Source organism: Micromonospora zhanjiangensis, from assembly GCF_042650605.1.
GTDB lineage: Bacteria > Actinomycetota > Actinomycetes > Mycobacteriales > Micromonosporaceae > Micromonospora_J > Micromonospora_J zhanjiangensis.
Genome location: NZ_JBHSBN010000039.1, coordinates 1 through 40,573 on the forward strand (window position 1 = coordinate 1; position 40,573 = coordinate 40,573).

The following is a 40,573-nucleotide window of genomic DNA, read 5'->3' on the forward strand; positions in this document are numbered from 1 at the left end:
CTTCTGTTGTGATCAACCTTGCTTCGACAACAAGATGATCAACCAGGAGCCACGGGCACCCTCACGCCGGGGTCCACCCTGGACAGACTGACGGCCTCAGCCGACCCCCATCAACTTCGGTGAGCCGGCATGCATCGACCTTGCAAGGAGGATTCGACAACATGGTGGATGCGGCGGTATCTATACCGCCGCAACCACTGAACGCTTAAAGGTACCTTGCTGCCGTCTGCTCCACCTCTGCGATGAAACCCTCAAGCTGTTGCTCGGTCAGGTTCTCGTCCTGCAGCAAAGCACCGAGAAGGAAGGTCTGTGCGCCGAGCGCAAGATCCGCACTGATGTTGTCCACCAATTCGGGTTCGCCGAGCACCGCGCGAATCAACCCCTCCATCTCCAACGCTGGCAACTCGTCGCCGTTGGGCACCTGGGACCGGACCTCGGCCACGAACCGTGCGACGTCCGCCGCGCTCGCCTCGGAGCCGAACCGTCGGTGGACCGCGATGGCGAAGGCCGCTCCGATCGTCTGTAGGCCGCCGGCCCAGCCTTGGCGACCCAACTCGGCGGTGAGACGGTCGGCCGTGCCCCAGTCCCGACGAGCCAACGCCCGGATCAGGTCACTCAGGTCTGTCTTGATGCTCACGCTTCTTCAACCTCGCTAACCACGTGTCGACTACCTCAGTTGTCTTGAGGATGACTATCCCAGCAGCCAGGCCCACGACGACGATATGGCCGGCGGTTTCGGCGGCGTCGATCTTCGCGGGCGGCTGTACGGGCGGAGCTGTGGGTACGGTCGTGCCTGTTGACTGCGATCCAGAGGGACCATGCCGATCTCGGAGGGACTGGAGGAACGTCTGGACCGTGTTGGTGGCGTTCTCCGCATGATCTTTGAGATCGTCGGCTTTCCTTGTCAACCTGTTCAGGTAGCTCTCGATACCAGGAGTGGTACTTGTACGACTGACCGTGTCCGAGACAAGTTCTTCGCCGGTGGGTTGGGCTGAATCGGTAGCCTTCCTGGTCGGGGCGGCCCCGGGGACGATGGTGTTGACGTACGCGGTCAGGTGGCCGCTGGTTTCGGCGAGCAGGCGGGCAACCTTGCCGGCCTTCTCAGCGGCGGTGATGCTCTCGGAGACGGCGCCCCGCACCGCGGGGTGGTCGCTTCCTCCGCCGGCTTCGCGGTAGTGAGTCTCGGCCTGGCGGGCGTCCGCCTCGGAGCGGGCGGCGGTGATCGCGGCGGTGTCGAGTTGCTCGATAGCGCTCTTCAGCCGGGCGAGAACCTCATCCAATCCGCTCATCCGATTGCGTCCAGGTAAGCAGTGCTGTGTTCGGCGGCGGCGTCCAACCGGCGCAGGGTCAACTCGATCTCGTGGGCGGCGGCCTTCAACCCGGCGCGGGTGCGCTGCACGTGCGCGTGTTCACTGCCTTCCAGCGTGGGCAGGGCAATGCCGGTGGCGTCGAGCAACTGAGCGTTGGCCTGTTCGAGCGTGCGACGAGCATCCTTGACGGCCTTGTTGCCGCGCCGAAGGGTTGCCTTGACGTCCTCGATGGACATGGCGGTCAGCCGAGAACCTGGACATACTCCCGGGCGGCTTGGGAACCGCCTTGTACCAGCGCTGCGGCCTCGGCCAGGCGCTGCCTACTCTGCTCGCCACGAGCGAGTGCTTCGGCGATCTTCGGGTGACCGGTGCCGGCCGAAGCGGCCCGCAACAGGCCGAGCATCTGGTCGATGCCGGCAGCAGCGGCCTGGATCTGGTTGACGGTCTGGTTGCCGTGCTCTGCGGCCTGCAGCAACGCAGCCTTCACCTCTTCGATGCTCGACATCGACGCTCCCCAGAATGTGATCACGCTTCACTTGTTGAGCGGACACTATCTGAGATGGTCGAGCGCACGCAGCCCTGTTCGTCCGTGCAGCAGTGGCCGTCTCGGATTCGGCGATGATGGACAACTGTCAATTCTTTGACATCTGAGGTTCCTGCGGGCAGTGATGATGACCGCATGCCTCGATGTCGTGCCCGATGTCCGGACAATACGCTCTGCAAGAATCGGGTAAGGGTGCCAGGCGCGAGATGTCACAAACATCCTGGCCTGCCGGAGGCAGGACCGCGACACCCCAAGGAGCCAAAGCGCAGACGCCGGCCGCAGGGCGCCCCTGCGCGGCGCTCTGGGAGAAGTAGCCCGGTGGGCGGTCGGCGGGCCGAGGCGCAGGAGCGTCGCCGCCAGGAACGGGTCGAGAAGGCTGCCGAGTTTTGCGTGGCAGCTCTGAACGACGGGTGGGCCGACGTCGTATCTGAGCGTGTCACCGATTACGTGACCGAGGCGACGTGGGAGCAGCTGTTCAGCCGGCGACGGCGGCGCAGGTGCAAGCTGCTGGCGCAGCTCGCCGCAGCGATCCTTGCGGGGAAGAAGAAGCTGCACGACCTGATCGGGGCGATGGCTGGTTGGCTCGTGTCCCTACTCGGGGGTGACCGGGTCGTGCAATCCTTCGCCCGTCAGCTCGCGTCGAACATCCCGCTGCCACCCGACGCCAAGATGGTGGCCGCCGCGCGGGGCCTCCAAGTGGTCGGGGTGCTGTTGTGCATCGTCAACGGCGACGAGTTGACCAGGTGTCAGTGCTTCATCGACCTTGCCCTCGAAGAGACCAAGACCCAGGTCAAGAAGATACTCTTGGCGGCCATGGAGGACTGGACCGGCCTGGCGCAGTTCCCGGTCAAGCCTTTGGTCTTGGAACGGGGCACGTACGGAGCTTCCTGACGCGACGCCCCGACAGCGGTCCCGCTGACCGGGGACGGGACGAGGCTGGACTGTCGTCGGTCGGCAGTTCGGGGACGGTCGTGTTGTGGGTGCGGCGTCCCAGTGGCCGGGGTTTACCCGCCGCTACGGGCGCTCGGCCAGTTCCACGGCTTCGGCAAGGATGGCATCAAGGCCCTGGTCCGTGAAGCTGTCTTCGCCGAGCACCTTGTGCACGGTGGCGGCTTGAATCCGTCCGATCATTTGCGGGTCGATGTCGTAGCCGACCGTGGGATCGATGGTTGACATGATGAGGGTCTCTGCTTGGTCCGCGTCGATGTTTGGGGCGTCGTGGCCGAGTTCGGCGCGCATCTCGGCGACGAATTGGATCACATCAGCCCGGCTGGCATCCTCGCCGAAGCGCCGGTCGACCGCGAGGAAGAAGAGCGCGGCGAGGAATCGCGGAAAGTCATTCCAGTCATTGGCGTCGAGGCGTTCTTCGACGCGGTCGTTCTCGACGTGATGCCCTTTCACCATCGTCCGGAGGTAGGCGACCATTTCGGGAGTGATCGTCATCGCTCTTCTCCTCATGGTGTCTCTTGACCTACCGGTCGGGTGCCGACGCGTCGACCACGAAGACGCCGATGCCCGGCCGGCCGACCAGCTCGCCAAGCTCGATCATCGTGTCCAAAGCCCGCCGAACGGTCATGTGGCTGGTGTTGTACTCCTCGGACAGCAGGCGAACGGAGGGCAGCTTGCTTCCCGGCGGGTAGATGCCGGTCCGGATCTTCGCGCGTAGATCGTCCCTGATCTGACGCCAGAGCGGCTGGGCGTAAGGCATGCTGTCAGCCCGGGTCGCCGGCTACGAAGACGCCCAATCCCTGCCGGCCGACGAGTTCGCCGGCCCCGATCATGGAATCCACGGCTCTCCGGACCGTCGCGGAGCTGGTCGAATGCTGATTCATCAGCTCCCGGGTGGTGGGGATCTTTTCGCCCGGCTTCAACAGGCCGGCCTTGATCCTGGCCCGGAGATCATCGCGGATGTCTTTCCAGAGGGGCTGGGCGTACGGCATGCGGTCAGCTCCGCTCTCCGATTACGAACACGCCGATCCCTTGCCGGCCTTGCAGGAGCCACAGCGGCATGTACGGCGCCATGAGCCCCGGTTACTTTTCCGAGTTCTGCGGGTCGGGCCGGTGGTCCTTGATCCACCGTTCCACGTCCTCGGCGAGCCAGATCCGGCCGACCGACAGGACAGCCGCCGGGTCCGGGAACGACTTCGAGTTGGTGATCTGGTAGGCGCGCGTACGGGAGACGCCGAGCAACTCCTGCACTTCCTGGCTCGCCAGCAACCGGAGCTTCCTCACCCAGGCATGGTAGGAGCAGGTGCCCTACGAGTTTCGCCCCGAGGGGTCGGCCACGAAGACCCCGACGCCTTGCCGGCCTTCCAAGACGCCGGCCTCGGTCAGAACCTCGATGGCCTTCCGGACGGTCAGGCCCGAGGTGTCGTACTGCGCGGCCAACTCCTTGGTCGTCGGCAGCTTGTCGCCAGGCTTGAGGATGCCGGCGGCGATCCGGTCCAGGATGTCCTGCCGGATCCTTCGCCACAGCGGCATGTACGGCACCATGGTTCGAACTCCACCACAGCCCACTTCATGCCATGCAACCAATGCCTTGTTTAAATCCTATAGATGCTTCCCATGCTTTACATGTATTCTGTCCAAACAATGGTGCAGTCAGCGAGGGGAGCGGCATGGGTAGGCGGTGGAAGTGGTTCTTGCGGCCAGGGAAAGTCGTGATCGACTCGGTCGGGCCGGTCGTACCGGATGGCGACCCGCGGGGGCGCGGTCGTCGGGCGGGTGCTCCTGTCCGCGTACCCGATGGGCGGGTGACCTCGCGGTGTGACGGCGCGGTGGTCTACGAGCGGACCGGGCGGTGGCCGGTGAACGCGGCGCGCAACCAGCGCGCGGACCGTTACGACCCGCGGCCGTCCGGTGGGCGGTCCGGCGGGCCGCGCCGGGGGAGCGGCCCGGTCGAGGGGCGGGGTGCGGATGGCTGACGACCAGGGGTCGACGGTGCCGCGCCGGCAGCTCGGGCGGGAGTTGCGCCAGCTGCGGATGGAGGCGCGGATGACCCTCGACGGTGTGGCGGCGGCGTTGCAGTGCAGCCGGCAGAAGTTGTGGCGGATCGAGTCTGGCATCGGCGCGGCGCGGGCGCCCGAGGTGCGGGGCATGTGTGAGCTGTACCGCGCGACGCCCGAGCTGACCGGCGCGCTGGTCGGCCTGGCCGGCGAGACGCGGGCGAAGGGCTGGTGGCACCGCTACGGCGATCCGGTCCCCGCCTGGTTCGACCTGCACGCCGGCCTCCAGGCCGCCGCGTGCCGGCTGCGCGAACACCACGACACGCTCGTCCCCGGCCTGCTGCAAACCCGGAGGTACGCGTCCGCGGTGTGCCGGCCCCGCCCGGACCTCACCGCCGACGAGCGGGACCACCTGCTCGAGGTACGGCTGCGCCGGCGGGACCTGCTGCTGCGGCGACTGCCGCCGGCGCCCCGGCTGGAGGTGATCGTGTCCGAGGCGGTGCTGCTGCGCGCCGTCGGCGGTCCGGCGACGATGGCCGACCAGCTCCGTCACCTGATCGAGGCCAGCCGGCAGCCGCACATCAGTGTCCGGGTGCTGCCGTTGGCCGCCGGCCTGCACGACGGTGCCGTCGCCGGGGCGTTCACGCTGCTGGACTTCCCGCCCGGCAACCGGATCGACCCCGAACCGCCCGTGGTCTACCACGAGTCGTTGACCGGGGCGTTGTATCTCGACCGGCCGGCCGAGCTGGCCGCCTACGAGCAGGTCTGGGCCAGCCTCGACGCGCTCGCCCTGGACTCCGAACAGTCCCGACGGCTCGTCGAGAAGATCCTCGTGGAGGTCCATCGTGGCTGACCTGACCGGTGCCGGGTCGCACACCGGCGCCCATTCGCGCACCGGCGCCACCGGCGGCACCGTCTACCGGGCTGGGCGGTCCGGGCGGCTGGGGCCACGGCAGATCCGCGGGGCGCGCTTCACCGTGCGCCGGTTCGGCCGCCGCGGGGTCGACCCCGACGAGGTACGCCGCTTCCTGGCCCGGGTCGCCGACGAGGTGAGCGACCTGCACGCCGAGCTGGCGGCCAGCCGGGACGAGGCGAACTGGTTGCGGTTCGCGTTGCGGGAGTGGCAGGCCGGTTTTCCGTACGGCAACGAACGCCGCACCGACTACGGCCGTGCGTCGCGGCCGGGTCTCGTGCCACGCCAACCCCGACGGTACGACGGCGGCTGACCACCCGCCGACCGTCAGGACAGGAGCAGCCGTTCAAGACGCTCGACCGCGCGCAGTGCCTCACCCCGATGCTTGGCCTGTTTGAGCCAGCCGGGCAGGCGGGACACCACCGAGGCGCTCGCCGTGCCGTGCCGTTCCCGAAGCCCGGCCTGCAGGAAGCTCTTCAGATAGGCGAGGTGGCGCGAGTTGAAGGCCCAGAGCGTCTGACCTGCGCATGGGGTCTGCAGCCACAGCGGTAGACCAAAGCAGTTGTCCACCAGAGCCGCCGGTACCGTCATCGGACGCAGCTCATAGCTCGTGTTGGTCGCGGCACCGCAGCCGTCGCACTGCAGAGTGACAAAGCGGCGAGGCGGTGCCGCATTCGCCGTAAGTTCGACATGTGTCCAGCGGCCACAGTTGCCGCACCGCCGTCGCGCGCTGACAACCACCGGCCCAGCCCAGTTGGTGGAAACGTGTCGTCGGCATCGACCACATCCACAGCCGGGCGTCCTCAGTTGTCGGCGGGAGAACCCGCAGGCCATGCAGGCAACCGTCGCCGGCTCCCAGCTCCGGCCGGTATGGTCCCAGTCCCGCGAGACCTTCGCCGCGCCGCCGCACTGCGGGCATCGAACGACGAACTCACCGGAGAACCCGGGCAGCCACCGCCCGTCGTCAACGAAGCGCCCCTTCACCACGGGTCGAGTGTAGGTAACAGCATCGGACGCGGCTTCGAGATTTCAGAGCCATCGGCCACTATCGCTGTGTGGTCCGCGATCCGACAACAGGTTGGCATCGTCGTCACCGTTGCTCATGCTGAGTCGATGCGATGGTTCGCACGAGGCGCCCCACCCGAGGTCACCCGATCGGAGAACGGCCTGTACGAGCTGATCGGCTGTCGGGTCGACCTACCTCTGCATGAAGTGATCGTCCATTTCCGGGACCTGGTATCGGCGGACATTACGTGGGCGGACTCGCGCAAGGACCGTTACCGGATGTCGTCCTCCTGGGTCCGGATCTTGTCCGTGGCCCTGGCCGCCGTGTCGACCGTGGTGTTGGGACTCGGCCGGATCGAGGACCGAGCGGAGATCGTGCTTCCCCTGGTCGCCACCGTGACCGTGCTCGGCACGATGGAGAGCTTCTTCAACTGGCGGCCGCGGTGGGTGACGATGGAGGAAACCCGGTACCGCTTGAACAAGCTCCGCGATGAGATCGACTACTACCTCGCGGTCACCCCGTCGACTGACGTGACACGCGACGTTCTCGACCGGTTCTTCGAGGAACAGCAGCGGATCTGGCGTGACGTCAGTCGCCGTTGGATCGAGTTGCGCTCGTTGGACGCCACCGAGCCGTACGGTCACGCCACGCAGTTCCGTCCGCCGGATGCCGGCTGGCGGCCACCGGAGCCGCCGTGACTCAACTTCGGTTGGGGCAGTCGGATCAGTGGAGAGCTGACATCATGCCTACCATGGGTGAGCTTTCTGACGAGATTGCGGAGCATCGCCGCCGAGTGCTCCAGATGGCTGCCGAGGTGCGGCAGGAGTCCATCGGGTGGCGCCACCAGCTGCAAGCTCAGATGGAAACCCTGGACGAGGACTCTTCCGGGCAGGACGACCAGGATGACCCGCGACCCGCCGGAGCACCTGCGCAATACGCCGCGGTCAGGGACCGCGTTTCTCGCGGTGAGCTGAACTGGTTCGATGTCCTGGCCGGACGCGCCGACGATCCGGACGCCCGAGCGGTGCACCTGTGGGCAGATGCGCGGATGGAGTCGGCCCGGCAGGCATGGCGCTTGCTGGAAGCCGGCGCCTCGCTGGAGGAGGCCGTCGCCGACGTGGAACACGGACATCGGGGCGAGCGGCGATGACCGTCCAGGTCGAGACTCATTACCTGTACGGATATGCGGTACAGCTGGAAGCCGACAAGGACGACGCGCTGGTGACCATCGAGGAGTACTGCCTGCAGCAGTGCCGCAACTTCGATGGACTTGACGGCACCCTCTACCCGGCACGTTTCGGCCTGGGAAGCCTCGCGGATTCGATGTCGGAGTTCTGCGACGCCGCGAAGCGGGGGTTGTGGCTGACGGCTCACGATCTACGGACGGCCGCGCAGGCGTACGCCAACTCGGACTTATCAGCGGCCGAGCGGCTGTGGACCGCGGGCCGGGCGTGGTCGAAGCCTCATGGATACCGCGAACAGGATCTGGTCCGATGTGACACCTTCTCAACCGGTGCCGAGGTCACGCTCGCCCCTCCTCCGTTCAATTCGCGGGTCGGCGAGGTCAAGGACTCGGTCTACCAGCTGGTTGGCACGATCAACGATTGGGTCGCGCGGCTGACCGGCTATGACCTCCTGGCGAAGCTGCTCCCGCTGACGCTCGGGGATTCCGGCGCGGTGCGGCGGATCGGGGCCGCCTGGAGTGAGATGGAGCCCGCCTTCCGAGCGGTGGCGGCCGACCTCGGGCACGGCATGGATGTCCTGTCGACGCATTGGAACAGCGATTCGGGTGCCACCGGCGGCGCGTCGAGCGCGTTCGACTACCACATCCGCCAACGGTGGATCCCGGCCTTCGAAGCTCTTGCCCAGGTGTGTGATTCTGGCCAGCAGATCTGCGAGGCGATGGCCACCGAGTACGAGTACGTTGTCGAGTCACTACTGTTCGCGCTCAACTTCTACTCGAAGCGGATCAAGAAAGCGCTGAAGACCGTCATGACCGCTGAGAAATGGTCGACGTTCCTGTGGAACCTGTGGCAGTTGGTCTCCACCATGTGGCAGATGATCGAAGATGCCTACCACCTGATGGTCAAGCAGCTGACGGTCTTCAAGGAGGCGATCGAGATGATGGTGGCGAACCTGATTGGCATGCGGAACCTCATGAGGGGCGATTTCGACGCCCTGAAGACCCTGTGAGGCGGAGCGGTGGAAACCGTAGCGAGCCCTGACGGCCGGCGGTGGCGGGCGGGACGGCGTCGGCTGGCGTGGCAGCCTCGGCTGCCACGGTGGGTCAAGAAGCTGTGGTGGGTCGCCGACGGACTGTCCGACCCGATCACCGGCCTCCTGGCTCTCCTGGGAGTTGTGGCGCTGCTGCCCGGGTTGCTCTGGTTCGGCGTCAACTGGCTGGCGTGCATAGTGGCGACGCCGTTCGCCTGGCTCGGCAGGGTCGCGTTCAGCCGGCCATGGCCGGTCGTCGCCTATCCGCTGGACAACAAGCGCGCAGAGTACTGGGGGAGTGCCGACGGCGCTGCCGCCGCCGACGCTCTGGCGCAGCGAGTGGCGCGCGAGATCCAGGACAGGGGACAGCCCGTTTCGCTGGCCGCGCCAACCACTTCGCCTGACTTCGCGCAGGACCTACCGCAGGAGCCCGTGATCAATCGGATCGCGGGCACCAGCCGCAGCAAGACCCGTGGGTGCGACTGATCCCCGCCCCCGCCCCCGCCTCCGGTTGCCGTCGCCAGGTCACGCCTCTCTGTCGGGCGAGCGATCAGAGGGTGACGACGGCGTCCTCGGCGAAGGTGAACAGGCCGGCGTCGAAGGTGATCGTCTTCAGCTTGGTGCCCTTCGGCACGTCGAAGTAGACGTTCGCCTTCACCGAGTTTCCCGGGTTGATCTCATCGAGGAAGCCCTTGGCGTCATCGTTGCCGTAGATGGCGGCCTCTCCATCGACGTCGTACTCCCGACCGGAGGCGTCATGTGCGGTGATGGTGCCGTCGGCGTGGAACAGCTTCGCGCTCTTAGTGACATTCATGGCGGTCACGCTGAGCCGGCAGAAGGTGCCCTGCGCCTTGTGGTTCAAGTAGCTGTTGCCGACCTGGGAGATCCCGCACTTCACGCTGTTGACGGTGAACTCGAAGTCGCCGCCGCGCACCTTGTCGCCGATGCCGAAGGTCTTCGGCTTTGCCGGTGCAGGGGCTGCGGTGGTCTTCGTCGGAGCGGGCGTCGCGGAACTCGCTGTCGGGGCCGCCGCGCTCGGGGCCAAGGTGCTGGGGTTGACGGCGGGGGTCTCCTTGCTGGCCGAGATGCCGTCGGTCTTTTTGCCGTCGCTGGCAAGGCCGATCGCCATCGAACCGCCGCAGCACAGCAGCACGAACACACCAGCGCCGATGAGGGTCGGAAGCAGCCAGGAGGGACGCTTCTTGGCGGCGGGAGGCGGCAGGTACTGGCCGGGAGGCGGCGGGTAGTGGCCGGGAGGCGGTGGCAGCTGGCCGGCGGGAACCTGCGGGAGCTGAGCGGTCGGCGGCATCGGCTGCTGGCCGGGCTGATTCTGTGCAGGGTCGTAGGGGGTGTTCATGCGTGAGGTCTCCCAGTTATATGTCACGCTGCCAGTACTGAGCGCAATGCCACCGACGTTCTCACAGCTTTCCATCGAAGCCCTCCACCAGCTGTGCTGACATGGACGCCGGTTGCCTAGGGCAACATCCGATCGGCCGACCCGCCGTCCGACGATGAGTTACCGCGAAGTCACGCGCATTCGGGGTCGCACCGCGCTGACGGCCGCGACCCTCCCAAAGGCGGTCGTCATCTCGCTGCCCTTTGCGATCGTCAGAGATAGGTCGGGATCGCAGATCCGAATGTCCAGTGATTGTCAAGAAGCTGACCGAAGGCGCGGGAGATCCACGGCCTGGCGTAGCCGGTCGTCGCCGCCGGCCCGTGGCTCACGGGCCGCAGGTTCCTCACCCTCACCCTGCACATGCTCGACGCGCGGTCGGTCGAGCAGGCCGTCCTGGAGGGCTACCTGCGGCAGATCACCGCCGCGCACCCGGACGCGCCCGTCCCCGCCGTACACCGGTCGGACGCCCTGCTGGACGACGCCGCGCGGTTGCGCGGCCGGATGGGTGACGACGCCTTCTTCGCCGGCCTGCGCGAGGCCGGCGACGGGCCCGGCGGCGCCGGGGTCGGCCTGGCCGCGCTGAAGGCGCGGTCCGAGGGCTGGACTCCGCAGCGGTACGCCGACGCCGCGCCGATGAAATCCGCCACCTGGCTGGCGTAGTCGTCCTGTGCGGCCGCCCGGGGCGACGGCGCCGGCATGGCCGGGCGGCGATGGCGTCAGCGTCGACGGGCGGCGACCCACTGGGCGAAGCCAGCGCGTACCTCGTCCGTCCCGATCGGCGTCGCCATTCCCCAGAACGGCCGGGCGGCGTTGAGCTTGCCGGTCATCGACCGGACCATCTCATCCTCCGGGTACGGATACGGCCCGCCCGCCACGAACAGTTGCGAGTACCGCACGGTGTCGACGATCGACGACTTGATCCGCTCGTGCCCGAGGTACGCGTCCAGGTCCGGCTCCCACGCGGCGACATGCCCGCCAGGCATGATCTCCTGCCAACGGCTCAGCAACGTCGCCTCCTCCACCGGCAGGTACGCCATCTTGTGCAGGTGAACGGCCAGGTCGTAGACCGGGTCCGCCCACAGTGCCAGCTCCCAGTCCAGGAACATGCTGGCCCCACCATCGACGATGATGTTCTTGCGGTGCACGTCGGCGTGCACGCAGACCGACGGCCGGTCGGTCAGCGTCGGCCAGACGTCGTCGAGCACCGCGAGCGGCCGCTCCGGAATCCCGAACCGTTCGAACAACGGCCGGTACTCGTCCAGGACCGAACCGCCGAGCGCTCAATGCCGGAGTGGTCCAGCCTGGAGTCGCGTATCCGACTCATGTACGGGGGCAAGTTTGTGCATCTGATTGTGTTGCCGGACAGCCCACGCATATGGAGGTGCATGGCATGGTTGCCGCCCACGAGACGACGCTGCGGGAGTTGCTGGAGGGCGCCAAGCAGTATCGGGTGCCGCTCTACCAGCGGACCTACTCGTGGACGGACTCTCAGCTCGGGCGGCTCTGGGAGGACATCCGCAAGCTGGCCGAGGAACGGGCCGAGGACCCCAGCCTCACGCACTTCATCGGCTCGCTGGTGCTCGCGTCCAGCCCGACGCATGGGCCGTCGGTGTCCGAGTTCCTGGTGGTGGACGGTCAGCAGCGGCTCACCACCCTGTCCATCCTGCTCTGTGCCATCCGTGACCACCGGGCGAAGCACGAGGATCCGGACCATCGGGACCGCATCGACCAGGAATACCTGATCAACAAGTACAAGCCCGCCCACCGGTTGAAGCTCGTCCCCACCCAGGCCGACCGGGCCGCCTACGAGGCGTGCCTGGAGGCGACGCCGCAGGCGGGCGGCAGCGACCAGGTCGGCGCGGCGTACCGGTTCTTCGCGGCGCAACTCGTCGCCGTCGACGACCCGGACGACCCGATGGACATCGAGCGCATCGAGGACGCGGTCATCTCGGGTATGGCACTGGTCTCGGTCGTCGCCCAGGCGGGCGACAACGTCTACCGGATCTTCGAGTCGCTGAACAACACCGGTCTCAAGCTCACCCAGGCCGACCTGCTGCGCAACTACCTGTTCATGCGTCTGCCCAACCGCGGCGAGGCCGTCTACGACTCGCTGTGGTTCCCGCTGCAGACCCAGCTGGACTCCGGCGAGCTTGAGCAGTTGTTCTGGCTCGACCTCGTGCACCGTAACCCCGAGGTCAAGCAGACCGACACCTACACCGGCCAACAGGCCCGGCTCGACGGGCTGCACACCGAAGCGGAAATCGAGGCCGAGGTCCGCCGATTCTGTCGGCTCGGCACTCTGCTCCGGGTCATCCTGCACCCCAAGGAGGAGGAAGACCCGGAGGTGCGGCGGCGGTTGACCCGGCTCAACGCCTGGGACACGACCACCGTCTATCCACTCCTGCTGCACCTGTTGGACCGGCGGCAGCAGGGGACGGCAACGTCCGAGCAGATCGCCTCGGCGATGCTGTACGTCGAAAGCTACTTCGTCCGGCGCCTGCTGATCGGTCGGGCCACCGCGAGCATCAACCGGATCCTGCTGCGCATCGTGACCGACATGCGGGCGGACCTACCGGTTGACGAGGCCGTACGCGCATATCTGTCCGTCGGCCGGAAGTACTTCGCCACCGATGCCAGCATCCGCGAGGCGGTGCGGTCGATCCCGTTCTACCTCAACGGCCGGGCGACCCAGCGGAAACTGGTGCTCCAATGGCTTGAGGAGTCCTACGGCAGCAAGGAACCGGTGGCGGCGGACTCGCTGACCATCGAGCACGTCATGCCGCAGAGCCCCACCACCGAATGGCGAAAGGCACTGAGCGAGGATCTGCAGGGCGAGGAGAGCTTCGCCGAGGTGCACGAGGCGCTGGTCCACACGTTGGGGAACCTCACCCTCACCGGCTACAACGCCGAGCTGAGCAACAGCTCCTTCCTGGTCAAGCGGGTGCAGCTGGGCAAGAGCGGGATCTCACTGAGCCGCGACATCGCCGACCAGAAGCGGTGGGGGCGCCCGGAAATCCATGCCCGCGCCGACACGCTCGCCGAGCGGATCATCGCGCACTGGCCGGGCCCCACCGAGGAGGCGGGCAACCGGTCCGAGGTGCCCTGGGACGTCATGAACAAGGCGCTCGCCGCGCTGCCCGCCGGCGCCTGGACGGCGTACGGGGACGTGGCCGCACTGATCGGCAGCCACCCGATGCCGGTCGGCGTCCGGCTGGCCAGTCACCCGGCACCGAACGCGCACCGGGTCCTTCAGACCGAGGGCACGCTGTCGCCGAACTTCCGGTGGCTCGACCCGTCGCGCAAGGATGATCCGCATGACCTGCTGCGCGCGGAGGGTGTCGAGTTCGACAAGTACGGGCGGGCGAGCCAGTCGCAGCGCATCGGGGTCGAGGAACTGGCCCAACTCGCCGGCATGCCCCAGCAGGACGCGTCGGGACAGCTCCTGCGGCCTAGGTCCAGCCACAACAACGCCCTCGACGACCGGTTCCTCGAGCAGTTGACCGACCTTCAGGACGCGCAGGTCGCGCACGCCACCGTCGCCGTGCTCGAAGCCTGGACCGACACGGGCGGCATGCTGCTCTACGGGACCGGCGGCGAGACGTCGTGCTTCCTCATGGCGCGAGGTAAGGACCATGAGCTCGGCAACATCTGGCCCGCGACGATCTACCCGAGCGGAAAGTTCGAGATCGTCTTCCAACACCTGAGCACCCGGACGCCGTTCGACGACATCGCACTCAGGCAGGAGTTCCGCCGCCGGCTGAACGAGTTGCCGGGCGTCACCATCGCCGCCGCCAAGCTCGCACTTCGTCCCGGCTTCCCCTTGGACGTCCTGGTCAACGCCACGGCGCGCCAGGCGCTCATCGAGCACCTCGGCTGGTTCTACCGGCAGGTACATCCCGGAGCCTGAATTCAGCCGTTGGAGTTGAATGTGGAACGCATCGACAGCTCTCCCACCCTGACGCTCGGTCTGCGGGTGGTACTGGGTCTACTCGGGGCGGGCTCGTTCGGTGCCGGCACGGCGGCGGTGTTCATCACCGAGAACGGCACCGGCAGCGCGGTCCTGCTCGCCTTCGGAGGCGTGCTGCTGTTTCTGGCTCTCCTCGGCGACCGGGCCGAGAGTCTGGAATTGGGTGGGGCGAAACTCAAGCTGCGCGCCGCCGCGGCGGAGAAGTTCGCGCTGGCCGAGGAGTCCGAGCGACGGGGCGATGATGCACTCGCTCAACAGTTGCGCGAGGAGGCCCGTTCCCTGCTGGAAGCGGCGGCCGGTCCCATCACCGCCAGGTACCGTTCCATCCGCAGTTCGATGCCCTCCGGGGCGGCCCGCACCGAGGCGATCGATGCGGTCGTGTCGCAGGCCCGTCGCCTCGCGGACGTGTACTCCTTCGAACCGGAGCAGGTCCAGCGGTGGCTGCGGGAGGGCACTGACGAGGAGCGGATCACCGCGTTGGGGTTGATGCAGGCCCAGCCGGCATTGCGAGACTTCGAGCTGATGCTCCATGTCATCAGGAATTCGCGCAGTGGGTCCGAGCAGTACCACGCATTGCGATTGGCGGACGACATGGTCGACGGACTCGACGAGGCCAAGCGGACAAGCCTCGAACGGACGGTCCGGGAGGCGCGCGGCGTCCGGTTCGGACGCGGCACGAGCCGCTGGGAGCTCAGCGACAGGATCCTGCGGCGACTCGGACGGGTCAACTGATCCGGTGGGCTGCCCAGCTACGGATGGTCAAATAAGCATGCGAGTCCAGGCTTCTGTCAAGAAGCTGACTGCCTTTGGGTGGAAGTGGGCTGCATCGATCAACCCATCCAGTACCCGCCACCCCGCTGACCTGGGTAGCCTCCCACAACCGGCCAGGATGGGCTCATGACAAGGCGATGCGGTCCCGCCGACCGGATCCAACCCCCGGCGATTGTCCGGTTACGGAACTTTCCTGTCGATGGGTAACGTGTCCAGTCCTTAAGGAGGCTTTGGAGGAATTGGCGTGACCTTGCTGCGCGAACTGATCGACATCCCGACCTCGGTCAGCGAGGGCGACTTCGTCGTCAAGGCGGCCGAGGGCGCCGACCTGGACCGTTACGTCGTCACCGACCAGTTGCGGGAGAACTTCACCGACGCGCTGCGCAAGGTCGGCCACGCGGTCACCACCGGCCGGTCGCAGGCTGCCTTCCTGCACGGCTCGTTCGGCTCCGGCAAGTCGCACTTCATGGCCGTCTTGCGCGAGGTGCTCGCCCACAACCCGAAGGCCCGGGAGATCCACGGCCTGGCCGAGCCGGTCGTCGCCGCCGGCCCGTGGCTCACGGGCCGCAGGTTCCTCACCCTCACCCTGCACATGCTCGACGCGCGGTCGGTCGAGCAGGCCGTCCTGGAGGGCTACCTGCGGCAGATCACCGCCGCGCACCCGGACGCGCCCGTCCCCGCCGTACACCGGTCGGACGCCCTGCTGGACGACGCCGCGCGGTTGCGCGACCGGATGGGTGACGACGCCTTCTTCGCCGGCCTGCGCGAGGCCGGCGACGGGCCCGGCGGCGCCGGGGTCGGCCTGGCCGCGCTGAAGGCGCAGGCCGAGGGCTGGACCCCGCAGCGGTACGCCGACGCCGCGGCCCAACCTCCCGGTACGCCCGATCGCGACGCACTGGTCAGCGCCCTGACCAGTTGCTACTTCACCGGGGCCGTGCGCAGCGCGGAATACCTGGACCTGGACTCCGGCCTTGCCGTGGTCACCCGGCACGCCAAGTCGCTCGGCTACGACTGCATCGTGCTGTTCCTCGATGAGCTGATCCTGTGGCTGTCCACCAAGCTGAGCGACCACACCTTCGTCAACACCGAGGGCGCCAAACTCAACAAGCTGGTCGAGTCCGCCGACACCGCCCGGCCGCTGCCCCTGGTCTCGTTCGTGGCCCGGCAGCGCAACCTGGAGGAGTTCCTCGGCCCGCAGGTCGGCGGCACCGAACGGGAAGCCCTCGCGCACGTGATGCGCAGCGTCCAGGGCCGGCTCGGTGAGATCGTCCTGGCCGACACCAACCTGCCCGAGATCACCGAGAAGCGGCTGCTCAAGCCAAACGACGACGCCGCCCGCGCGGTCATCGACAACGCCTTCGCCGCAGTCAAGCACAACCGCGAGGTGTGGGACACCCTGCTGCTCGGCGCCCAGTACGGCGACGCCGGCATCGGCTCCGACGCCACCGCCTTCCGGCAGCTCTACCCGTTCTCGCCGGCCCTGGTGGCCACCCTGGTCGCGCTGTCGCAGGCGTTGCAGCGGGAACGCACCGCGCTGAAGGTGATGACCGAGCTGCTGGTCGACCGCCGGGACACCCTGCGTGTCAACGACCTGATCGGCGTGGCGGCCCTGTTCGACCCGCTGGTGCTGCACGGCGAGCTGCCCGACCGGCCCAAGCTGCGGCAGCAGTTCGAGGCCGCGCGCATTCTCTACCAGCGCAAACTGCGGCCGAAACTGCTCGTCCTCAACGGCATCACCGAGGACCAGGCCGCCGGGAGCGCGCAGTTCCAGCTCGACGACAAGCTGATCAAGACGGTGCTGCTCGGCGCGCTGGTGCCGGACGTGCCGGCCCTGCACAACCTCACCGCGGCCAAGCTGCACGCGCTCAACTTCGGCTCGATCGCCGCACCGATCCCCGGCTACGAGAACACCGTGGTGCTGCAGCGGCTCCGCAAGATCGAGCAGGACGCCGGCGAGCTGCACCTGACCCGGGACCACGAGCCGGTCGTCTCGCTGAAGCTGCACGCCGTCGACTTCGACAAGCTGCTCGACCTGGTTCCGCACAACGAGACCTCGGCGGGCGTACGGCAGCAACTGCTCCGCGAGCTGATCATCGTCGAGATGGGGCTGACCGGCGCCGAGGGCAGCCACGGCGAGCTGCAGCACCCGCGCGAGTGGCGCGGCCGGCGGCATATCGTCCAGGTCAAGTTCGGCAACGTCCGGGACCCCGACACCATGCCGGTGTCCGCGCTGATCGCCCCCGGCGACGCGTGGCGGATCGTCGTCGACTACCCGTTCGACCCGCAGGACTACCCGCGCAGCGCCGACCGAGCCCGGATCGAGGAACTGGACCGCGGCTCCAACACCGTCTTCTGGCTGCCGCTGTACCTCACCGACGACCTGATGGGCCGGGTCACCCAACTCGCCAAGGTGAACTATCTGCTCGGGGCCGGCGGAGCGGGGGAGCGGCTCAACACCCTCGCCGCCGACTGGCCGCGGGAAGACCGGCGGCAGGGCCGGGTCTACCTCCAGCAACGGCAGAGCCAACTGCGCGACGGCCTGGTGACGGCGCTGAAGCAGGCGTACGGGGCGGCCAACCCGCAGCCGTCCGACGTGCAGGAGGACACCGTCGGGGTGCTGCACACCCTGGCTAACGGGCTGCGCATCGGCGACCCACGCGGTGGGACCCTGGCCGATGCCTTCAAGAACCTGACCGGGGAGCTGCTGGACTGGTCGTACCCGGGCACGCCCGGGCTGCCGGTCGACGAGAAGCCACCCACCCGGGCCGAGCTGGGCAAGATCCTCGACTACGCCAAGCAGGCCGCCGCCGACCCGACCCACGGCGTCGGGGTGCCACCCGCGGACCACAAGCTGCTCCGCCGGATCTGCAACAACCTGCACCTGGGCGAACTGGTCGACCACCGGTACGTGCTCGACCTCAGCACCTGCTGGTGGAGCCGGCACCTGACCCAGGAAGGGGCCAAGGAGGGCTACACCGAGCACTTCCCGGTGCACCGGCTGCGGGAATGGCTGGACCTGCCGAAGCCGCGCGGCCTCGACCGGGACCTGCAGAACCTGATCATCGCGGTGTTCGCCCTGCAACAGCAGCTCGGCTGGTACGAGCGGGATACCAAGGTCAACGTCAGCGACGTACGCGGCGTCGAGGACCGTTTCCAGTTGCGGCAGCCGCCCATGCCGACGGCGGAGGCGTGGGAGGCCGCGCTGCGGTTCGGGCGGGCGTTTTTCGGCAAGGAGTTGCCGTCCTTCCGCACCCCGGCCAACCTCGGCGTGTTCGCCGGCACGCTGCGCAAGGTCGCCGAGGACTACGCGGACCACGCGGCGAAACTGGTCGACGCACTGACCCGGCACGCCTCGGTGCTGGGACTGGACGAGCACGCCCCGACCGGGCGACTGGCCACCGCACGTGAGGTCGCCGACATGCTCGCCATGGTCGCCACCGAACGGGACGACGTGGTCCTGGTCGACGTGGTCGCGTCCGGTCCTGGGCATACCGGCCTCGCCGAACCCGTCGCCGCCAGTGAGGTCTTCAAGCAGGCGGACAGACTGACCCGGGCGCTCAACGCCACCCAGTGGGGGCTGTTGACGGCCATCGCCGGACGCACCGGCGACGGCCGGGCGAGTGCCGTCCTCGACCGGCTGCGGACGGTTGCCCGGCACGAGCAGCACGGCAGCGACCTGACCGCAGCCCTGGACGAGGCGGTGTCCGCCGCCGCCACCCTCCTGGCTGAGGCGGCCCCGACCGATCGCGTTGAACCGGGGCTCGGCGGGAGGGACGGACGGCAGACACCGGAGTCCGGGGGCACGGAGACCCCGCCGCCGGGTCGTGACACTCCGTCGGTCGACACTCGGCACCAGCATCCCGACGGTCCTGTCGACGTGCTGGTCGAGCTGGGCGGTGGTCATCAGGGTGACGACGGTGACCCCGGCGGCGACGCCACGCGCCACCCGGTACAGGTGCCTCTGCAGCGGACGCCGGAGGTACTTCGTAACGGCGGCGAGTCGCAGGTGACTCGACCGGACGCGGCCACGGGTCAGCGCCGTCGGGTGGTCCAGGACAAGACCGACCTGGAGGAACTCGTCACCGCCCTGTCCGGTGAACTCCGCGACGGTCGTACCGTCGAGGTGACCTGGACCGTCCGGGTGGCGCCATGACGGCACCCCGTCCCGCGGTTCGGCCCGCCGCCGTACGCCGCAAGGTGGAGTCCTGGCTCGCCGACGGCGACGACGCGCCCGCGCTGGCCCTGCGAGCGCGTCCGGAGTGGACGGACGACACCGTGCTCACCGTCGCCGGGGCGAAGGTGCGCGTCGTGCCGTGTCCGACCCCGATCGCCGCCCGGGCAGCCCTGGTCGACCGGGCCGACGACGAACGTCTGGTGCTGCTCACCGACCTGACCGAGCAGGAGTTGGGCGAAGGTCTGCTCGCCCACTTCAGCAAGCACCAGACCCGCAGCGTCGACTCCTGGGACATGGTCCGGCAGGTGTTCGGCAATCAGGCCGACCTCGACCTGACCCTGGTCCGGTCCGGCAAGTGGGTCGCCGACGCGCTCACCGACCTGGCGCCGCCGCAGGGTTGGCCGCCGCCGCCGGGCACCGTGCTGACCCGCGACCACGCGCTGCGGCAGTTGGCCGGGGCGCTCCTCAAACTCCAACCCGACGAGCTGGACAGCGCCGGCCTGCTGCACTGGAGCACCGACGCGCAGGCTCAGCTGCGCTTCCTCGACCTGCCCGACGACTGGGCGGCCGGCGTCAGCGCCTTCCTGGTCGAGGTGGCCGGTCCGGCCGCCGTACCGGTGATGGCCGCCGTCCGGGCCCGGCACGGCGTCGACGCTGTACCGCTCGGGCTGCTCGCCGGGGTGCTCTGGCCGCGCGGCGCCCAGGCCCGGACCGACGTGGACCTCGCGGTCGCTCGGACCCGGCTGGAACCACGGTTCGGTGACGCGCGGCTCACCGAACCGCAGGCGGCCGCGTTCCAGGAGGCCGCCGAGGCGTGGATCTACCGGGCCCTGGACGGCGAGGGACCGGCCCGGGCCGAGGCGCACCGGATGCTGCACCGGGCCGAGGAGATCGCCGCCGAGATCGACCTCACCGGCCGGCTGGCCGCCTCGTCGCTGCTGCCCAGCGGACTCACCCAGCGGATGCGGGCCTTCGCCGGCGCGGTCCGGCTCGCCCTGCCGGCGACCGCCGCCGCGACCCCGGCCGCGACCCTCGTCGGGCGGGCACAGGCCGCGCTCGCCGAGGTCGAGCGGCACCGGGCCGCCGACCGCCGCCGGGTGGAGACCGCCCGGATGGCGGTCCGACTGCTGCGCTGGCTGGCCGAACCGGACGGCCCGATGCCGGCGACCCTGCTGGCCGCGGTGCACCGGCAGGTCCGCGACGACGCGTGGGTGGACCGGGCCCGGCTGGACATCTTCGCCGGCGAGTCCGACCAGCAGGTCGCCGAGGCGTACCACCTGCTGCACCGGGCGGTCGACGCCCGGCGGGCCAGACACGACCAGCAGTTCGCCGGGCTGCTGCAGGACGCCACCGCCGCCGAGCGGGAACCGGGCGCGCTGCTGCCGGTCGAGGACGTCCTCGACCGGGTCGTCCAGCCGATTCTCGACCACGGCCGGCGGATCCTGCTGCTGGTGCTCGACGGGATGAGCACCGCGGCCAGCACCGAGATCGCCGACTCGGTGGCCCGCAACCCGTCCTGGCTGGAGCTGACCCCCGGCGGGCGGCAGCGCACCGGCGTCCTCGCCGCGCTGCCGACGGTCACCGAGGTCAGCCGGTGCAGCCTGTTCAGCGGACGGATCACTGCCGGCGACCGGGTCGCCGAGGCGAAGGCGTTCACCGGCCGGTTCGCCGACGGGGTCCTGGTGCACAAGGCCGGGCTGCGCGGCCCGGCCGGAGCGGCCGTCGACCCGCGGGTGGCCGACGCGTTGGCGGACCCGGCCGTCCCGGTCGTCGCCGCCGTCATCAACACCATCGACGACGCCCTGGACCGCAGCGACCCGGGCACCGTCGAATGGAGCACCGACACCGTCAACGGGCTGCGTGACCTGCTCAGCCTGGCCCAAGACCGGATCGTCGTGTTGGTCTCCGACCACGGGCACGTGGTGGACCGCGGTCCGGAGGCGGTGAGCCGCCCGGTCGACACCGGCGGGAACCGGTGGCGTCCGGCGGGAGCCGACCCGGCCGGCGAGGGAGAGTTGGCGTTCACCGGCAGCCGCGTCGCGCTCGGCGGCGGCTCCGTCGTCCTGCCGTGGCGCGAGGAGGTGCGCTACGGACCGCGCAAGGCCGGCTACCACGGCGGTGCGTCCTCCGCCGAGGCGGTGATCCCGCTCCTGATCTTCAGCGGTCACGACGAGGACGCCGTGCCCGGCTGGGCCGGTGCGCCGATCGCCAGCCCCGAGTGGTGGCGCGAACCGTTGCCCGAAACCGCGTCGGGCCGGACCGCCGAACCGGCCGGGATCCCGGCCGCCGGAGGCCGGCCCGGCAACGGTCGTCCGACCAAGCGGATCAGGGCGACGGTCCAGGACGAGGGTCTGTTCGACCTGCCCGCCCCGGCCGCACCGCTCCCGGCGACGAACACCGGGGCCACGGCCGCTTCACCGCCGCCGGCCACCAGCCAGGCCGCGCCCGTCGGTGGGCCGACCGGGCAGCGGGACGGTGCGGCCGACCTGGTCGATGCGCTGCTGACCAGTCCGACCTACCGCGAGCGCCGGGACAGCCGGGCGCCGCTGCCCGACCAGCGGGTCGCCGCCCTGGTCGGCGCGCTGATCGCCGGCGGCGGCCGGGCCACCCTGGACACCCTCGCCACCCGGGCCGGCATCCCCGCCCACCGGATCCAACCCACCGTCACCGCGCTGCGCCGGCTTTTACAGGTCGAGGGGTACCCGGTGCTCACCCTCGACGCCGACGGCCGGACGGCCAAACTCGACGTCGACCTGCTCGTCGAGCAGTTCGGTCTCTCGCCGCGATGACGGTCGAGATATCCGCCCGACGGCGGCGGGACATCGTCGACGCGCTGCGCCGAGGGGTCGTCCCGACCAACGGCCTCGACGCGCTCGCCGTCGGGCTCGACCGGTTCACCGCGGCGCTCGACGCAGACCTCGATCGGGTGGCCGGCCGTGGCAGCGTCTTCAAGGCGGTACGCGGCGAGTACGGCGCCGGTAAGACGTTCTTCACCCGCTGGCTGGGGGAGCGGGCCAAACGCCGCGGCTTCGCCGTCGCCGAGGTGCAGATCTCCGAACTGGAGACTCCCCTGCACCGGATGGAGACCGTCTACCGGCGGCTCGTCGAGCAGCTCAGCACCGAACAGTTCACCCCCAGCGCCCTGCGCCCGGTGCTGGACGGTTGGATCTACGCCCTGGAGGAGGACGTCCTCGCCACCGGGCAGGTCGACGAGAACGACGCCGACGGGCTCGACCGGGCGGTGGGGGAGTTGCTGGAGCAGCGGCTGGCGGAAATCTCCCGTACCACGCCGGGGTTCGCCGCCGCGCTGCGTGGCTACCGCACCGCCACGGCAAAGGGTGACCAGGTCACGGCCGACGGGCTGGCCGCCTGGCTCGGCGGCCAGCCGCACGTCGCCGCTGCGGCCCGGCGCACGGCCGGCGTCAAGGGCGACCTCGACCACTTCGGCGCGCTCAGCTTCCTGCAGGGGCTGCTCACCGTGCTCGCCGACAGCGGACACGCCGGCCTGCTGCTGGTGCTCGACGAGGTGGAAACCCTGCAACGGGTCCGCTCCGACGCCCGCGACAAGGCCCTCAACGCGCTGCGCCAACTGGTCGACGACATCTACGCGGGCCGGTTCCCCGGCCTGTTCCTGCTGATCACCGGGACCCCGGCGTTCTTCGACGGTCAGCAGGGGGTGCAGCGGCTCGCGCCGCTGGCCCAGCGGCTGGCCACCGACTTCGGGCCCGACCCGCGCTGGGACAACCCCCGGGCCACCCAGGTGCGGCTACCGGGATTCAGCCAGGCCGCGCTGGTCGAGCTGGGCCTACGGGTACGGGAGATCTACGGCAGCCCCCGGGTCGACACGGTCGTCGACGACGCGTACCTCAACGAACTGGCCCGAGCGGTGGCCGGCCGGCTCGGCGGCCGGGTCGGTGTTGCGCCTCGGCTCTACCTGAAGAAGCTCGTCGCGGACATCCTCGACCGGGTGGACCAGTTCGACGACTGGGACCCACGCCGGCACTACGAACCGACCCTGCGGACCGACGAGCTGACCGACGTGGAACGCAACGCCGCCACCGCCGGGCCGCGATCCTCGGCCGACGACGTGGACCTGCCGATGTGAACGCCGAAACCGCGCTCGACCCGATCGTCCTGCACCACGTCGTCAACAGCCTCGGCTGGCCGGACCTGCGCCCCCTGCAACGGGCCGCGGTCGAGCCGCTGCTGGCCGGCGACGACGCGCTGCTGCTCGCCCCGACCGCCGGCGGTAAGACCGAGGCGGCGGTGTTCCCGCTGCTGTCCCGGATGACCCGGGACGGCTGGACTGGCACGTCCGTGCTCTACCTCTGCCCGCTGAAGGCGCTGCTGAACAACCTGCACCCGCGACTCGAGCGGTACACCGGCTGGCTCGGGCGTACCGTGGCGCTCTGGCACGGCGACGTCGCCACGAGCACCCGCCGGGCGGTCCTCTGGCAGCGGCCGGACCTCCTGCTCACCACCCCCGAGTCGCTGGAGTCGATGCTGGTCAGCGCCAACGTCGACCACCGGCAGTTCTTCGCCGGTCTGCGAGCGGTGGTGGTGGACGAGGTGCACGCGTTCGCGGGCGACGACCGGGGCTGGCACCTGCTGGCCGTGCTCGAACGGCTCGGCCACGCGATCGGCCGGCCGCTGCAACGGGTGGGACTCTCCGCCACCGTCGGCAACCCGGACCAGCTGTTGACCTGGTTGCAGGGCTCCGGCGCCGGCAGCCGGACGGGCCGGGTGGTCGCCCCGGACCTGCCGGGGCCGCTGACGGTCCAGCCGTGGCCGTCCGGCCGGACGCCGGACGGCGGGCCGACGGCACCCGACCCGCATCCGCCCGAGGCCCCGGGGCCGCCCGGCCTCCCGGTGGCCCGGCCGGCCGGAGAGGTGGAACTGGACTACGTCGGTTCGCTCTCGAACGCCGCCACCGTCATCGCCGCGCTGCACGGCGGTGAGAAAAGGCTGGTGTTCTGCGAATCACGGCGAACGGTCGAGGAACTGGGCCAGCTGCTGCGCGAGAAGCAGGTCACCACCTTCCTGTCGCACGCCTCGCTCTCCGCAGACGAGCGCCGCCGGTCGGAACAGGCGTTCGCCGAGGCGCGCGACTGCGTCATCGTCTCCACCAGCACCCTCGAACTCGGCATCGACGTCGGCGACCTGGACCGGGTCATCCAGATCGACGCGCCGCCCGGGGTGGCATCCTTCCTGCAACGACTCGGACGCACCGGACGCCGACCCGGCAGCACCCGCAACTGCCTCTTCCTCTGCCTGTCCGGCGAGACCCTGGTCGCCGCCGCCGGCCTGCTGCTGCTCTGGAGCCGGGGCTGGGTCGAACCGGTGCAGCCGCCGCCGGAGCCACGGCACATCGTCGCGCAGCAGATACTCGCCCTCTGCCTGCAGGAACGCCGGGTCGGCGACCAGCTCTGGGACCGGTGGTGGAACGGCCTGCCCCCGTTCGGTCGCGGCGCCGAACCGATCCTGCGACACCTCGTCGAACACGGCTACCTCGACGACGACCAGGGCCTGCTGTTCATCGGCCCGGAAGCCGAGCGGCAGTTCGGTCGGCGGCACTTCATGGACCTCACGGCCGTGTTCACCGGCCCGCCCGAGTTCACCGCCCTGCACGGCCGCACCGAACTGGGCCGGATCGACCCGAGCCTGCTCGTCGAGGACGTACCCGGTCCCCGGCTCCTGCTGCTAAACGGGCGCAGCTGGCGGGTCACCTACATCGACTGGCGGCGCCGCCGGTGCTACGTCGAGCCGGCGGACGGCGGTGGACGGGCCCGGTGGTTGGGCGTCGGTTGGGTCGGCCGTGGATTCGAGCTGACGCGCTCGATGCGCGAGGTGTTGCTCGGTGCCGACCCGCCGGTCCGGTCGACCAACCGGGCCGACGAACGGCTGCGGCGGCAACGCGATGACTGGTCGCCGTTGGTGTGCCCGGACGGGACCGCCGTCGTGCGGAGCCGGGACGGCGAGCTGCGCTGGTGGACCTGGGCGGGGTTGCGCGCGAACGCGACCTTGGCAGCCAGCCTGAGTGACGTGGTCGATCCGGCGCAGCGATTCGACGACCAGTCGATTCGGCTCCGAGAGGACGCGACCGGAGAGCGGTGGCGGGCGGCGACCCGGGACGCGTCGTGGAAACTCTGCTTGCCCGAGGTCAGCGAGCGGGCGGTGCGTGGGCTGAAGTTCAGCGCGGCACTGCCGGAACGACTCGCGGTCGCGACCCTCGCGGCCCGGCTCGCAGACTTCGATGCGGCGGCCGCCGTGCTCGACCTGTCGGTGCGCCACGTGGTCGTGGCCGACTGAACGCTGACCACCTGCCGATTCGGCGCACTGGCGGCCTGCATGGTCGCGTCAGACCTCGCCGCGCTTCTCTGCTCGTTCCTGGCGTAGCTGTCGGAGCGCTGTCAGGTCGGACGCGAGGTCCGGGTGGCCGAGCTGGCGGTGGAGGTCGACGACCAGTTCGAGATCGCTGATCGCCTGGTCGAGATTTCCCCTCGCCGCCTGGACCACCGAGATGTTGCGAAGGGTCTGGGATTCGCCGAAGCGGTCACCGACCTCGCGTCGGCCGGCCAAGGCCCGCTGAAGATGGATCAGGGCCTGCTTCCGGTTGCCGAGCATGTGGTAAAGGCACCCGATGTTGTCGAGGTTCTGGGCTTCGCCGGCGCGGTCGCCGATCTTTCGCTGGAGAGGCAGGGCCCGCTGGAGGGATTCCAAAGCCAGCTGTTGCTTTCCGAGTGCGAAGTACGCGGCGCCGATGTTGACGAGCGTGCTGGCTTCGCCGACGCGGTCGCCGACTTTCCGACGCCCGACCAGTGCCTGCCGGAGATGGAGCAGGCCTTGCTTCTGGTCTCCGAGTGCCATGTACGCGCCGCCGATGTTGTTGAGGCTGTTCGCCTCGCCGGCGCGGTCACCGATTTCTCGGTGGATGGACAGCGCCTGCTGGAAGTAGGCCAGGGCCTGCTCCTGGTCTCCGAGTGCGTGGTGCGCGAGCCCGATGTTGCCGAGGGCGGCCGCTTCGTTGGCGCGGTCGCCGATTTCCCGCTGCATGGGTAGGGCCTGCTGGAAGTAGGCCAGGGCCCGGGGTTGGTCCCCGAGTCGGTGATACGCGTGGCCGATGTTGTTGAGGGTGGCGGCTGCGCCGCCACGGTCACCTACCTCCGCCATGATGGCCACGGCCTGCTCGAAGTGGTCCAGCGCCTGCCGGTGGTCTCCGAGGCTGTCGTACACGGTGCCGATATTGACCAGCGTGGTGCCTTCGCCGGCGCGGTCGCGGACCTCCCGCGTGACGGACAAGGACTGCTCGTACCAGGCCAGGGCCTGCTCCCGGTCACCGAGATCCTTGTACGCGTGACCGATGTTGTTGAGGGCGGCGGCTTGGCTGAAGCGGTCGTCGATCTCCCGCAGGATGACCAGGGCCTGCTGGAAGTGGCTCAGTGACTGCTGCGGTTCCCCGAGCCGGCCGTACGCGGTGCCGATGCTGTTGAGAGTGGCGGCTTCGTTGTGCTGGTCGCCGGCCGCGCGGTACAGGTCCAGGGCATGCTTGGAGCTGGCCAGAGCCTGGCGGGCTTCCCCGACGAAGGTCTGGGCCCAACCCAGGTCGTAGTAGGCGTCGGCGTCCGGGCCGAGGGTCAGGGTCGCGGTCGCGAGGGCCGCGACGTCCGCGAACCGCGACCTGGGCAGCCAGGCCCTCGCCACCCGGTGCCCGACGTCCCGGGCGATCGTCGGCTCCCGCCCCGCCACCGCGAGCCGGTGCACCTCCATCAGCCGCGCGGCCGTCACCGTCGACCCGCGGGGAACGGGAGTTTCGAGCCTCTCGACCCGCCCGCCGTCGGTCGCTGCGGCTCGCTCATCCGTCAAGTCGGCACCTTTCTCCGCCTCGTGAAGAACGAGTCCGATAATTCTGTCATTGTGCCCGCACAGTGCCCGATCGAGGCCAGTCGGCCGTGCCGGCCACCAGCCAGCCGGACGACCCAAACGCTGCGGGCGTACGCCTACCGGTAGGCTGTGGGTAGCGTCGCGTGCCGGTGGCAGACCGTGTCAGGCATGGAGGCGCCGGACCGAAGGACACCGAACAATGTCGGGATCGCATCCTTCCTGCTCGCGTGACTGAGCGCGAGACGACCAGGCTGATCGCCTGGAGCCTGGAGCTTCGTCAGGTGCACACCCGCCTACGCGCGGCGCTCGACCTCGCCCGCGGGGCCGTTGCCGAGGGCCGGTCCGCCGAGACGGCCACCCGTGACCTGCTGCTGTACTGCCACGGGTTCTGTGCGGCGCTCGACGGACACCACCGGAGCGAGGACGACACCCTGTTCCCGGCGATCAGGGCGGCCCATCCGGAGCTGGAGCCCGTACTCCGTCGCCTCACCCAGGATCATTCGATGATCGCGTACCTGCTCGGCGGCCTCCAGGCCGCCGTCGAGCGGGCCGCGCCGGCCGCCGAACTGGATCGGCATCTGGAGGGCGTCGCGGCGATCATGGAGAACCATTTCCGGTACGAGGAACGTCAGCTGCTCACCGTGCTGGAGACACTCTCGCTGGACGCGACTCCCGAGGCGGTCCTCGGTCCGCTGTAGCCATTCGGGCTGATGTCCGGCACCTCAGCGCCAGTCGAGGAAGAAGAGCGTGCCGAGCATGCTCGTGAACTCGGCGTTCGGCTCGATCTTCCGCGGGGTGGTGCCGGGCTTCAGATCGGCGACGTAGTAGTCCCGCGCGGTGCCCTTCACGGACAGAAACGCGAACTGCTGCCCGTCCGGCGAGATGCCCAGGACGAAGTTGCGGTGATCGTTGCTGGGCAGGATGGGCGCGCCGGCTTTGGCGTTCGGAGTGAGATCGAGCGTCGAGAACCGCTGCCCGGAGAGCGACGAGCCGCACAGCACCGTGTCGTTGTCGATCCAGGCGATCGCGTCACCATCCTTGGCGCTGTCGCAGGGCGCGGCCGGCGCCTTGTCGATCGCGTCTGGTCCGATGAAGGGGCGATCGGTGGGGCGTTCCAGCAGGCTGTCCTCGACCAGGAGTCGCTTCCCGTCCGGCGAGAGTTGAGCGCTGTTGCCCAGCACCGCGATGCCCGGTGTTCCGACCACGAAGAGATGCCTCTCGCCGACGGTCTCCACCGGCTGCTGGTCGACCGCCTGGTGGTCGCCGTCGACTGTTCGGCGCGCGACCTGGTCCTTGTGCTCGACCACGCTGGTGAACCACACCGCGCTGCCGTCCGGCGCCATGGCGGCGTTGTCCTCGTGCGGGGTGTTCCCGAAGTCCTCCTGCCCGGTCAGGTCGGTGAGTTTGCTCGACCGGTCGACGTAGCCGACATGCGTCGCCTTGGTCTGTGGATCCTGAATGACCACGGCCAACCTGGTGAAGTCCCGGTCGAACAGCGATCGGACTGCGAGGACGTCAGTGCGGTCGGTGACGTTGGGCGGCGCGCACAGGATACCCAGCGCGGTGCCGGGCCGGGCGCCCTCGGTCCTGGTGAGCACGCTGTCCGCCAGCCTGAACTCCGCGTGTGCCGTCTTCGTCAGGTTGCGCGCACTCCAACCGTCGACGGTGACGAGTCCGCCGCCGTCGCCCGCCGAACAGCCCGCCGTCACGATCATCCCCGGTTGGGAGAAGTCGTCCCGGACCTCGGGCGTCGACGAGCCCTGACTCCGACCACCCTTGTCCGACCCAGGCTGACCTGGGGCGGAGGAACAGGCGGCGAGACCCGCCGTCACGGTCAAGGAGAGAAGAACTGCTCGAATCCTCGGCGAACCGACCATCAGACTTGTTCTCCAACCATCCTGTGCGGACCGACCTGGGCCGCCGGTGATGCTAGGCGAGCCGACAGCTAGAAACTGCACATGCCAGGGCGGTGGGTGACCGCGGCAGGCGGACCGCCCGATCCCCGCCCTGGCTGACGTCGGCCTGCCCGTACGTCAGCTACCGCTCTTCCGTGCCGGCGTCAGCACGATTCCCAGGTAGCCGGGCCGGGATGGGCGGCCGGGGCGCACTGTCGGCTTGACGGCTGCGCCCGGTGACTGTCGCGTGCGAGCTTCTCAGCAGGGTGGCGGCACGGCGCCGGGCGGCCCCGGCGCACGACCGGCACGCGGACCTACCCGTGATGGGGGGACGTCATGACCGGACAGGAAGCCCGCGGACGGACCAGGGTGCGGCACCTCCCGGCGCCGCCGAAGCAGTTCGACCCGTTCACCGCCGCACAGACCGAGCTGCACCGGTACGGGCTGCCGCCGCGGCCCGACCCGCGGACCCGACCGGGCGAGGCCGAGCTGTGGGACCGCCAGGCCCGCCGCTACCAGGACTTCGACCACCTCGATCCGGTGTTCGACCCCACCACGGCGGACCGGACGGCGACCGGAAACCGTACGCTCGGACCGGATCCCATCGAGTCGTGCGGCTACCAGCTCACCACCAGCACGTCGGCGCCGTTCACCATCCTGTTCGTCACCTGGACGGTGCCCAACCTGCGCTTCGCCACCAGTCCGTTCGGCGTCAACCATTTCCGCACCTTCTGCGGTCTGGGCTTCCTCGACGTGCACGTCGAGATGTCCGTGGACTCATCCCAGCAGGTCACCAGCCAGCTCTGGGCGCAGGGTGTGGGCTTCGTCAACCTGCCGGTCCGCCCCGGCGACGTGCTCAGCGCCTCGCTCTGCCTGAACACGAACGCGGCCGGCACCGCGAGCTACTTCTTCACCAACGAGACCAGCCGGCAGACGATGAACTTCTCGGTCGACACCGGGTTCCCGCCCGCCGTGACCGTGAACGCCGGCGTCAGCCGCGGCGACTTCAACCTGCCGGTCCATCCGCTCGCCCAGTTCGGCGTCGTCTACTTCGACGAGATCAGCGCCTACACGACCGCCGGCACCCGGTCGCTCACCTCGGGGCAGGCGATCACCATGGTCGAGTCGAACGGTGCCACCCTCGCCACGCCGGTCCGGCTCACCGACTTCACCTTCAAAACCGTGTACGGGACCTGAGGCGCGCAGCGACACGACGAAGCTCCGGTAGGACCGGATCCATGGAGACCTCGTCCTGCCGGAGCTTCGTCCTGTCAAATCAGATGGTGTTGCTTGTGTAGATCTTCGTGCTTGCCTGGCTGCCGACGAAGGGGTTGTTGACGGCCCACAGCAGGCCACTCTCGTACTCCGGAACGTCGAAGTTGCACTTCACCCATCCGCCGTCAGCGCCCCGGGTGTTGAAGCACTGCCGGCTCCAGCCCGGACCCTGGATCGTGCCGGCGGCGGATGCTCCGTTAGCCTTGGTGTCCTTCACCCAGACAAGGTCTCCGTACGCGGCGAAGCACGCCTTCGCGCCAGTCGTCGACACGCACCAGACATCGACGTTGTTCGCGGCCGGCGGCGCACCGCTCGGCGTGCCGGTCGTGGCCGACGCTGGGACCGCAGTCCCGGCCACGATGAGGGCCACGGTCGCGGGAACCACGGCGAGCGAACCCCATCGCCATTTCGCGCGACCTCGTCCCCTCGTCGGCTCCATCCGTACCTCCGTCGATTCGTGTGAGTTCGCCATGACTCGGTTGACTCCTCTGGCTTGTGAACGTCTTCCCCGTTTCGCGGGGAATGCGCAAGGGTAACGGATGGGAGCTGTCGGTCAGGACATAGGCCGCTCACCCTCGCGAACAGGTACGAGGCGTGCCGGCGGTCGTCACCGTCCGTACAAAGTGCCGCGTGCAGCCACCGGCCTCACGTGCCGGTCAGTTTTCACTCCGTGAACCCGGCTGCATTCGTCTCACCCGTGCTTCTGCTCGTTTGGCCCGCCATGCTTCGGCTGCGACGATCGCACCCGCCGTTGTCAGTAACGATCCACCCACCGCCTTTGGTAGCAGCGGAACGAACTCCGAGATCATCGCCCACGCCGCACCCAGCACCGCCGTCCAGAAGCTGGCCGCCTCGACACTGATCCGTCCCGCACTCACATGAACCTCCCCAGGTCGCTACGTACGCCGGGCTCCAGTGCATCCGGAATGCCCGCCGAGGCCGGAGACCTTTGCGCACAACCTGCAAGCCGTTTGCATCGACTGTGAGTCGTCGCTCACTCTCGAACTACCTACTGTGGTCAAGAGATGGACAGCGATGGCCGAACCCGCCTGGACCGCCATGCCGACCGTCGCCCGAGCCGTGGAGGTCGGTGATATCGGCGCGCTGTTGCGGATCGCCCGTACCGCGGCCGGGCTCACTCTCGAGGAGGCCGGTCAGCTCACCGGCTATTCGACCGCCACGATGTCCCGCTGGGAGAACGGGCGGCGCCGGGAGTGGACCGTCGGCGAGTTGCGCCGGCTTGCCGAAGTGTATGGCATTCCGCCGCATTTGCTGGGGTTGGCCGCGTCCTCCCCACCTTCGCCGCCTGACAGCATTAGGGTGAATGAATCACGGCAGAACGGTGGTGACTGGATGCGTCGACGTGACGTGCTCGTCGGAACTGTCGGCCTGACCACGGGCGCCACCCTGTTGCCTGCGACCGTGAGCGCGGACGTGAATTACACGGTCGAGGACGTGATCTTCGGTCGGGTCACCGCCCCGCCGCTACCGGACCACCAGTTGTCCGCGCAGCTGTCGGCCGCCCGCGCGGACCATCGCGCCTGCCGGTACACCCAACTGGCCCGCCGCCTGCCTCGGCTGCTCGCCCAGGCCAACGCAGGCCGGGACCACGCGCCCGCCGACGAGGTGGCGCGCGCCTCGGCGCGGCTGTCGCAGGCGTACTGCGTCGCTACCCAACTGTTGCTCAAGCTGTACGACGACGGCCTGGCGTCCTGCGCCGCCGACCGGGCGGTGCAGGCGGCCCGCGGCAGCGGTGATCCGCTGGTCGTCGCGGAGGCGTCCCGACTCGCCGCGACCGTACTGCGTCGTGCGCGTCACCGGGACGGTGCCCAGCGTCTGGTGCTGCACGCGGCACAGCAACTCGACGCGGACACCGGCCTGACGGACCCTCGACAGACCGCGATGTACGGACAGTTGCTCGCGGTGGCCGCGTACACCGCGGCCATGCGCGACGATCGTGACGAGGCCTGGACCCTGCTCGGCGAGGCCGAGGACGCGGCCGGCCGGGCCGGCGCCGCCGGCCTCGACCGCTTCGGCTCACTCGACCTCGCGGTCTACAAGATCAGCGTTGCGCGGGTGCTGGGTGACTACGGTACGGCCGTGGACTTCGCCCGGCAGGTCGATCCCCGGAGGATCGAGGCACCCGAACGACGGGCCCGGTACTGGGAGGACACCGCCCTGGCTCTGCACGGGCGCGGCCGTCCGGAGGCGGCGTTCCAGGCTCTGCTCGCGGCCGAAAGCGACACTCCCCAAGAGGTTCGCTACCGGCCCTGGGCGCACCGGCTCACCCAGGACCTCATGTCCGGCGACGTACGCAACGGGCTACCGGGCATCCGCGACTTCGCCCACCGGATCGGCACCACGTAGCGGTGACGGTGGGGTGCCCTCCGGGTTGCACACCACCACCCGGGTCGATGAGTTGATCGCGAGGGCGCGTCCGGGCGCACGGGCAGCGGTTGTCGTGTGGTGACGACGCGCACCGGCATGATTCCGCTGCTTGGCTGCTTCAACCCCCACGGCTCGGGCGACCCTCGCCGGACTAGGGTTGCGGCGATGCCTGCGGAGATCATGATTCGGATCCTTGGTCCGCTGGAGATCGAGGTGGCGGGCGCCAGGCTGGACGCCACACCGTCGGAACGTCTGCTGCTGGCCCGACTGGCGTTGGCCGGCGGCCAGGTGGTGTCGGTGGCGCAGTTGGTCGACGCGGTCTGGCCGCACCGGCCGCCGAGCACGGCCCGCAACCGGATCCAGGTGCTGGTTTCCGGACTCCGCCGGAAGCTGGCCGCCGCCGGCGGCCCCGACCAGGCGATCATCACCCGCGCGCCCGGGTACCTGCTGCCGGCCGAGGCGGTACGGCTGGACCAGCACGAGTACGAGCGGCTGGTGGAGCAGGCCAGAGTGGAGTGGACGGCGGGCCGGCCGGCGGCCGCCGCGGCGACGTACGCCGCCGCGCTGGCGCTGTGGCGCGGCCCGGCGTTCGACGGTGTCGACTCCCCGTTCGTCGCGACGGCCTCGGTTCGGCTTGCCGAGTCGCGGCTGGCCGTCACCGAGGACGTGTTCGAGGCGCGGCTGGCGGCCGGCACCGACCCCGATCTGGTGGCCGACCTGACCGCGGCGATCGAGGCGTACCCGCTGCGCGAGCGGCTTCGCGGCCAGTTGATGCGGGCCCTGCACGCCCAGGACCGGCAAGGTGACGCGCTGGCCGTGTACCGCGACTTCCACGCTCTGGTCCGGGACGAGCTCGGGCTGGAACCGGGCTCGGAGCTGACCCGGCTGCACCAGGAGATCCTCGCCGTGCCGGCGCTGCCGCCGGTACTGGCGGCAGCACCGAACCAGCTGCCGGCCGACACCGCCGACTTCGTCGGTCGCCAGGCGGAGCTGGACCGGCTGCGGGACGTGCTGGCGCGGGCCGCGACGGCGGCGTCCGGCGGCTGTCCGGCGATCGTTTCCATCGTCGGACCCGGTGGCTCCGGCAAGACCGCGCTCGCGGTACGGCTGGCCTGGCGGGTACGCGCGCTGTACCCGGACGGCTGCCTGGTCGCCGATCTGGACGGCGCTGACCCGCACGCGTTGCTCGGTGCGTTCCTGCGGGCGCTGGGGCTGGCCGGCGCGGCGGTACCGGCGGACCCGCAGGAGCGGCTGGGCCAGTACCGGTCGCTGCTGGCCGACCGGAAGGTGCTGCTGGTGCTGGACAACGTCGCCACCGCGGCCCAGTTGGCGCCGCTGATCCCGGCCGGCGGCGGGTGCGCGGTGCTGGCGGTCGGCCGGCGCCGGCTCACCTGGCTGCCGGAGGCGGTCGCCTGCCCGCTCGGCCCGCTGCCCGTCGGCGAGGCACTGGGCCTGTTGAGCCGGTTGGCCGGCGCCGCCCGGCTGGACACCGAACGCGACGACGCGCGCCGGTTGATCCAGATGTGCAGCGGCCTACCGCTGGCGATCCGGGTGGTCGGTGCGCGGCTGGCCGCCCGGCCCGACCTTCCGGTCGCGCACCTGGCCGACCGGCTCGCCGACGAGCAGCACCGGCTGGATGAGCTGGAGGTCGGTGACGTGCAGGTGCGCGCCTGCCTCGCGGTGAGCTTCCAACGGCTGCCGGTCGAGGCGCAGCGGGCACTGCGCCTGATCGCGCTGCTGCCGGGCCCGCAGCTGCCGGGGTCACTGCTCGGGGCGGTACTGGGCGTACCGGATGACGTCGCCGACCGGGCGGTCGCCCGGCTGCTGGACGAGCACCTGCTGGAGGTGGTCGGACCGCACCGGTACCGGCTGCACGACCTGGTCCGGCTGTTCGCTGCGGAGCGGGCCGAGGCGGAGGAGCCGGGCGAGCAGCGCGCGGCGGCGGTCCGCCGCGCCTACCGGATGCTGCTGGCGCTGGCCCGCGCGGCGAACGAACGGATGCCGGCCCGCCGGTACCCCTGCCCGGTACCCGCGGCCGATCCGCAGCCGACCGTGATACCCGCCGACCCGACCGGCTGGTTGGACGCCGAGCGTGGCACCCTGCTGGCCTTTGTCACGGCGGCGCGCCGGCTCGGCGTGCCGGGCCTGGCCTGGCCGTTGGCCGCGACGCTGGTCAACATCTGCGAGCTGCGTGCCAACCCGGACGACTGGCAGCGGGCCCTGGACCAGGCGGACGTCGCGCTCGGCGACGCGCCCGATCCGGCCGGCTCCGCCGCGCTCGCCCTGGCCCGCAGCATCCTGCTGCGCGGCGCCGGACACCACGAGCAGGCCGCGCCGTACGCCAGCCGGGCCGGCCGCTACTACCGGCGCGCCGGGGCCTGGCCGGCGGCCGTGGCCGCGGCCGTGGAACTGGCCATCAACGCCCGCATCCGAGGCCGGTACCGGCTGGCTCGTGCGGCGTTGTGCTGGGCGCTGGCCCGATCCGCCGAGCACGACACCGGGGTCCAGGAGGGCTACGCCTACCTGGCGTTGGGCAACCTGTGCCTGAGCGAGGATCCGCCGGACCTGACGGCCGCGCAGCGGGCGTTGAGCCGAGCCCAGCAGGTGTTCAGCCGGCTGGACGAGCGCAGCGGACTGGCCAACGCGATCATCGCGGCCGGTCGTGCGCACGCGATGGCCGGCGCGCACGCCGCCGCGGTCCGGTCGTACCTGGCCGCGACGCCGGTCTACGCCGACTTGGGCGATCCGGCCGGCCGGGCGTTCGCGGACGCGATGCTGGCCGACGCGTATCTGCGCGACGGCGACCCCCGGCGGGCGTTGCAGGTGGTGGATCGCATCGTGGACAGCCTGGCGGAGCTGGGGCACGGGTACTGGGAGGCGGTCGCTCGGGTGGTGCGGGGGCAGGCGCTGGCCGGGCTGGGCGACCCGCTGGCGGCCGACGTGCTGCGCCAGGCCGCCTGCCGGTACGAGCGGCTCGGCCATCCGGCCCGGGCCGGCGAGGTGTTGTTCGACCTGGCGCGGCGGCAGGCGGCAGATGGCCGGGGAGACGAGGCACGCCGCTGCGCGCGGGACGCGGCCCGGTTGTTCCGCGAGGCCCGCTCGCCGCAGGCGGCCGCGGTCGACGCCTGGCTGTCCTCGTAAGGCGATCCACAGCACGGCGTAAGCGCCGGTCGGCATACTCGGTCCGGTCGAGATCCACTCGACCCGATCGGAGGTCCCGGTGCCAGTGCGGCCGCAGCTCAAGAGCGTGTTGTGGGAGCGCGTCGGTGACTCGCTGCGGCTGGTGTACGACGTGCGGGACCAGCTGATGATCGCCGACCCGGACGGCGGTGTCGAACGGTTGCTGGCGCTGCTGCGGGAGGGCGGACGTACCGTCGCCGAGCTGGCCGAGGCGATGGGGCTGCCGGCCGAGGACATCATGGCCGGGCTGGCGGTCTTCGACGACCATCGTCTGCTGGAGGACGGCGAGCGGCTCGGCGGCTACACCGGCGCCGCGGCCGAGCGGCACTTCAGCAACCTCGCCTTCTTCGAGTCGTTCGCGACGCTCGCCACCAGCCGGGAGGATTTCCAGCGCCGGCTGGCGGACGCGCACGTGCTGGTGCTGGGCACCGGCGGACTGAACTCCAACACCATCCCGCACCTGTGCGGACTCGGCATAGGCCGGCTCACCCTGCTGGACCGGGACGTGGTGGAGCCGCGCAACTTCGCCCGGCAGTACCTGTACACGCAGGCCGATCTGGGCGCCACGAAGGTGGAGCGGGCCGGCGCGTGGGTACGGGCGTTCGACCCGAGCATCGAGGTGGCCACGGTCACCGCCGGGATCGACGGCCCGGACGCGGTGTCCGCGCTGGTCGAACGGTACCGGCCGGACGTGGTGATGTCCGGTGTGGACAGCCCGACGAGCATCGACGACTGGGTCAACGACGCCTGCGTCGCGGCGGGAGTGCCGTTCGTCCGCGGCGGCATGTACGTCACCCAGGGCGTCGTCTGGTCGGTCGACCCGGGCCGCAGCGCCTGCCGCGCGTGCGGCCGGTCGGCACCGGCCCTTGACCCGGACGACCCCGAGCTGGCCGCGGCCCGGCTGCTGAACACCCGGCCCCAGACCAACCGCGGGATCGGGCCGGTCGCCGGTCTGCTCGGCGCGTTGTGCGCGTTCGAGGTGCTGCGGTTGCTCACCCGGTTCGAGCCGCCGGCCTATGCCGGCCGGCCGATGCTCATCGACTTCGCCGCCGGCTGCACCACCAGCCGGGGCGAATGGGTGCGCGATCCGGCGTGCCCGATCTGCGGTGACCGCGCACCGGCCGAGCCGGTACCGGCCGCCGCAGCGATGTCAGGGGGAGGGGGTGACAGAACATGAAGATCGAGGTCAAGAAGATCGAGAACACTCGCCTCACGGTCGAATGCTCGGGCGGCGCAGTCGTAACGAGCTGCGACTCCTGAGCCACGCCAGTCCGGCCGGCCAGCACGACAGGAGGAACCGATGACCACTGCGGACGGCGACCTCGCGGTAGCGGCGAGCCGCCTGGTGGTGGCACGAGACGGGGACGAGTGCGTGCTCGGCCGGCCGGACCTGGGCATCTTCGTCCAGGTACCGGAGCCCGGCGCGGTGTTCGTCGAGGCGCTGCAGGCGGGCGTCTCGGTGACCGGCGCGACCGAGCGGGCCAGCGAGGTGGCCGGTGAGCCGGTGGACGGCGAGGACTTCCTCGCCACGCTGGCCGAGGTCGGCCTGCTGGACGCGTCACCGGCCGCCGACGCGGGGTCGGCGGGCGCCCGGCGTACCCGGGAGATCCGGTGGATCGCGGGCATCAGCCCACGGGTCGCGGCCCGGTTGTTCGGCCGGGCGGCCTGGTCGGTGTACGGGACGGCCGCCGTCGTCGCCGTCGCGTTGCTGGTGGCCCGGCCGGAGCTGCGGCCGACGTACGAGAGCTTCTGGTTCCTCGGTGATCCGATGGCCTCGGTACTGGCACTCATCCCGGCCACCATCGTGCTGAGCTGTCTGCACGAGGCATGGCACTGGCTGGCCGGCCGGGCGATCGGCCTGCCCGCGGTGTTCCGGGTCAGTTACCGCGGGATCTTCCTGGTGTTCGAGACCGACCTGTCGCAGATCGTCACGGTGCCGCGGCGGCGGCGGTACGGGCCGTTCTTCGCCGGCCTGGCCTTCGACGCCACGATGCTGGCGGTGTTCCTGCTGCTACGGCTCGCCGACCACCGGTCGTGGCTGTCCCTCCCGCCGCTCATGGACCGGTTCCTCGGCGCGCTGGTACTACGCCAGGTGTTCGCGATCGTCTGGCAACTCGCCGCCGTGTTCCTGCGCAACGACATGTACGCGGTACTGACCACCGCGCTGCGCTGCACCAACATGTACCGGGTCAACGCGCTCACGATCAAGGACCGGCTGGCGCGGCTGACGCCTGACGAGGCCCGGGAACTGGCCGAGGCGAGCGACCGGGACCGAGCGGTGGCGCCCTGGTTCGCGGCGATCTACCTGGCCGGCATCGTCGCCATGTTCTGGATGTTCCTGGTCGCCGGCCTGCCCAACATGATCGTCATGGTCGGCTGGCTGGCCAACAGCCTCGGTGCGCACGCGGCCGGCTCGCCGGCGTTCTGGGAGGCGGTCGCGGTGGCCGGCTACCTGGTCGCCACCCTGGCCCTGCCGGCCGTGCTCGCGTTGCGGGAGCGGCGGTTGCGACAGCGAGGAGCACTGTCATGACGAACCAGCCGACCCGCTGGTTGTGGCGCGCGGCGCTGGGTGTGGTGGTGGCCGTGTCGCTGGTCGTCATCGCCGGCCCGTACCGGGCGCGGCTGGTCGGCGCCGCGGTCGGCAGCCGGCAGCCGGAGAACCGGCCGGCGCCGTGCCTGGCCGGGACCGCCGTACCGATCATGGACAGCCCGCACATCGACCCGTCCGAGGCGTCCGCGGTGACCTACAACTCCAACCCGCCGACCTCGGGGCCGCACTTCCCGTACGTCGCCGCGCCCGGCATCTACACCGAACCGATCGCGGACGGACTGACGGTGCACGCCCTGGAACACGGCCACGTGGTGATCGACTACGGTCCGGACACCACTGCCGGCGACCTGGCCGCTCTGGTGGACATCGCCAAGCGGCACCCGGCCGATGTGCTGCTGCGGCCACGGCCGGGGCTGACCGGCGTGGCACTCACCGCCTGGAGCCGCCTGGACCACCTCGACACGTTCGACCGCTCCCGGGTCGAGGTCTTCGTCGAGCGGCTGGCCGGCCGCTACGACCACGGCTGGACCCGTACCGACCCCTGCTGACGCCGGGCCGACCTCCGCTCCGACCTGCCGTACTACGGCGTGCTGATGTTGAACACGAATCGGTTGTTGCCCTCGTTGATGCCCCACAGCCTGGGCGCCGAACCGCTGTAGCCAGGCTGGTAGGAGAGGTTTTCGAGGCCGCCGTTGACCAGCGTCTGCTGGTGCGGTGCCTGTTCAGGCAGGGCCGGGTGCCCGTGATCGGAGCGCACGGGAGGTAGGTGGCATCGGTCGGGGTGTAGTCCGGATAGTATTCGCCGACCATCGGTAGCGCGTACCGGTGCCACCGCGCGCTCGGTGCCGCGGTGCCGTTCACGCCGAACCCGATCTCCGCCGCCGACCGGGACATCGTCCACAGGTGGTTGAGGCTGAACGCGTGCAGCCGGCCGCCGTTGGCGACCAGCAGCGTGTTGCCGTACCACACCACGCCGTCGGCGTGGTTGAAGTCGAACGGCGCGAAATTGTCCACCCCGTTGGCCGAGACCGGAACGACCAGCAGTACGTCCCGGAACTTCAACCTGGTCGAGTCGGTGTAATCGACAAAGGCGAGCCGGGCGAATATATGGCGAGGCATCGAGGTGCCCGAACGCCGCGGCCGCGTACGCCGGGCCGGGCCGCAGGACCGCGGCGCCGGCACCAGCGGCGAGCAGCATGACCGCGGCGATGAGCCACCACAACCGTCGACGTCCGGCACTCAAGGTCATGGCAGTCCTTCCTTGCATCCAAATATTCGCATCATATTCGGGCCCTCTTGGCCGGTGCACCGGGACGCGGGACGCGGGGCGCGACTGCGACCCAACGGAGGGGCATCGGTCGTCCGGTGGACCGGCAACACCCTCGCGGTGTCGCGACCAGGTCCGCGCGGGCGAGCGCCGACAGTCACAACCACCAGTGGCGATCATCGTCAGCGCGGCGCGGTTCGGCTTCCCACCAGTGGAACCCCCGTTCGGATGACGTATCGGAGATATCGCCGTATTGGCCGGATGATCCAGGTAACTTCTGCCTGAAACGGTCGTCCGTCGCGATCTGTCAGCCGGGACTTCCGATTTACGGCACGTCCCCGTTCGTCGATGTGAAGGGTCCTCCGATGTGTGTGCCACGTTGCCGGTCGATCCGATCGATCCCGACGGCTGGCCGTGAGGTGTGTGGGCCATGCGAGTGAGCAGCTATGTCATCGGAGCGCCGCTCGCCGACGACCGATTCTTCCTTGTTCTTCACGGCTTGCAGGGCAGTCTCGACAAAATCACGGCGCGTGCCGGTGCGTACCTGATCGAGCATCGCGGTGAGGAGGTGATCTCACCACCCTGGGTTGACGGTGACGCCGTCGAGGAGCAGCTCCGCCAGCGTGGATACCTCACCGACCTTCCTGCGGAGCGGGAACGCGAGTTGCTGGTCGAGGTGGCGAGTTTGCTCCACGAAGCCGACCTTGCAGCCGCGCCGCCAAGTTTCGTCTTCGTTCCGGCGTACACCTGCAACTTGCGCTGTCCCTATCCTCGGTCTTTCACGGTGGCCGTGATCTTGAGGGTTGGGAAGGGTCTGTAGAGACAGCGAAGTGCCTGCCGCGTAAGGAAAACTGACCGGTGTCGAGTCGTTCAGAGTTCCACGCGCGGAAGGCACT

The 40,573-nt window shown here is 69.8% G+C and carries 39 protein-coding genes; 23 read left to right on the forward strand and 16 right to left on the reverse strand.

The genetic code is table 11. The annotated features are described in order from the left end of the window. Positions 1 to 205: 205 nt before the first annotated feature. Genes ACFOX0_RS30965 through ACFOX0_RS30980 form a run of 4 tightly spaced genes read right to left on the reverse strand, consistent with a single transcriptional unit; the run spans position 206 to position 1,815 of the window. Entirely contained in the window at positions 206 to 637 is a 432-nt protein-coding gene (locus tag ACFOX0_RS30965; RefSeq protein WP_377552640.1) for a hypothetical protein, read from the reverse strand. After that, positions 612 to 1,280 carry a hypothetical protein gene (locus ACFOX0_RS30970; RefSeq protein WP_377552642.1) on the reverse strand — a complete coding sequence of 223 codons (669 nt, stop codon included), beginning with the start codon at positions 1,278 to 1,280 and terminating at the stop codon, positions 612 to 614. Before ACFOX0_RS30970 ends, ACFOX0_RS30965 begins: the two co-directional genes overlap by 26 nt. Positions 1,281 to 1,285: 5 nt before the next feature. After that, the gene (locus tag ACFOX0_RS30975) at positions 1,286 to 1,546 is read right to left on the reverse strand and encodes a hypothetical protein (protein WP_377552643.1); all 261 of its coding nucleotides are present in this window, start codon (positions 1,544 to 1,546) and stop codon (positions 1,286 to 1,288) included. A gap of 5 nt (positions 1,547 to 1,551) precedes the next feature. Beyond that, positions 1,552 to 1,815, reverse strand: coding sequence for a hypothetical protein (locus ACFOX0_RS30980; protein WP_377552645.1), 264 nt, complete (start codon positions 1,813 to 1,815; stop codon positions 1,552 to 1,554). Between the two features lie 357 nt (positions 1,816 to 2,172). Between ACFOX0_RS30980 and ACFOX0_RS30985 the strand changes: the two genes are divergently transcribed. Beyond that, positions 2,173 to 2,745, forward strand: coding sequence for a hypothetical protein (locus ACFOX0_RS30985; protein ID WP_377552647.1), 573 nt, complete (start codon positions 2,173 to 2,175; stop codon positions 2,743 to 2,745). Positions 2,746 to 2,868: 123 nt separating this feature from the next. Here the strand turns inward: ACFOX0_RS30985 and ACFOX0_RS30990 are convergent, their stop codons facing one another. The 5 genes from ACFOX0_RS30990 to ACFOX0_RS31010 form a co-directional block, all read right to left on the reverse strand. Then, positions 2,869 to 3,297, reverse strand: coding sequence for a hypothetical protein (locus ACFOX0_RS30990; RefSeq protein WP_377552648.1), 429 nt, complete (start codon positions 3,295 to 3,297; stop codon positions 2,869 to 2,871). 28 nt (positions 3,298 to 3,325) lie between these two features. Further along, positions 3,326 to 3,562: a GntR family transcriptional regulator gene (locus ACFOX0_RS30995; protein ID WP_377552649.1), complete on the reverse strand. Its 237-nt coding sequence runs from the start codon at positions 3,560 to 3,562 to the stop codon at positions 3,326 to 3,328. Positions 3,563 to 3,566: 4 nt separating this feature from the next. Then, positions 3,567 to 3,794 carry a GntR family transcriptional regulator gene (locus tag ACFOX0_RS31000; RefSeq protein ID WP_377552651.1) on the reverse strand — a complete coding sequence of 76 codons (228 nt, stop codon included), beginning with the start codon at positions 3,792 to 3,794 and terminating at the stop codon, positions 3,567 to 3,569. A gap of 91 nt (positions 3,795 to 3,885) precedes the next feature. After that, complete coding sequence (locus tag ACFOX0_RS31005; protein ID WP_377552653.1) at positions 3,886 to 4,086, reverse strand: helix-turn-helix transcriptional regulator; 201 nt, start codon at positions 4,084 to 4,086, stop codon at positions 3,886 to 3,888. A 24-nt stretch (positions 4,087 to 4,110) separates the two neighbouring features. Continuing rightward, complete coding sequence (locus ACFOX0_RS31010; protein WP_377552655.1) at positions 4,111 to 4,335, reverse strand: GntR family transcriptional regulator; 225 nt, start codon at positions 4,333 to 4,335, stop codon at positions 4,111 to 4,113. A 435-nt stretch (positions 4,336 to 4,770) separates the two neighbouring features. On the opposite strand from ACFOX0_RS31010, the gene ACFOX0_RS31015 reads away from it, so the two are divergent. Both ACFOX0_RS31015 and ACFOX0_RS31020 read left to right on the forward strand, forming a co-directional pair. Next, positions 4,771 to 5,652 (forward strand): helix-turn-helix domain-containing protein, encoded by an 882-nt coding sequence (locus tag ACFOX0_RS31015; RefSeq protein WP_377552657.1) that lies wholly within the window; start codon positions 4,771 to 4,773, stop codon positions 5,650 to 5,652. Then, entirely contained in the window at positions 5,645 to 6,025 is a 381-nt protein-coding gene (locus tag ACFOX0_RS31020; protein ID WP_377552658.1) for a DivIVA domain-containing protein, read from the forward strand. Before ACFOX0_RS31015 ends, ACFOX0_RS31020 begins: the two co-directional genes overlap by 8 nt. A 14-nt stretch (positions 6,026 to 6,039) precedes the next feature. On the opposite strand, the gene ACFOX0_RS31025 is transcribed toward ACFOX0_RS31020, so the two are convergent. Continuing rightward, positions 6,040 to 6,303 carry a hypothetical protein gene (locus ACFOX0_RS31025; protein WP_377552659.1) on the reverse strand — a complete coding sequence of 88 codons (264 nt, stop codon included), beginning with the start codon at positions 6,301 to 6,303 and terminating at the stop codon, positions 6,040 to 6,042. 522 nt (positions 6,304 to 6,825) lie between these two features. On the opposite strand from ACFOX0_RS31025, the gene ACFOX0_RS31030 reads away from it, so the two are divergent. From ACFOX0_RS31030 to ACFOX0_RS31045, 4 genes are all read left to right on the forward strand, one after another. Beyond that, positions 6,826 to 7,416 carry an SLATT domain-containing protein gene (locus tag ACFOX0_RS31030; RefSeq protein WP_377552711.1) on the forward strand — a complete coding sequence of 197 codons (591 nt, stop codon included), beginning with the start codon at positions 6,826 to 6,828 and terminating at the stop codon, positions 7,414 to 7,416. Between the two features lie 53 nt (positions 7,417 to 7,469). Then, complete coding sequence (locus ACFOX0_RS31035) at positions 7,470 to 7,868, forward strand: hypothetical protein (protein WP_377552661.1); 399 nt, start codon at positions 7,470 to 7,472, stop codon at positions 7,866 to 7,868. Further along, positions 7,865 to 8,911 carry a hypothetical protein gene (locus tag ACFOX0_RS31040; protein WP_377552663.1) on the forward strand — a complete coding sequence of 349 codons (1,047 nt, stop codon included), beginning with the start codon at positions 7,865 to 7,867 and terminating at the stop codon, positions 8,909 to 8,911. The genes ACFOX0_RS31035 and ACFOX0_RS31040 overlap by 4 nt, the downstream gene beginning before the upstream one ends. Before the next feature lie 165 nt (positions 8,912 to 9,076). Further along, a complete protein-coding gene (locus tag ACFOX0_RS31045; protein ID WP_377552665.1) occupies positions 9,077 to 9,418 on the forward strand; it encodes a hypothetical protein in 342 nt (113 codons plus the stop codon). Between the two features lie 64 nt (positions 9,419 to 9,482). Here the strand turns inward: ACFOX0_RS31045 and ACFOX0_RS31050 are convergent, their stop codons facing one another. Further along, positions 9,483 to 10,289: a DUF4352 domain-containing protein gene (locus ACFOX0_RS31050; protein ID WP_377552667.1), complete on the reverse strand. Its 807-nt coding sequence runs from the start codon at positions 10,287 to 10,289 to the stop codon at positions 9,483 to 9,485. A 399-nt stretch (positions 10,290 to 10,688) separates the two neighbouring features. On the opposite strand from ACFOX0_RS31050, the gene ACFOX0_RS31055 reads away from it, so the two are divergent. Continuing rightward, positions 10,689 to 10,988, forward strand: a complete 300-nt coding sequence (locus ACFOX0_RS31055) for a hypothetical protein (RefSeq protein WP_377552669.1) — start codon at positions 10,689 to 10,691, stop codon at positions 10,986 to 10,988. Positions 10,989 to 11,044: 56 nt separating this feature from the next. Here the strand turns inward: ACFOX0_RS31055 and ACFOX0_RS31060 are convergent, their stop codons facing one another. Next, positions 11,045 to 11,572: a phosphotransferase family protein gene (locus ACFOX0_RS31060; RefSeq protein WP_377552671.1), complete on the reverse strand. Its 528-nt coding sequence runs from the start codon at positions 11,570 to 11,572 to the stop codon at positions 11,045 to 11,047. A 146-nt stretch (positions 11,573 to 11,718) separates the two neighbouring features. Between ACFOX0_RS31060 and ACFOX0_RS31065 the strand changes: the two genes are divergently transcribed. From ACFOX0_RS31065 to ACFOX0_RS31090, 6 genes are all read left to right on the forward strand, one after another. Then, on the forward strand, positions 11,719 to 14,235 hold the full coding sequence (locus ACFOX0_RS31065; protein ID WP_377552673.1) for a GmrSD restriction endonuclease domain-containing protein: 2,517 nt from the start codon (positions 11,719 to 11,721) through the stop codon (positions 14,233 to 14,235). Positions 14,236 to 14,256: 21 nt separating this feature from the next. Next, on the forward strand, positions 14,257 to 15,027 hold the full coding sequence (locus ACFOX0_RS31070) for a hypothetical protein (protein WP_377552675.1): 771 nt from the start codon (positions 14,257 to 14,259) through the stop codon (positions 15,025 to 15,027). A 283-nt stretch (positions 15,028 to 15,310) separates the two neighbouring features. Continuing rightward, positions 15,311 to 19,219, forward strand: coding sequence for a phage resistance protein (locus tag ACFOX0_RS31075; protein WP_377552677.1), 3,909 nt, complete (start codon positions 15,311 to 15,313; stop codon positions 19,217 to 19,219). Continuing rightward, positions 19,216 to 22,029, forward strand: a complete 2,814-nt coding sequence (gene pglZ, locus ACFOX0_RS31080; protein WP_377552679.1) for a BREX-2 system phosphatase PglZ — start codon at positions 19,216 to 19,218, stop codon at positions 22,027 to 22,029. The genes ACFOX0_RS31075 and pglZ overlap by 4 nt, the downstream gene beginning before the upstream one ends. Continuing rightward, positions 22,026 to 23,345 carry a BREX system ATP-binding protein BrxD gene (brxD, locus tag ACFOX0_RS31085; RefSeq protein WP_377552681.1) on the forward strand — a complete coding sequence of 440 codons (1,320 nt, stop codon included), beginning with the start codon at positions 22,026 to 22,028 and terminating at the stop codon, positions 23,343 to 23,345. Before pglZ ends, brxD begins: the two co-directional genes overlap by 4 nt. Next, positions 23,342 to 25,549: a DEAD/DEAH box helicase gene (locus tag ACFOX0_RS31090; protein WP_377552683.1), complete on the forward strand. Its 2,208-nt coding sequence runs from the start codon at positions 23,342 to 23,344 to the stop codon at positions 25,547 to 25,549. The genes brxD and ACFOX0_RS31090 overlap by 4 nt, the downstream gene beginning before the upstream one ends. A gap of 48 nt (positions 25,550 to 25,597) precedes the next feature. On the opposite strand, the gene ACFOX0_RS31095 is transcribed toward ACFOX0_RS31090, so the two are convergent. Continuing rightward, the gene (locus ACFOX0_RS31095; RefSeq protein ID WP_377552685.1) at positions 25,598 to 27,103 is read right to left on the reverse strand and encodes a tetratricopeptide repeat protein; all 1,506 of its coding nucleotides are present in this window, start codon (positions 27,101 to 27,103) and stop codon (positions 25,598 to 25,600) included. Between the two features lie 245 nt (positions 27,104 to 27,348). Between ACFOX0_RS31095 and ACFOX0_RS31100 the strand changes: the two genes are divergently transcribed. After that, complete coding sequence (locus ACFOX0_RS31100) at positions 27,349 to 27,819, forward strand: hemerythrin domain-containing protein (protein WP_377552687.1); 471 nt, start codon at positions 27,349 to 27,351, stop codon at positions 27,817 to 27,819. A 24-nt stretch (positions 27,820 to 27,843) separates the two neighbouring features. Here ACFOX0_RS31100 and ACFOX0_RS31105 read toward each other — a convergent pair whose 3' ends face one another. Then, positions 27,844 to 28,836: a hypothetical protein gene (locus ACFOX0_RS31105; protein WP_377552689.1), complete on the reverse strand. Its 993-nt coding sequence runs from the start codon at positions 28,834 to 28,836 to the stop codon at positions 27,844 to 27,846. A 516-nt stretch (positions 28,837 to 29,352) separates the two neighbouring features. Here ACFOX0_RS31105 and ACFOX0_RS31110 point away from each other — a divergent pair. Then, complete coding sequence (locus tag ACFOX0_RS31110) at positions 29,353 to 30,213, forward strand: G1 family glutamic endopeptidase (protein ID WP_377552691.1); 861 nt, start codon at positions 29,353 to 29,355, stop codon at positions 30,211 to 30,213. Positions 30,214 to 30,292: 79 nt separating this feature from the next. Here the strand turns inward: ACFOX0_RS31110 and ACFOX0_RS31115 are convergent, their stop codons facing one another. Further along, on the reverse strand, positions 30,293 to 30,661 hold the full coding sequence (locus ACFOX0_RS31115; RefSeq protein WP_377552693.1) for a hypothetical protein: 369 nt from the start codon (positions 30,659 to 30,661) through the stop codon (positions 30,293 to 30,295). A 665-nt stretch (positions 30,662 to 31,326) separates the two neighbouring features. Between ACFOX0_RS31115 and ACFOX0_RS31120 the strand changes: the two genes are divergently transcribed. The 5 genes from ACFOX0_RS31120 to ACFOX0_RS31140 all read left to right on the forward strand — a co-directional run bounded on the left by ACFOX0_RS31120 (position 31,327) and on the right by ACFOX0_RS31140 (position 38,958). After that, positions 31,327 to 32,658: a helix-turn-helix domain-containing protein gene (locus ACFOX0_RS31120; protein ID WP_377552695.1), complete on the forward strand. Its 1,332-nt coding sequence runs from the start codon at positions 31,327 to 31,329 to the stop codon at positions 32,656 to 32,658. 186 nt (positions 32,659 to 32,844) lie between these two features. Next, on the forward strand, positions 32,845 to 35,820 hold the full coding sequence (locus ACFOX0_RS31125) for an AfsR/SARP family transcriptional regulator (protein WP_377552697.1): 2,976 nt from the start codon (positions 32,845 to 32,847) through the stop codon (positions 35,818 to 35,820). A 79-nt stretch (positions 35,821 to 35,899) separates the two neighbouring features. Beyond that, on the forward strand, positions 35,900 to 37,036 hold the full coding sequence (locus tag ACFOX0_RS31130) for a HesA/MoeB/ThiF family protein (protein ID WP_377552699.1): 1,137 nt from the start codon (positions 35,900 to 35,902) through the stop codon (positions 37,034 to 37,036). 123 nt (positions 37,037 to 37,159) lie between these two features. Continuing rightward, positions 37,160 to 38,389, forward strand: coding sequence for a hypothetical protein (locus tag ACFOX0_RS31135; protein WP_377552701.1), 1,230 nt, complete (start codon positions 37,160 to 37,162; stop codon positions 38,387 to 38,389). Next, on the forward strand, positions 38,386 to 38,958 hold the full coding sequence (locus ACFOX0_RS31140) for a DUF3105 domain-containing protein (RefSeq protein WP_377552703.1): 573 nt from the start codon (positions 38,386 to 38,388) through the stop codon (positions 38,956 to 38,958). Before ACFOX0_RS31135 ends, ACFOX0_RS31140 begins: the two co-directional genes overlap by 4 nt. A 32-nt stretch (positions 38,959 to 38,990) precedes the next feature. Here ACFOX0_RS31140 and ACFOX0_RS31145 read toward each other — a convergent pair whose 3' ends face one another. Then, positions 38,991 to 39,167: a hypothetical protein gene (locus ACFOX0_RS31145; RefSeq protein WP_377552705.1), complete on the reverse strand. Its 177-nt coding sequence runs from the start codon at positions 39,165 to 39,167 to the stop codon at positions 38,991 to 38,993. Positions 39,168 to 39,260: 93 nt separating this feature from the next. Here ACFOX0_RS31145 and ACFOX0_RS31150 point away from each other — a divergent pair, with 93 nt between their 5' ends. Together ACFOX0_RS31150 and ACFOX0_RS31155 are read left to right on the forward strand one after the other, a co-directional pair. Continuing rightward, entirely contained in the window at positions 39,261 to 39,491 is a 231-nt protein-coding gene (locus ACFOX0_RS31150) for a hypothetical protein (RefSeq protein WP_377552707.1), read from the forward strand. A 616-nt stretch (positions 39,492 to 40,107) separates the two neighbouring features. Then, entirely contained in the window at positions 40,108 to 40,497 is a 390-nt protein-coding gene (locus ACFOX0_RS31155; RefSeq protein WP_377552709.1) for a hypothetical protein, read from the forward strand. The last annotated feature ends 76 nt before the right edge of the window (positions 40,498 to 40,573 follow it).

Bases quoted from the DNA above. Each gene is read 5' to 3' on its own strand.
- ACFOX0_RS30975 (WP_377552643.1), bottom strand. From the start codon at position 1,546: ATGTCCATCGAGGACGTCAAGGCAACCCTTCGGCGCGGCAACAAGGCC.
- ACFOX0_RS30980 (WP_377552645.1), bottom strand. From the start codon at position 1,815: ATGTCGAGCATCGAAGAGGTGAAGGCTGCGTTGCTGCAGGCCGCAGAG.
- ACFOX0_RS30990 (WP_377552648.1), bottom strand. From the start codon at position 3,297: ATGACGATCACTCCCGAAATGGTCGCCTACCTCCGGACGATGGTGAAA.
- ACFOX0_RS30995 (WP_377552649.1), bottom strand. From the start codon at position 3,562: ATGCCTTACGCCCAGCCGCTCTGGCGTCAGATCAGGGACGATCTACGC.
- ACFOX0_RS31000 (WP_377552651.1), bottom strand. From the start codon at position 3,794: ATGCCGTACGCCCAGCCCCTCTGGAAAGACATCCGCGATGATCTCCGG.
- ACFOX0_RS31010 (WP_377552655.1), bottom strand. From the start codon at position 4,335: ATGCCGCTGTGGCGAAGGATCCGGCAGGACATCCTGGACCGGATCGCC.
- ACFOX0_RS31015 (WP_377552657.1), top strand. From the start codon at position 4,771: ATGGCTGACGACCAGGGGTCGACGGTGCCGCGCCGGCAGCTCGGGCGG.
- ACFOX0_RS31025 (WP_377552659.1), bottom strand. From the start codon at position 6,303: ATGACGGTACCGGCGGCTCTGGTGGACAACTGCTTTGGTCTACCGCTG.
- ACFOX0_RS31030 (WP_377552711.1), top strand. From the start codon at position 6,826: ATGCGATGGTTCGCACGAGGCGCCCCACCCGAGGTCACCCGATCGGAG.
- ACFOX0_RS31035 (WP_377552661.1), top strand. From the start codon at position 7,470: ATGGGTGAGCTTTCTGACGAGATTGCGGAGCATCGCCGCCGAGTGCTC.
- ACFOX0_RS31040 (WP_377552663.1), top strand. From the start codon at position 7,865: ATGACCGTCCAGGTCGAGACTCATTACCTGTACGGATATGCGGTACAG.
- ACFOX0_RS31050 (WP_377552667.1), bottom strand. From the start codon at position 10,289: ATGAACACCCCCTACGACCCTGCACAGAATCAGCCCGGCCAGCAGCCG.
- ACFOX0_RS31055 (WP_377552669.1), top strand. From the start codon at position 10,689: ATGCTCGACGCGCGGTCGGTCGAGCAGGCCGTCCTGGAGGGCTACCTG.
- ACFOX0_RS31065 (WP_377552673.1), top strand. From the start codon at position 11,719: ATGGTTGCCGCCCACGAGACGACGCTGCGGGAGTTGCTGGAGGGCGCC.
- pglZ (WP_377552679.1), top strand. From the start codon at position 19,216: ATGACGGCACCCCGTCCCGCGGTTCGGCCCGCCGCCGTACGCCGCAAG.
- brxD (WP_377552681.1), top strand. From the start codon at position 22,026: ATGACGGTCGAGATATCCGCCCGACGGCGGCGGGACATCGTCGACGCG.
- ACFOX0_RS31105 (WP_377552689.1), bottom strand. From the start codon at position 28,836: ATGATCGTGACGGCGGGCTGTTCGGCGGGCGACGGCGGCGGACTCGTC.
- ACFOX0_RS31110 (WP_377552691.1), top strand. From the start codon at position 29,353: ATGACCGGACAGGAAGCCCGCGGACGGACCAGGGTGCGGCACCTCCCG.
- ACFOX0_RS31120 (WP_377552695.1), top strand. From the start codon at position 31,327: ATGGCCGAACCCGCCTGGACCGCCATGCCGACCGTCGCCCGAGCCGTG.
- ACFOX0_RS31125 (WP_377552697.1), top strand. From the start codon at position 32,845: ATGCCTGCGGAGATCATGATTCGGATCCTTGGTCCGCTGGAGATCGAG.
- ACFOX0_RS31135 (WP_377552701.1), top strand. From the start codon at position 37,160: ATGACCACTGCGGACGGCGACCTCGCGGTAGCGGCGAGCCGCCTGGTG.
- ACFOX0_RS31140 (WP_377552703.1), top strand. From the start codon at position 38,386: ATGACGAACCAGCCGACCCGCTGGTTGTGGCGCGCGGCGCTGGGTGTG.
- ACFOX0_RS31155 (WP_377552709.1), top strand. From the start codon at position 40,108: ATGCGAGTGAGCAGCTATGTCATCGGAGCGCCGCTCGCCGACGACCGA.